At 64.5% G+C, this 56,791-nt stretch carries 49 protein-coding genes and 1 pseudogene (1 of these 50 only partly in view); 21 read left to right on the top strand and 29 right to left on the bottom strand.

Features of this window, described 5'->3' with window-relative positions; translation table 11 throughout:
* Window positions 1-39 precede the first annotated feature (39 nt).
* A complete protein-coding gene (gnd, locus tag AAFG50_RS33450; RefSeq protein WP_011089498.1) occupies window positions 40-1,038 on the bottom strand; it encodes a phosphogluconate dehydrogenase (NAD(+)-dependent, decarboxylating) in 999 nt (332 codons plus the stop codon).
* A 13-nt stretch (window positions 1,039-1,051) separates the two neighbouring features.
* On the bottom strand, window positions 1,052-3,901 hold the full coding sequence (locus tag AAFG50_RS33445; protein ID WP_028174546.1) for a bifunctional transaldolase/phosoglucose isomerase: 2,850 nt from the start codon (window positions 3,899-3,901) through the stop codon (window positions 1,052-1,054).
* Window positions 3,902-4,191: 290 nt separating this feature from the next.
* Between AAFG50_RS33445 and AAFG50_RS33440 the strand changes: the two genes are divergently transcribed.
* The 4 genes from AAFG50_RS33440 to AAFG50_RS33425 all read left to right on the top strand — a co-directional run bounded on the left by AAFG50_RS33440 (window position 4,192) and on the right by AAFG50_RS33425 (window position 9,949).
* Entirely contained in the window at window positions 4,192-4,875 is a 684-nt protein-coding gene (locus tag AAFG50_RS33440; protein ID WP_028174547.1) for an STM3941 family protein, read from the top strand.
* A gap of 298 nt (window positions 4,876-5,173) precedes the next feature.
* Entirely contained in the window at window positions 5,174-7,117 is a 1,944-nt protein-coding gene (locus AAFG50_RS33435; protein WP_011089495.1) for a PrkA family serine protein kinase, read from the top strand.
* A 19-nt stretch (window positions 7,118-7,136) separates the two neighbouring features.
* On the top strand, window positions 7,137-8,414 hold the full coding sequence (locus tag AAFG50_RS33430; RefSeq protein WP_028174548.1) for a YeaH/YhbH family protein: 1,278 nt from the start codon (window positions 7,137-7,139) through the stop codon (window positions 8,412-8,414).
* Complete coding sequence (locus AAFG50_RS33425; RefSeq protein WP_011089493.1) at window positions 8,411-9,949, top strand: SpoVR family protein; 1,539 nt, start codon at window positions 8,411-8,413, stop codon at window positions 9,947-9,949. Before AAFG50_RS33430 ends, AAFG50_RS33425 begins: the two co-directional genes overlap by 4 nt.
* Before the next feature lie 137 nt (window positions 9,950-10,086).
* On the opposite strand, the gene AAFG50_RS33420 is transcribed toward AAFG50_RS33425, so the two are convergent.
* The 6 genes from AAFG50_RS33420 to AAFG50_RS33395 form a co-directional block, all read right to left on the bottom strand.
* Window positions 10,087-10,530, bottom strand: coding sequence for a DUF1801 domain-containing protein (locus AAFG50_RS33420; protein WP_011089492.1), 444 nt, complete (start codon window positions 10,528-10,530; stop codon window positions 10,087-10,089).
* On the bottom strand, window positions 10,527-10,739 hold the full coding sequence (locus AAFG50_RS33415; RefSeq protein WP_028174549.1) for a hypothetical protein: 213 nt from the start codon (window positions 10,737-10,739) through the stop codon (window positions 10,527-10,529). The genes AAFG50_RS33420 and AAFG50_RS33415 overlap by 4 nt, the downstream gene beginning before the upstream one ends.
* 44 nt (window positions 10,740-10,783) lie before the next feature.
* Window positions 10,784-11,215, bottom strand: a complete 432-nt coding sequence (locus AAFG50_RS33410) for an SRPBCC domain-containing protein (protein WP_011089490.1) — start codon at window positions 11,213-11,215, stop codon at window positions 10,784-10,786.
* A complete protein-coding gene (locus tag AAFG50_RS33405) occupies window positions 11,212-11,535 on the bottom strand; it encodes a metalloregulator ArsR/SmtB family transcription factor (RefSeq protein ID WP_011089489.1) in 324 nt (107 codons plus the stop codon). The genes AAFG50_RS33410 and AAFG50_RS33405 overlap by 4 nt, the downstream gene beginning before the upstream one ends.
* A 260-nt stretch (window positions 11,536-11,795) precedes the next feature.
* Window positions 11,796-12,245 (bottom strand): DsrE family protein, encoded by a 450-nt coding sequence (locus AAFG50_RS33400; protein ID WP_028174550.1) that lies wholly within the window; start codon window positions 12,243-12,245, stop codon window positions 11,796-11,798.
* Between the two features lie 41 nt (window positions 12,246-12,286).
* Window positions 12,287-12,910, bottom strand: coding sequence for a hypothetical protein (locus AAFG50_RS33395; RefSeq protein ID WP_028174551.1), 624 nt, complete (start codon window positions 12,908-12,910; stop codon window positions 12,287-12,289).
* Between the two features lie 207 nt (window positions 12,911-13,117).
* Between AAFG50_RS33395 and AAFG50_RS33390 the strand changes: the two genes are divergently transcribed.
* The 3 genes from AAFG50_RS33390 to AAFG50_RS33380 all read left to right on the top strand — a co-directional run bounded on the left by AAFG50_RS33390 (window position 13,118) and on the right by AAFG50_RS33380 (window position 16,077).
* The gene (locus AAFG50_RS33390) at window positions 13,118-13,687 is read left to right on the top strand and encodes an STM3941 family protein (RefSeq protein ID WP_028174552.1); all 570 of its coding nucleotides are present in this window, start codon (window positions 13,118-13,120) and stop codon (window positions 13,685-13,687) included.
* Window positions 13,688-14,080: 393 nt separating this feature from the next.
* Window positions 14,081-15,613: an SUMF1/EgtB/PvdO family nonheme iron enzyme gene (locus AAFG50_RS33385; protein ID WP_028174553.1), complete on the top strand. Its 1,533-nt coding sequence runs from the start codon at window positions 14,081-14,083 to the stop codon at window positions 15,611-15,613.
* A gap of 17 nt (window positions 15,614-15,630) precedes the next feature.
* Entirely contained in the window at window positions 15,631-16,077 is a 447-nt protein-coding gene (locus AAFG50_RS33380) for a DUF4399 domain-containing protein (protein WP_028174554.1), read from the top strand.
* Here AAFG50_RS33380 and AAFG50_RS33375 read toward each other — a convergent pair whose 3' ends face one another.
* The 10 genes from AAFG50_RS33375 to pqqA all read right to left on the bottom strand — a co-directional run bounded on the left by AAFG50_RS33375 (window position 16,078) and on the right by pqqA (window position 26,118).
* Window positions 16,078-17,133, bottom strand: coding sequence for a 2-oxoacid:ferredoxin oxidoreductase subunit beta (locus tag AAFG50_RS33375; protein WP_011089483.1), 1,056 nt, complete (start codon window positions 17,131-17,133; stop codon window positions 16,078-16,080).
* On the bottom strand, window positions 17,130-18,977 hold the full coding sequence (locus AAFG50_RS33370) for a 2-oxoacid:acceptor oxidoreductase subunit alpha (protein ID WP_028174555.1): 1,848 nt from the start codon (window positions 18,975-18,977) through the stop codon (window positions 17,130-17,132). Before AAFG50_RS33370 ends, AAFG50_RS33375 begins: the two co-directional genes overlap by 4 nt.
* Window positions 18,947-20,746 carry an FAD-dependent oxidoreductase gene (locus AAFG50_RS33365; protein ID WP_028174556.1) on the bottom strand — a complete coding sequence of 600 codons (1,800 nt, stop codon included), beginning with the start codon at window positions 20,744-20,746 and terminating at the stop codon, window positions 18,947-18,949. Before AAFG50_RS33365 ends, AAFG50_RS33370 begins: the two co-directional genes overlap by 31 nt.
* A 237-nt stretch (window positions 20,747-20,983) precedes the next feature.
* On the bottom strand, window positions 20,984-21,661 hold the full coding sequence (locus AAFG50_RS33360) for a DUF4286 family protein (RefSeq protein ID WP_028174557.1): 678 nt from the start codon (window positions 21,659-21,661) through the stop codon (window positions 20,984-20,986).
* A 13-nt stretch (window positions 21,662-21,674) separates the two neighbouring features.
* Window positions 21,675-22,661 carry a prolyl aminopeptidase gene (pip, locus tag AAFG50_RS33355; protein ID WP_028174558.1) on the bottom strand — a complete coding sequence of 329 codons (987 nt, stop codon included), beginning with the start codon at window positions 22,659-22,661 and terminating at the stop codon, window positions 21,675-21,677.
* Window positions 22,651-23,850, bottom strand: a complete 1,200-nt coding sequence (gene pqqE, locus AAFG50_RS33350) for a pyrroloquinoline quinone biosynthesis protein PqqE (RefSeq protein ID WP_028174559.1) — start codon at window positions 23,848-23,850, stop codon at window positions 22,651-22,653. Before pqqE ends, pip begins: the two co-directional genes overlap by 11 nt.
* Entirely contained in the window at window positions 23,847-24,158 is a 312-nt protein-coding gene (gene pqqD / locus AAFG50_RS33345; RefSeq protein WP_027546876.1) for a pyrroloquinoline quinone biosynthesis peptide chaperone PqqD, read from the bottom strand. Before pqqD ends, pqqE begins: the two co-directional genes overlap by 4 nt.
* A 25-nt stretch (window positions 24,159-24,183) precedes the next feature.
* On the bottom strand, window positions 24,184-24,963 hold the full coding sequence (pqqC, locus tag AAFG50_RS33340; protein WP_011089476.1) for a pyrroloquinoline-quinone synthase PqqC: 780 nt from the start codon (window positions 24,961-24,963) through the stop codon (window positions 24,184-24,186).
* The gene (gene pqqB / locus AAFG50_RS33335) at window positions 24,960-25,889 is read right to left on the bottom strand and encodes a pyrroloquinoline quinone biosynthesis protein PqqB (RefSeq protein WP_028174560.1); all 930 of its coding nucleotides are present in this window, start codon (window positions 25,887-25,889) and stop codon (window positions 24,960-24,962) included. Before pqqB ends, pqqC begins: the two co-directional genes overlap by 4 nt.
* A 148-nt stretch (window positions 25,890-26,037) precedes the next feature.
* Entirely contained in the window at window positions 26,038-26,118 is an 81-nt protein-coding gene (gene pqqA, locus AAFG50_RS33330) for a pyrroloquinoline quinone precursor peptide PqqA (protein ID WP_007595659.1), read from the bottom strand.
* 264 nt (window positions 26,119-26,382) lie between these two features.
* On the opposite strand from pqqA, the gene AAFG50_RS33325 reads away from it, so the two are divergent.
* The 5 genes from AAFG50_RS33325 to tarD all read left to right on the top strand — a co-directional run bounded on the left by AAFG50_RS33325 (window position 26,383) and on the right by tarD (window position 30,299).
* A complete protein-coding gene (locus AAFG50_RS33325) occupies window positions 26,383-26,640 on the top strand; it encodes a hypothetical protein (protein WP_028174561.1) in 258 nt (85 codons plus the stop codon).
* A 251-nt stretch (window positions 26,641-26,891) separates the two neighbouring features.
* Window positions 26,892-28,292, top strand: coding sequence for an amidase family protein (locus tag AAFG50_RS33320; RefSeq protein WP_028174562.1), 1,401 nt, complete (start codon window positions 26,892-26,894; stop codon window positions 28,290-28,292).
* A gap of 2 nt (window positions 28,293-28,294) precedes the next feature.
* Window positions 28,295-28,771 carry a glutathione peroxidase gene (locus tag AAFG50_RS33315; protein ID WP_011089471.1) on the top strand — a complete coding sequence of 159 codons (477 nt, stop codon included), beginning with the start codon at window positions 28,295-28,297 and terminating at the stop codon, window positions 28,769-28,771.
* Window positions 28,768-29,025, top strand: a complete 258-nt coding sequence (locus AAFG50_RS33310) for a DUF3297 family protein (protein ID WP_011089470.1) — start codon at window positions 28,768-28,770, stop codon at window positions 29,023-29,025. The genes AAFG50_RS33315 and AAFG50_RS33310 overlap by 4 nt, the downstream gene beginning before the upstream one ends.
* 104 nt (window positions 29,026-29,129) lie before the next feature.
* Window positions 29,130-30,299, top strand: coding sequence for a D(-)-tartrate dehydratase (gene tarD / locus AAFG50_RS33305; RefSeq protein WP_028174563.1), 1,170 nt, complete (start codon window positions 29,130-29,132; stop codon window positions 30,297-30,299).
* A gap of 86 nt (window positions 30,300-30,385) precedes the next feature.
* On the opposite strand, the gene AAFG50_RS33300 is transcribed toward tarD, so the two are convergent.
* Together AAFG50_RS33300 and AAFG50_RS33295 are read right to left on the bottom strand one after the other, a co-directional pair.
* Window positions 30,386-31,735: a malonyl-CoA decarboxylase gene (locus tag AAFG50_RS33300; RefSeq protein ID WP_011089468.1), complete on the bottom strand. Its 1,350-nt coding sequence runs from the start codon at window positions 31,733-31,735 to the stop codon at window positions 30,386-30,388.
* A 299-nt stretch (window positions 31,736-32,034) separates the two neighbouring features.
* A complete protein-coding gene (locus AAFG50_RS33295; protein ID WP_038967656.1) occupies window positions 32,035-32,835 on the bottom strand; it encodes a helix-turn-helix transcriptional regulator in 801 nt (266 codons plus the stop codon).
* A gap of 59 nt (window positions 32,836-32,894) precedes the next feature.
* Between AAFG50_RS33295 and AAFG50_RS33290 the strand changes: the two genes are divergently transcribed.
* Window positions 32,895-34,067, top strand: coding sequence for an MFS transporter (locus AAFG50_RS33290; protein WP_011089466.1), 1,173 nt, complete (start codon window positions 32,895-32,897; stop codon window positions 34,065-34,067).
* A 419-nt stretch (window positions 34,068-34,486) separates the two neighbouring features.
* On the opposite strand, the gene AAFG50_RS33285 is transcribed toward AAFG50_RS33290, so the two are convergent.
* Window positions 34,487-37,645, bottom strand: coding sequence for a multidrug efflux RND transporter permease subunit (locus AAFG50_RS33285; protein WP_028174565.1), 3,159 nt, complete (start codon window positions 37,643-37,645; stop codon window positions 34,487-34,489).
* A 12-nt stretch (window positions 37,646-37,657) separates the two neighbouring features.
* A complete protein-coding gene (locus AAFG50_RS33280; RefSeq protein ID WP_028174566.1) occupies window positions 37,658-38,851 on the bottom strand; it encodes an efflux RND transporter periplasmic adaptor subunit in 1,194 nt (397 codons plus the stop codon).
* Between the two features lie 243 nt (window positions 38,852-39,094).
* Here AAFG50_RS33280 and AAFG50_RS33275 point away from each other — a divergent pair.
* The 3 genes and pseudogenes from AAFG50_RS33275 to AAFG50_RS33265 all read left to right on the top strand — a co-directional run bounded on the left by AAFG50_RS33275 (window position 39,095) and on the right by AAFG50_RS33265 (window position 43,134).
* Window positions 39,095-39,885: pseudogene (locus tag AAFG50_RS33275) on the top strand (ABC transporter substrate-binding protein).
* A gap of 185 nt (window positions 39,886-40,070) precedes the next feature.
* Entirely contained in the window at window positions 40,071-41,777 is a 1,707-nt protein-coding gene (locus AAFG50_RS33270) for an alkaline phosphatase family protein (RefSeq protein ID WP_028174567.1), read from the top strand.
* A gap of 13 nt (window positions 41,778-41,790) precedes the next feature.
* Window positions 41,791-43,134 carry a cytochrome c peroxidase gene (locus tag AAFG50_RS33265; protein ID WP_028174568.1) on the top strand — a complete coding sequence of 448 codons (1,344 nt, stop codon included), beginning with the start codon at window positions 41,791-41,793 and terminating at the stop codon, window positions 43,132-43,134.
* 146 nt (window positions 43,135-43,280) lie between these two features.
* On the opposite strand, the gene AAFG50_RS33260 is transcribed toward AAFG50_RS33265, so the two are convergent.
* The 5 genes from AAFG50_RS33260 to AAFG50_RS33240 all read right to left on the bottom strand — a co-directional run bounded on the left by AAFG50_RS33260 (window position 43,281) and on the right by AAFG50_RS33240 (window position 48,792).
* A complete protein-coding gene (locus tag AAFG50_RS33260) occupies window positions 43,281-44,063 on the bottom strand; it encodes a hypothetical protein (RefSeq protein ID WP_039185849.1) in 783 nt (260 codons plus the stop codon).
* Between the two features lie 371 nt (window positions 44,064-44,434).
* Window positions 44,435-45,418, bottom strand: coding sequence for an NAD-dependent epimerase/dehydratase family protein (locus AAFG50_RS33255; RefSeq protein ID WP_028174570.1), 984 nt, complete (start codon window positions 45,416-45,418; stop codon window positions 44,435-44,437).
* 66 nt (window positions 45,419-45,484) lie between these two features.
* Window positions 45,485-46,558, bottom strand: a complete 1,074-nt coding sequence (locus tag AAFG50_RS33250) for a hypothetical protein (RefSeq protein WP_028174571.1) — start codon at window positions 46,556-46,558, stop codon at window positions 45,485-45,487.
* Window positions 46,559-46,660: 102 nt separating this feature from the next.
* Complete coding sequence (locus tag AAFG50_RS33245) at window positions 46,661-48,154, bottom strand: NAD(P)/FAD-dependent oxidoreductase (protein ID WP_028174572.1); 1,494 nt, start codon at window positions 48,152-48,154, stop codon at window positions 46,661-46,663.
* Window positions 48,155-48,342: 188 nt separating this feature from the next.
* The gene (locus AAFG50_RS33240) at window positions 48,343-48,792 is read right to left on the bottom strand and encodes a cupin domain-containing protein (protein ID WP_011089457.1); all 450 of its coding nucleotides are present in this window, start codon (window positions 48,790-48,792) and stop codon (window positions 48,343-48,345) included.
* A 187-nt stretch (window positions 48,793-48,979) separates the two neighbouring features.
* Between AAFG50_RS33240 and AAFG50_RS33235 the strand changes: the two genes are divergently transcribed.
* Window positions 48,980-50,005, top strand: a complete 1,026-nt coding sequence (locus tag AAFG50_RS33235; RefSeq protein WP_028174573.1) for an AraC family transcriptional regulator — start codon at window positions 48,980-48,982, stop codon at window positions 50,003-50,005.
* A gap of 9 nt (window positions 50,006-50,014) precedes the next feature.
* On the opposite strand, the gene AAFG50_RS33230 is transcribed toward AAFG50_RS33235, so the two are convergent.
* Both AAFG50_RS33230 and AAFG50_RS33225 read right to left on the bottom strand, forming a co-directional pair.
* Window positions 50,015-51,892 carry an ATP-binding protein gene (locus tag AAFG50_RS33230; RefSeq protein WP_028174574.1) on the bottom strand — a complete coding sequence of 626 codons (1,878 nt, stop codon included), beginning with the start codon at window positions 51,890-51,892 and terminating at the stop codon, window positions 50,015-50,017.
* A gap of 164 nt (window positions 51,893-52,056) precedes the next feature.
* On the bottom strand, window positions 52,057-52,689 hold the full coding sequence (locus AAFG50_RS33225; protein ID WP_028174575.1) for a cupin domain-containing protein: 633 nt from the start codon (window positions 52,687-52,689) through the stop codon (window positions 52,057-52,059).
* Between the two features lie 218 nt (window positions 52,690-52,907).
* Between AAFG50_RS33225 and AAFG50_RS33220 the strand changes: the two genes are divergently transcribed.
* The 4 genes in view from AAFG50_RS33220 to AAFG50_RS33205 are tightly spaced (at most 40 nt apart) and all read left to right on the top strand, a layout consistent with a single transcriptional unit that may run on beyond the window.
* Window positions 52,908-54,599, top strand: coding sequence for a peptide ABC transporter substrate-binding protein (locus AAFG50_RS33220; protein ID WP_028174576.1), 1,692 nt, complete (start codon window positions 52,908-52,910; stop codon window positions 54,597-54,599).
* Window positions 54,600-54,626: 27 nt separating this feature from the next.
* Complete coding sequence (locus AAFG50_RS33215; RefSeq protein ID WP_011089452.1) at window positions 54,627-55,577, top strand: ABC transporter permease; 951 nt, start codon at window positions 54,627-54,629, stop codon at window positions 55,575-55,577.
* A gap of 2 nt (window positions 55,578-55,579) precedes the next feature.
* Complete coding sequence (locus tag AAFG50_RS33210; RefSeq protein ID WP_028174577.1) at window positions 55,580-56,455, top strand: ABC transporter permease; 876 nt, start codon at window positions 55,580-55,582, stop codon at window positions 56,453-56,455.
* A 40-nt stretch (window positions 56,456-56,495) separates the two neighbouring features.
* Window positions 56,496-56,791, top strand: partial view of an FAD-binding oxidoreductase gene (locus AAFG50_RS33205; RefSeq protein ID WP_028174578.1) — the beginning only. 1,033 nt of this gene lie beyond the right edge of the window; the window shows 296 of its 1,329 coding nt (coding positions 1-296); its start codon is at window positions 56,496-56,498; its stop codon lies beyond the right edge, outside the window.

Genomic DNA, 56,791 nt, shown 5'->3' with positions numbered 1-56,791 from the left:
AATGATCGGCCTTCGCTCTGTTACTTGATACTTCGCCTTCTATTTGGGCTTCGAAGCGCCCGGCTGCTTCGGCTCCTTGTGGCCGCCGAAACCCGCGCGCATCGCGGAGAGAATTTTTTCGGCGAAGGTGTGTTCCTTGCGGGAACGGAAACGTGTGTAGAGCGCCGCGGTCAGAACTTCGGCCGGCACCGCTTCGTCGATCGCCGCATTCACGGTCCAGCGGCCTTCGCCGGAATCTTCGACGAAGCCGGAATATTCCGCCAATGCCGGGCTGTCGGCGAGCGCCGTCGAGGTGAGATCGAGCAGCCAGGACGGGATCACGCTGCCGCGCCGCCAGACTTCTGCGATGTCGGCGAGATCGAAATCGTAGCGATGGTCCGCCGGCAAGGCATCGATGTTGGCGTTCTTGAGGATGTCGAACCCTTCGGCATAGGCCTGCATCAGGCCGTATTCGATGCCGTTGTGGATCATCTTGACGAAGTGGCCGGCGCCGACGGGGCCGGCGTGGATATAGCCCTGCTCGATGCGGGGATCGCGCCCCTCACGTCCTTCCGTGCGCGGAATGTCGCCGGCGCCGGGCGCGAGCGCGGCGAAGATCGGATCGAGCCGGTCGACCACCTGTTTCTCGCCGCCGATCATCATGCAATAGCCGCGGTCGAGACCCCAGACGCCGCCGGAGGTGCCAACGTCGACATAGTGGATGCCGCGTGCCTTCAGCGCCTTGCCGCGGCGGACGTCGTCCTGCCAGAAGGTGTTGCCGCCGTCGATGATGACGTCGCCTTCCTGCATCACGCCCGCGATCGTGTCGATCGTCGTCTCGGTGATGCGCCCCGCAGGCAGCATCACCCAGGCCGTGCGCGGCCGCTCCAGCTTTGCGACGAACTCCTCCAGCGTCGCCGAGCCTACCGCGCCGTCTGCGGCAAGGCCGGCGACGGCTTTGGCGTCCTTGTCATAGACCACGGTCGAATGGCCGTGGCGCATCAGCCGGCGAACGATGTTGCCGCCCATCCGGCCGAGGCCGATCATGCCGAGTTGCATCTGAGAGATTCCCTTAATTCAGCGCGTCGTTAAGCGCCGCGTTGAGCGCCGCGAGACCCTTCTTGAGTCCGCCCTTCAGGTGGACGCGCAATGCGCGCCGCCCGCGCTCGGTGAGCACATCGAAATCGCCGCGCGCCTGCGCCGCCTTGATCACGCCGAAGCTGGCCTTCTGGCCCGGCACGGCCAGGTCCTTGGCGTCGTCAGCGGTGATCTGGAGGAACACGCCGCTGTCGGGCCCGCCCTTGTAGGCCTGTCCCGTCGAGTGCAGGAAGCGCGGTCCGAACTCGGCGCAGGTCGCGACATGGCGCTTCTCGCGCACCTCGAGCCGCATCGCCTGAAGCGCGTCGATGGTGGCCTTGTCGCGCGCGATGTAGCCAAGCAGGGCGACATAATCGCCATGGCCCGAGCGCGAGAGATGCGCCTTCAGCCAGGAAGTGAGGTCGCCGTTGGCGCCGGCGGCGCGCAGTGCCGTGGCGTTGGCCTCGTCGGTGTAGAGATCGGCCTCGTCGGTGCTGACCACCGGCTGCTCCGCCGGCAGCGCGCCGGTCTTCTCGAACGACGCGGTGAGCTCGCGGGTCTTGATCTTGGCCGCTTCCACGTCCGGCTGGTCGAACGGGTTGATGCCGAGGATGCTGCCTGCCACCGCCGTGGCCATCTCGAAGCGGAAGAACTCCTGACCGAGATGGTCGATCGACTTCATGACGATGCGCACGACGGGATGGCCGGCCGCTTCGATCGCGGCAAGCTTCGAATCATGGGCGGCGTCCGCCTCGCCCTCGGTGCGGATGTCGATGAAGAAGCGGTCGTTGCCGTAAGCCGCGGCTTCGCCCAGCGGCTCGCCGTCGATCGGGATCAGGCCCTTGCCCTCCTTGCCGGTCGATTCCGCGATCAGCTGCTCGGCCCAGGCGCCGAAATCGGTGATCTTCTTCGACGACAGGATCGTCACCTTGTCGCGGCCTTCGAGGCCGGCGAGGCCCATGGCAAGGCCGAGCTGCACGCCGGGATTCTCGCTTGGCGGCACGTCCGGTCCGCAGGAGCGGGCCATCGCGAGCGCATGCTTGACGAAGGTCTTGACGTCGATGCCCGCGGTCGCCGCCGGCACTAGGCCGAACGGCGAGAGCACCGAATAGCGGCCGCCGATCGAGGGCTCGCCGTGGAAGATACGGGCGTAGTTCAGCGTCTTGGCCGACTTCTCCAGCGACGAGCCGGGATCGGTCACCGCGATGAAGCGGTGGCCGGTCTTCACCTTGGGGCCGACCGCCTGCGCGACGCGGTCGTGGAAATAGTCCTTCATCGCGTTCGGCTCGGTGGTGCCGCCCGACTTGCTGGATACGATGAACACGGTGTTGGCGATGTCGATCTTCGCTTCCATCGCCCGCACCTGGGCGGGATCGGTGGAATCGAGCACATGCAGCTTCGGAAAGCCTGACTTTCGCGCAAAGGTCTCGGCCAGCACCTCGGGCCCGAGGCTCGATCCGCCCATGCCGAGCACGACCGCATCGGAGAATTTCTGGCCCTTCACGCGGCTCGCATAGTCCTCGTAGTCGGCGACGTCGGCCTTGGCGGCGCTGTCGAGCCAGCCGAGCCATTTGTCCTCGTCGGCCCCGGTCCAGACCGATTTGTCACGCTGCCATAGCCTGCGGATCTTGGCCGACGCGCGCCATTCCTCGGTGCTCTTCGCCACCGCCTTGCCGAGCCCGTCGCCGAGCGACAACTGCTGGCGGTCGAGCGCGGGCCCGAGCACGGTTGCGCGCTTGTGCGCGACGGCGCCGTAGAGCTTGTCGGCGGCGTCGGCGAACAGCTTGACGCCGTCCTTGACCAGCTCTTCGGTGATCGCGTCGAGCGAGACGCCGGAGCGCTCCAGCTCTTCCAGCACGCGCCTTGCGTCGTCGATGTTCTCTTCCAGGCTGTCGCGCGGCTTGCCGTGGTCGCGGAACGCATCCAGCGTCGCCGGCGGCACGGTATTGATGGTGTCGGGGCCGATCAGCTCCTCGACATAGAGGACGTCGCTGTAATCCTTGTTCTTGGTGCCGGTCGAGGCCCACAGCATGCGCTGCGGCTTGGCGCCCCTGGCGGCGAGCTTGTCCCAGCGGGAACCGGAGAACAGGCGCTTGTAATCCTGGTAGGCGACCTTGGCGTTGGCGATGGCGACCTTGCCCTTCAGCGCGGCAAGCCGTTCCTTCTCGCTGGGGTCGTTGGCGCGCGCGATCTTCTCGTCGAGCTGCTTGTCGACCACCGAGTCGATCCGGCTGACGAAGAAGCTCGCGACGCTCGCGACATGCGACGGATCGCCGCCGCCCGCGACGTATTTCTCGAGGCCGGCGAGATAGGCCTCCGCGACCTGGAGGTAGACGTCCCTGGAGAACAGCAGCGTGATGTTGATGCTGATGCCCTCGCCGATGAGCGTCTCGATCGCTGGCAGGCCTTCCGGCGTCGCCGGCACCTTAACCATCAGGTTCTTGCGGTTGACGTCCTTCCAGAGCCGCCGTGCCTCGGCGACCGTCCCGGCGGTGTCCATCGCAAGATAGGGCGAGACCTCCAGGCTGACATAGCCGTCGCCCCCCTTGAGGCGGTCATAGACTGGGCGGAGCACGTCGGCGGCGTTCTGGATGTCCTCGACCGCGACGGCTTCGAACAGGTCGGCCACGCTCCGGTCGCCGCGCTTCAGCGCCTTGCCGATCGGGGCGTCGTACTCGTCCGAACTGCCGATCGCCTTCTCGAAGATCGACGGATTGGAGGTGACGCCCTTGACGCCGTCGGTGTCGATCAGCCGCTTGAGGTCGCCCTTGGCGATGAAGCCACGGGCCAGGAAGTCCAGCCAGACGGCTTGTCCGTGCTTTTCCAGTTCTTTGACGGGATTCATGATACTTATTTATCTCCAAGCCTGCGGGCGAGGGGTTTCCGCGCCGGTCCTGACGCGCTATCCTCTAGCTTACATGCTCCCGGGAGGGAACCAATCAAGGGAATAGGCGTCATACCCTCCAGTGTAACTCCGTCGCGATCATGGCGATCCAGGCGGTTGTGGTCGTGTTGCGTAAAAAGTCGCTGGCCGGGGAGGTTCGGTCGAGGTCTCGTTGCGTAACGTCTGCCGGCCGCTGCACAGAGTGCATCGGCGGATTCCGATCCGCCTGATGCTTCATCGCCCGGTCGCGAATGGCCATGCTGGGGGAAGGCATGCACGCACATCCTGACGGCCCACCGCTCGCCGTCACCGACGGATCGCAATCAGTCGTGCCGGCCGTAGGTATCGACGCGGCCCACGATCTCGAAATCAACCCATGCACGACGTATCTGCGGCTGCTGGTCGCGGCGGGCTTTGCGATGACCCTGCTCAGCGCCGGCCTTGCCGTCGACTGGTGGGACGGCCTCGGCGACTACGACACGACGGTCGGCTATGCCGGCGTCGCGGTGTTCGGCCTGGTCACCAGCCGGCTGATCTGGATGCTCCCCGCCGAACGCGGGCCGGTGGTGATCGTCACCCCCTATGGCATCCGCGATCTCCGCATCGGCAATGAATTTCTGCTGTGGGAGTCGATTGCGGAGGTTTCGACCGAGGAGCGGCGCGGCCGCAAGGCGATCGTGCTGACGCCGACGCCGGGCTTGCAGCGGCAGCTCTCCTGTATCCGCGCCAACATCCGGTCGACGTCGCGCGGCGTGCAGGACGATCGCATCATCATACGCCCCGACGGACTGGCGACCGATTTTGACACATTGCTGCGCGCCTGCCGCGACTGTCACGCCGCCAGCGATTCACGCACCGCATTGCGGCGGGACCGCGATCAAGGTGCGGAAGGCTCGGGTCCGGTCTCACAAGGCTTGGCCGCACAAGCGTCATAAAGCTGCCGCCGGCTGACGGCTATGCTGCACCGCCGGATAGGCTGATCCCCGGTAACGCCCGGATGTTGCGGCCGAGTGACATTTGCTGGAAATGAGCGAAGATATACATAGATTCGCATAAATAACAGGCAGGTGCCTGTTCGTAACTCACCTGGTTGCCTACGTTGTGCGTTGCGTCGAGTCGGCCCCCGGGTGTCCAATGATCGTCATGTGCTCACGCTGATTCGAAACGGCCTGAGGAACGGTCCGGTAACTGCTTTCGTTTCAGCTTGTAGCGGAACTCACGCGGAGAGGGATCATGTACAACGATTCTCTATTCAACGCTTTCGCTCGGTCGTTCGAGGCGAGAAGCCAGCACGACATGTCGATGGCAGAATATCTGGAATCGTGTCGAAGCGATCCCATGAAATACGCGAACGCGGCCGAACGACTGCTAGCAGCGATCGGTGAACCACAGACGATTGACACGGCCAAGGACCCACGCCTTGGCCGTATTTTTTTGAACCGCACCATCCGTACCTATCCGGCCTTCGCCGGCTTCTACGGCATGGAAGAAACCATCGAGCGCATCGTTGGTTTCTTCCGGCACGCGGCGCAGGGCCTGGAGGAGCGCAAGCAGATCCTCTATCTGCTCGGCCCCGTCGGCGGCGGCAAATCCTCGCTCGCCGAGCGGCTGAAGTCGCTGATGGAAGTGCATCCGATCTACGTGCTCAAGGCCGGCGACGAACTCTCGCCCGTGTTCGAGAGCCCGCTCAGCCTGTTCGATCCCGATCAGCTCGGGCCGATGCTGGAGGAGAAATACGGCATTCCGCGCCGGCGCCTCACCGGATTGATGAGCCCGTGGTGCTACAAGCGGCTTGAGGCCTTCGGCGGCGACATTTCCCAGTTCCGGGTCGCAAAAATCCAGCCGTCGCGGCTGCGCCAGATCGCGATTGCCAAGACCGAGCCCGGTGACGAGAACAACCAGGACATCTCCTCGCTGGTCGGCAAGGTCGACATCCGCAAGCTCGAGACCTACGCGCAGAACGACCCCGACGCCTACAGCTATTCCGGCGGTCTCAACCGCGCCAATCAGGGTATCCTCGAATTCGTCGAGATGTTCAAGGCGCCGATCAAGATGCTGCACCCGCTGCTCACGGCGACGCAGGAAGGCAACTACATCGGCACCGAGAACATCGGTGCGATCCCGTTCACCGGCATCATCCTCGCGCACTCCAACGAGGCGGAGTGGGCGAGCTTCAAGGCCAACAAGAACAACGAAGCCTTCATCGACCGCATCTGCGTGATCAAGGTGCCCTATGTCCTGCGGGTCACGGAAGAGCAGAAGATCTACGAGAAGCTGATCCAGGGCTCCGAGCTGGCGTCGGCGCCGTGTGCGCCGTCGACGCTGGAGACGATGGCGCGTTTCTCGGTGATGTCGCGCCTGCGCAAGCACGAGAATTCCACCGTGTTTGGCAAGATGCGGGTCTACGACGGTGAGAGCCTGAAGGAATCCGATCCGAAGGCGCGCAGCGTCCAGGAATATCGCGATGCCGCCGGCGTCGACGAGGGCATGGACGGCGTCTCCACGCGCTTTGCCTTCAAGATCCTGGCTGCAACCTTCAACCACGATCCGCAGGAGGTCGCCGCCGACGCCGTGCATCTGATGTACGCGCTGGAGCAGTCGATCAAGCGCGAGCAGCTGCCCGAGGAAGTCGAGAAACGGTACCTCGAATTCATCAAGGCGGACCTCGCGCCGCGCTATGCCGAGTTCATCGGAAACGAGATCCAGAAAGCCTATCTCGAATCCTACTCGGATTACGGCCAGAACCTGTTCGATCGCTACGTCGACTATGCCGATGCCTGGATCGAGGACCAGGACTTCAAGGATCCCGATACGGGACAGCTCCTGGATCGCGAATTGTTGAACCAGGAACTGACCAAAATCGAGAAGCCGGCGGGCATCGCCAACCCCAAGGACTTCCGCAACGAGGTGGTCAAATTCTCGTTACGGTCGCGGGCCCAGAACGGCGGCAAGAATCCGACCTGGACCTCCTACGAGAAGATTCGCGACGTGATCGAAAAGCGGATATTCTCCCAAGTCGAGGACCTGCTTCCGGTCATCTCCTTCGGGTCGAAGAAGGACGGCGAGACGGAGAAGAAGCACGGCGAGTTCGTCGCACGCATGGTGGAGCGCGGCTACACCGAGCGTCAGGTTCGCCGGCTCGTCGAATGGTATATGCGTGTGAAGCAGGCCGGTTGAGGCGGATGGAAAAGTGCCCATTCACATTATTGACAGGCGCCTGAATCCAGGCGGCAAGAGTCTTGAGAACCGCCAGCGGTTCTTGCGTCGGGCCAAATCCCTGGTGCAGGGCGCCGTCAAGAAGACCTCGCAGGAACGCGACATCAAGGACGTCCTGGAGGGTGGTGAGGTCACGATCCCGCTCGACGGGATGCATGAGCCGCGTTTCCGCCGCGAAGGCGGAACGCGCGACATGGTGTTGCCCGGAAACAAGAAGTTCGTCGAGGGCGACTATCTGCAGCGTTCCGGCCAGGGCAGCGCCAAGGATTCCGGTCCCGGCGAAGGCGACAGCGAGGACGCCTTCCGCTTCGTGCTGAGCCGCGACGAATTCGTCGATCTCTTCCTCGACGACCTCGAGCTGCCGGATCTTGCCAAGCGCAAGATCGCGCAGACCGAGAGCGAGGGCATCCAGCGCGCCGGCTACACCACGTCGGGCTCGCCCGCCAACATCTCGGTGAGCCGGACGGTGAAGCTCGCGCTCGCCCGCCGCATCGCGCTCAAGCGTCCCCGCAAGGACGAGATCGAAGAGCTCGAAGCCGCAATCGCCGCATGCACGGACGAGGACGAGCGTGTGGTGCTTCTCGCCGAGCTGGAAAAGCTGATGGCGAAGACGAAGCGGATTCCGTTCATCGATCCGCTCGACATCCGCTACCGCCGCTTCGAGACGGTGCCGAAGCCGGTCGCGCAGGCCGTGATGTTCTGCCTGATGGACGTCTCCGGCTCGATGTCCGAGCACATGAAGGATCTCGCCAAACGCTTCTACATGCTGCTCTATGTGTTCCTGAAGCGCCGCTACAAGCACGTCGAGATCGTCTTCATCCGCCACACCGACCGCGCCGAGGAGGTGGACGAGCAGACCTTCTTCTACGGCCCGGCCTCCGGCGGCACGCTGGTCTCCAGCGCGCTCCAGGCGATGCACGACATCGTGCGCGAGCGCTTCAATCCGTCGGACTGGAATATCTACGCAGCGCAGGCCTCCGACGGCGACAACTCCTATTCCGACGGCGAGCTCACTGGGCTTCTGCTGACCGACAAGATCCTGCCGGTCTGCCAGTTCTTTGCCTATCTCGAGGTCGGCGAGTCCGGCGGCAGCGCCTTCGATCTCTCCGACTCCTCGCTCTGGACCCTCTATGAGCGCCTGCGCAACAGCGGCGCACCGCTCTCGATGCGCAAGGTCAGCGAGCGCAGCGAGATCTTCCCGGTGTTCCACGACCTGTTCCAGCGCCGCGAAACCTCTCAGGAGAAAGCCGCTCCATGACGGAAAGATTGTTCGAAGGCGCGGATTGGGACTTCCACACCTTGCAGCGCATCACCGATGCCTGTGAGGAGGTGGCGAAGAACGATCTCGGGCTCGACGTCTATCCGAACCAGATCGAGGTCATCACCGCCGAGCAGATGCTGGATGCCTACTCGTCGGTCGGCATGCCCCTGTTCTACAAGCACTGGTCCTTCGGCAAGCACTTCGCCTACCACGAGGCCTCCTACCGCAAGGGCCTGATGGGCCTCGCCTATGAGATCGTGATCAACTCCTCGCCCTGCATCTCCTATCTGATGGAGGAGAATACGGCGACGATGCAGACGCTGGTGATCGCGCACGCCGCCTTCGGCCACAATCACTTCTTCAAGAACAACTATCTGTTCAAGCAGTGGACCGACGCCGACGGCATTCTGGACTATCTCGATTTCGCCAAGAACTACGTCATGCAGTGCGAGGAGCGCTACGGCCGCGCCGAGGTCGAGCGTACGCTCGATGCCGCGCACGCGCTGATGTCGCACGGCATCGACCGCTACCCGGGCAAGAAGAAGCTCGACCTGCGCGCCGAGGAGAAGCGGGCAGGGCGTCGCCGCCAGCACGAGGAGGAGGTCTTCAACGACCTCTGGCGCACCGTGCCGGCGGGCAAGAGCAAGAGCCGTTCCGCGCTCAGCGTCGAGCGGCGCCGCAAGCTGCTCGGCCTGCCGCAGGAAAACCTGCTCTACTTCCTGGAAAAGAGCGCGCCGCGGCTGGCGCCCTGGCAGCGCGAATTGCTGCGCATCGTCCGCCACATCGCGCAATATTTCTATCCGCAGAGCCAGACCAAGGTGATGAACGAGGGGACGGCGACCTACGTCCACTATCGCATCATGACCAAGCTGCACCAGCAGGGCCGCATCACCGACGGCAACTTCCTCGAATTCCTGGGATCGCACACCAATGTGGTGTTCCAGCCCGAATTCGACGATCCGCGCTTCTCCGGCTTCAATCCCTACGCGCTCGGCTTCGCCATGATGCAGGACATCGAGCGCATCGTCACCAGCCCGTCGGACGAGGACCGCGAATGGTTCCCTGACATCGCCGGCAAGAACGACGTGATGGGCGTGCTGCGCGACGTCTGGGCCAACTACCGCGACGAGAGCTTCATCGGCCAGTTCCTGAGCCCGAAGCTGATGCGGCAGCTCCGCATGTTCCATCTGCACGACGACCCCGAGGAGCGTGCCGGCATCCGCGTCGATGCCATTCACGACGAGCGCGGCTTCCGCCGCGTCCGGCGCGAGCTGGCGCGGCAGCACGATGTCGGCTACATCGACGCCAATATCGAAGTGGTCGACGTCGATCTCTCCGGCGACCGCCGGCTGATCCTGCATCACCACGTCATCAAGGGCGCACAGCTCAACGAGACCGACGCCAAGCGGGTGCTCCAGCATCTGGCGGACCTCTGGACCTACGACGTCGCGCTGATCGAGGTCGATGCCAACGACAAGGTCCTGCGTGAATATGTCGTGAGCCCGCGCCCGATCCCGGCGGCGGTGGCCTGAGGCGCCGGCAACTTCTGGCGCTTGACGATGAGTCCCTACTAGTGCGCCGACGAAGGTGCGTTCCCTCCCCCACAAGGGGGGAGGGAACGGAGAGAGCGTTGCCTTGCCCTGGCCAGACTCGATTTGACCTCAGCTCATCACGCTTTCGTCTTCGCTGGCTTCTTCTTCACCTTGGACGCGTTCAGGGCCACGGCTGCGCGGATCAGCGCCTTCAGCGCTTTCTCGTTGATTTTCTCGCCTTCGCGAATATCGATCGCGCGCCGCACATTGCCGTCGAGGCTGGAATTGAACAGGCCGGCCGGGTCATCGAGCGCCGCACCCTTTGCAAAGGTCAGCTTCACGACGGCCTTGTAGGTTTCGCCGGTGCAGATGATGCCGTCGTGCTCCCACACGGGAACGCCGCGCCACTTCCATTCCTCGACCACGTCAGGGTCGGCGTCCTTGATCAGGGCGCGAATCCGCCCGAGCATCTCGCCGCGCCAGTCGCCGAGCTCCTTGATCCTGCCGTCGATCAACTTGGACGCCGACGCTCCGTCCGCGTCCTTCGGGCTGCTTGTCTTCATCGCGGCGGCCTTCTTCATGACCTCGCCTCGCGCTGCATGCCGCTGCGCCGGTCAAGATAGGGCAGCGCAAACAGATACAGCCCGGTCGCGAGCAGCGGGATCAGCGGGACGAGCGCCAGGAAACCGATCCACACGGCCTGGATCTGCATGGTCATCGCGACGATGTTCGCGATGACGGCGATCGTGAAGGCGATGGACAGCCAGCGATGGATTTGTCGAATGTTCAACGAGACCTCCTTTGCAATGGTCGGAATGGATGTACGCCGCCGGCTCAATCCGGTCGCGCCAGCAGCTCGTCCAGCTTGGTGAGAAACTGCTTCCAGCCGGCATGCGCGCCGCCATAGGCCTGCTTCTGCGTCGGGCTGAAGCCCGCCTGCTCGACGCGCAGATGCGTGCCCGCATTCGTCGGTGTCAGCGTGAAGGTGACGACGCTTCGCAAGTCGAACGCCGCGTCCTCATGCGCGAAATTCCAGGTGTAGGCGAGCGTCTTCTGCGGCTCGATGGTGAGCACCTCGCAGTCCAGCACGCCGCCCCATTCGCCGCGAAGATTGAAGCGATGGCCGACTGACGGCTTGAAGTCGTTCTTCATCAGCCATTCCTCGATCAGGTGCGGCTGTGTCAGCGCGCGCCAGATCCGCTCGGCCGGAAAGGCAAATTCGCGCTCGATGACGACGGCGCGGGTCTCGCTTGAGGTTTCGGTCATTGGTCCATCCTCTTCAGGAGATCGTCGAGTGCGTCGAGCCGGTTCTGCCAGAACCCGGCCATCTGGCTGGTCCAGTCGAGCAGCGGATTGAGCGCACCGGGCTGGGCGCTGTAATGGGTCTGGCGTCCTTCATGGCGGTCGCGCACGAGGCCGGCCTGCTTCAGCGCGCCGAGATGTTTCGAGACCGCCGGCTGGGAAACGCCCGACCGTGCGGTCAGTGCCCCGACCGTCTGCTCGCCCTCGCGGCACAACCGCTCGAAGATCGCCCGCCGGGTCGGATCGGCGAGCGTCCTGAACAGGAGGTCGGGGGCGGTGGACATGCAAATTCCATAACCATTCAGTTATGGATCAATTCATAACCGCAGGGTTATGGGTAAGTCAAGCGTGTTTGGGGCTATTGGATTTCGATACCGGCCGCAGGCTCCGCTGCACCTCTCCCGCTTGCGGGAGAGGTCGGCGCAAAGCGCCGGGTGAGGGGTTCTCTCCTCTTGGGGGTTCTCGATCGCGGAGACACCCTCTCCCGAGCCCTCCCCCGCGAGCGGGGGAGGGAGCGCACCTTTTTCGTGGCAACAGCAGTGCTCTAAGGCCGCAGATAGAGATATCCCTGCGACTGGAGCTCGGCCAAGCGGACCACGCCGCCTTTCTCCGCGCTGACGAAGCCCGGCAGCAGATCCGTCAGCGTGACGTTCTGCGCCTTCATCGTGTTGCCGCAGGCCGCGAGCTCGACGCCGTCCTTGGAGAACTCGCCGACGCGCTTGCTGACATCGGGGTTGGCCTGCGCCGAGTGAAACGCCTTCAGCGCCGGCCCGTGGATCACCAGCGCGATCGTGACGTGCTCGGGGCCGCCGACGCCGTCGATGTGGTTCTGGATGTTGCCGAGCACGAAATTGACCTTCTCGGCGTCGCTGAGGTGATAGACGACCTTGAGCCTGTTCGACGGCGGAGCCTCGGTCGCGGCCTGTGCGCGGGAGGCGCCGAGCGCCGCACCTAGCGCTGAAACGGCGCTCCACAGGATGTTCCGGCGGTTCATGGCGATCTCCCTCGGCTACGCCCGAATTTGCCGGACACATATCACTTGTGGCGGAGCGCGGCGAGTTCCTTGCGGTCGGTCACCAGCGAGGCGCACTCGCCATTGTCGGTGCGGTCGAGGCGGAAAATCTTGTCGTCGGCGCCGGCGACCAGCGATTGCTCGGCCTCGTCATCCGGCTTGTTGTTCTGCCAGACCCTGACCTGTTCGAGCCGGATGATGGCGGACCTGTTGTCCTTGGACAGCGCCACTTCGATGCCGCCGCCTTCGCAGTCGACCCCGCAGCCCATGCGGACTTCGTCGCCCTCCGTGAGAAGCACCGCGTGGCTGCCGCATGACCCGCTGGAGTCGAAATCGCCGCTGCGATGGCGATAGCGGAAGCCCAGGCGGAAGGAATTGTGGAGTTGCTTGTCCTCCTTGTCGGTTTCCGCGGAGATCAGCAGCTTCATCGACGCGACCTTCTGCTTGGGATGCCGCGCCAGATGCTCGGCATCGTAGCGGCGGACGAAGCAGGCATAGGCCTTGTCACCCGGCGCTCCCGCATAGATTCGGGCCGTGAAGGCGTCGGCTTCGGCCTTTGTGGTTTCCCGGACTTTATCGGCCTCATCGGCGTGGGCGAGGCCGGTGAATGCGGCAAGGACAAGCGGCAGGAGGAGGGCAAGCTTCATGGTCGCACCGAACGCGTGAGCCGTTGACGGCCCGCGGCGGGACGGTCAGGGCCGATTGGCCGTTAGTCGCGGGCGGAAAGCGTTGCGTTCAAGCGTTCCTGGCCGCACGCCTCGCGGGCAGCCTCGCGCAAGGTTCCCGCTGTAACAATTTGGAAGGAGGGGGGTTGGTAAGCCCCTGGTTGTTGCAGATGACTGGTGGCGGTCAAAATGTCCATAAGTCAGAACTTGCCCAACCTTGCGATCGGCTATTCCCTTGCGCGGCTGTTCAAGTTGCTGGGAGCCAGCCTGCTGGCGACGCTGCTGTGCGGCGCGCTCGCATTCAGCTGGCACTATGGCAAGGACATCGCCACGATCCAGATCGCGCTCAGCTATTTCGGCATCGTGTTTTTCGGCCTGACCACCTGCAAGACGCTCTCGACATTGATCTCCGCCAGGGAGCCGGTCCTCTTCATCACCCGTATCGGCATTCGCGACACCAGGATCGCCGATGACACCATCTCGTGGAGATCGGTGAGGGACATATCGATCTTTCGGTATCGCAGCCAGAAGATCGTCGTTCTTCAGGTCGATCCTCTTCTTGCCGGGCGGTTCGAAGGCGGCTTTCTGAAGCGCGTCTTGTCGCTGCTGAACAAGCCCATTGGCGCGGACGGCGTGCTCGTCACGGGCGGCCTGACCATGGACGGCGAAACGCTGTTCGAGACCTGCAAGCAATACTGGACGGCCGGCCGGTTGGCATATTCGGGTCGCGCCGCAGCTGAGCCCGAGCCTGTCCATTGAAGCCCGATGTGTCTTGGCTGAACCAGTGGCGGACTCCGTCGCCCTGAGTGAGAAGCACCGCGTGGCTGCCGCACGACCCGCTGGAGTCGAAATCGTCGCTGCGATGGCGATAGCGGAAGCCCAGGCGGGCCGTTAGTCGCAGGGTAAGCGCGGCGCGTTCACGTTCGCTCCTCCCAGACATCGTCATCACTGGACCGACATGAGATGGATGTTCCGAGCGGTGCTTTAGTCGCTGGTTGGACCGGAAGGGTTCAAGGTCGTCGCTCCCTGGAACTCGATGTCGCGAGTCCTTCGACATTGTCCCAGTTTGTCAATGTGATAGCCTTCACAGACGATTGCTTCTCGAAATCGTAGGGTGGGGCGGCCTTTGTAAGTTTGTGGAGTCCCCGCGCAATGGGCGAAATTCGCAACTTCAGATCCGGGAATCAGAACGAGCCGCCTTCGCACGGCGCCATGCCTCGTCGTCTCGCAGCAATCATTGTCGGTGACATCGCTTCCTACAGCCGCTTGATGCAGGCCGACGAGGAAGGCACGCATGTCCGCGTCAAGCGGATTGAGCGGGACCTCATCGAGCCCAGTATCGTCGAGCACCATGGAAGCCTGGTGAAGACGACGGGCGACGGCTTCATCGCTATCTTCGATAGCCCTGTTGAGGCCGTTCGCTGCAGCATCGTCATCCAGCAGAATCTCATCGGCCGCAATGCCTCGCTTCCGAAGCACTCCCGGATCGAGTACCGAATTGGCGTCAATCTCGGCGATGTCATCATCGAGCCGGACGACGTTTACGGCGATGGCGTCAACATCGCCACGCGTATCGAGGGCATTGCCGAGCCCGGTCAGGTCTACATCTCGGGCGCGATCTACGAGCAGATCAAGCACAAGGTGGTGTGCGGCTACGAGGCCCTTGGCGACCGCAAGGTGAAGAACATCACCGACCCCGTACGCATCTATCGCGTCCTGCCCGACGCAGATGCCGTCGGCGGGACGCGAGGCCGGCGCGAGAATACCTTGATCTTTCTCCTCAGCTTGACGTTGCTGGTCAGCGCAGCCGGCGTGCTCTGGTATCTTCTGGCGCAGCCGCCCGGCAAGGGAAGCGAGCAGGCCGCCACGCCGACTGCCTCTCCGGTCGCATCTCCTGTCCAGCAGCCTCCGGCGCGCGAATCGGCCGTGCCGACGCCGCAACCGTCGCCCTCGTTGGCTTCACCTGCGCCGCCGGCACCGACGCCGACGCCCAGCCAATCGCCGACGCCCGCCAGCGAGCCGGACATGACCGCCATTCGCGGCGGTAGCTTCACGATGGGAAGCAACGACGATCCGACCGAACGCCCTGTTCACCAGGTCGCGATCAAGCCATTCTCGATCAGCAAATACCCTGTGACGGTGCGGGAGTGGAATGAATGCGCCGCCGCAAAGGCGTGTGGCTTTACGGCGATCGGGAAGGACGACGCCCCCGTCACGAATGTAAGCTGGACCGATGCCCAGCAATATGCGGCCTGGCTGGCGCAGGCGACGAAGAAGCCGTACCGGCTTCCGAGCGAAGCGGAATGGGAATATGCGGCGCGCGGCGGAACGCAGAGCAAATATTGGTGGGGCGACAAGCTCCAGCCGGGCATGGCCGGGTGCAAGGATTGCGGTGACGCAGCCGCCGAGCAGCCGTCGAAGGTCGGCAGCTTCAAACCCAATCCATTTGGACTCTACGATATGGGCGGCGGCGTCGATCAGTGGGTCGCCGATTGCTGGCACAGGACTTATCAAGGCGCGCCCAATGACGGTTCGGCATGGAGCGGTGGGGACTGCAGTTCGCACGTCCTGCGCTCGGGCTCCTGGAAGAACGATTCGAGATACGTGCGGCCGTCCAACCGCGACGGTTACGATACCAATGTTCGTTACCCGACGCATGGATTCCGCGTCGCGCTCGGTCCTTGAGTGCAGGAGTAGATCCGATGCAAATCCTTCGCTGCGTTGCGCTGTCGGCGGTGCTCACATTGCTCCCGGGCGTGGCCTTCTCGCAGGGTAAGGCTGCTCCAAAGGACGCAAAGGTTTATTTCATCACCCCGTATGACGGGCAAAGGGTGCGCGCCGGTTTCCTGGTCCGGTTCGGCTTGCGCAACATGGGCGTGACGCATGCCGGCGACGACTACCAGAACGCCGGCCATCATCATTTGCTGGTCGACGTCAGCGACCCCATCGATCCGAAGGAGCCGATCCCGCAGGACAAGTCGCATCTGCATTTCGGGGCAGGGCAGACCGAAACATTTCTCGAGCTTCCGCCCGGGACCCATACCCTTCAACTGGTGCTGGGCGACGCGAAGCACTATCCGTTCGAGCCGCCTGTCGTGTCGGACAAGATCACCGTGCGCGTCAGGCCGCTGCCTCAGCGCGGCAGATGATCACCGCAGGCTGGCGTTGAACTTGTCCAGGGCCGCCGAGCCCGGGCACAGCGTGTCCGCTTCCAGCGTATTGAGCGGCGTCTCGACCGTGTTGAGATGCGCGTGCAGGTCTTCCGCGTCGGGATCGACATAGAGCAGGCCGGTGACGATCTGGCCCTTGGCGGCGTGCTTCGCGAGGAAGGTCTGGGCGCCGAGCCGGTCATGCGGATCGTAGTCCGCGTCGATCTTGCGCAGCGCGATCTTGCTGCCGTCATGCTGCTCGACCAATTGCACCGTGCCCGGCGCGTAGTCCACGGCGATCGGATCGCGACCGACCAGCACGTCGAGCCGGTTCACGGCGTCGTTGTGCTCGCGGACATAGTCAAAGCTCTTGGTCGAGCCGGCATGGTTGTTGAAGGCGATGCAGGGGCTGATGACGTCGATGAAGGACGCGCCCTTGTGGCGGATCGCGGCCGCGATCAGCGGCACGAGCTGGGTCTTGTCGCCGGAGAACGAGCGCGCCACGAAGGTTGCGCCCAGTTGCAGCGCGATCGCCACGAGGTCGATGGCGTTGTCGGTGTTGGTCACGCCCTTCTTGGACTTCGAGCCGCGGTCGGCGGTCGCCGAGAACTGGCCCTTGGTGAGGCCGTAGACGCCGTTGTTCTCGACGATATAGGTCATGTTGACGGCGCGCCGGATCGAATGCGCGAACTGGCCGAAGCCGATCGAGGCGGAATCGCCGTCGCCGGACACGCCGAGATAGATCAGGTCGCGATTGGCGAGGTTGGCGCCGGTCAGCACGCTGGGCATGCGGCCGTGCACGGAGTTGAAGCCGTGCGAATTGCCGAGGAAATAGTCCGGCGTCTTCGACGAGCAGCCGATGCCGGAGATCTTCGCCACCCGGTGCGGCTCGATCGACAGCTCATAGCAGGCCTCGATGATCGAGGCCGTGATCGAATCGTGGCCGCAGCCGGCGCACAGCGTCGAGATCTTGCCCTCGTAGTCGCGATGGGTGTAGCCGAGCTCGTTCTTCTTGAGGCCCGGATGATGGAATTTCGGCTTGGCAATATAGGTCATGATACGGCCTTGCGGAGCGGGGTCACCTTGAGTTGATCCTGGTGATCGCCAATGGCTTTTGCGATGAAACGGGCGGTGATTGGTGAGCCGTCGTAATGCACGATCGGCACGAGGCGGACGGGATCGATGCCGTTCTCGTTGACGATGAGCTGGCGGAGCTGGCTGTCGCGGTTCTGCTCGACCACGTAGACGAAATCGTGCTCGGCGAGGAAGCTCGCCACGCTCGAGTGGAACGGGAAGGCACGGATGCGCAGGCGATCAAGCTGATGCCCGCGTGCCTCGAGCAATCCGATCGCCTCGTCCATCGCGGGGGAGGTGGACCCGAAATAGATCACGCCATATTTGGTCGGCCGTTCCGCATTGGCCTGCAGCGGCCGCGGCACGAGGTCCTGCGCGGTCTCGAACTTGCGCACCAGGCGCTGCATGTTGTCGGCGTAGACCGGGCCTTCCTCGGAGTAGCGCGCATAGCGATCCCGGGACGTACCGCGGGTAAAATAGGAGCCCTTGGTCGGATGCGTGCCGGGATAGGTGCGGTAGGGGATGCCGTCGCCGTCGACGTCGAGATAGCGGCCGAAGTCGCGGCCTTCCTCCAGCATCTCCGCGGTCATGATCTTGCCGCGGTCATACTGCCGCGCATCGTCCCACTTCAGCGGGCGGCAGAGGCGGTGGTTCATGCCGATGTCGAGGTCGAGCATCAGGAAGATCGTGGTCTGCAGCCGCTCGGCGAGATCGAAGGCGGCGGCTGCGAACTCGAACGCCTCCGCCGGATCTTCCGGGAACAGCAGCACATGCTTGGTGTCGCCGTGCGAAGCATAGGCGCAGGCGATGATGTCGCATTGCTGGGTGCGGGTCGGCATGCCCGTCGAAGGCCCGGCGCGCTGGATGTTCATGATCACGGCCGGGATCTCGGCAAAATATGAAAGGCCGATGAACTCGGTCATCAGCGAGATGCCGGGGCCGGAGGTCGCGGTGAAGGCGCGGGCGCCGTTCCAGGAGGCGCCGATCACGATGCCGATCGAGGCAAGCTCGTCCTCGCCCTGCACGATGGCGTATTTCGCCTTGCCGGTCTCAGGGTCGTGCCGGTACTTCTTGCAATGAGCGGTGAAGGCTTCCGCCACCGACGAGGACGGCGTGATCGGATACCACGCGCACACCGTGGCGCCGCCATAGACGGCGCCGAGCGCGGCGGCGCTGTTGCCCTCGATGAAGATGCGGTCGCCCACCTTGTCGGACTTCTTCACCCGCAGCCCGATCGGGCATTTCAGGTTCTGCAAGGCCCAGTCGCGGCCGAGATGCAGCGCGTGGACGTTGGAGGAGAGCAGCTTCTCCTTGCCCTTGTACTGCTCGCCGATCAGCTGCTCGATCAGCTTGGCGTCCATGTCGAGCAGCGCCGAGAGCGCGCCGAGATAGATGATGTTCTTGAACAGCTGGCGCTGGCGCGGATCGGTGTAGGTCGAGTTGGTGATCGCGGTGAGCGGCACGCCGATCACGGTGATGTCGTCGCGGAATTTCGTCGACGGCATCGGCTTGGTGGAATCGTAGAACAGATAGCCGCCGGGCTCGATACCGGCGACGTCCTTGTCCCAGGTCTGCGGGTTCATCGCCACCATCATGTCGACACCGCCGCGGGCGCCGAGATGGCCGTCCTCCGTCACCCGCACCTCGTACCAGGTCGGCAGGCCCTGGATGTTGGAGGGGAAGATGTTGCGCGGGGAGACCGGCACGCCATGGCGCAGGATCGCGCGCGCGAACATCTCGTTGGCGCTGGCCGAGCCCGAGCCGTTGACGTTGGCGAAGCGGACGACGAAGTCGTTTACGCTGCTGATCGGCTTTTTGTCGGACATGCTGAACCTGCGTGAGTCATTTCGATCAAATATTTCTGCATGTCCCAGGCTCCGGTGGGACAACGCTCGGCGCACAGCCCGCAATGCAGGCAGACATCCTCGTCCTTCACCATCACGCGTCCGGTCTTGAGATCGGAGGACACGTAAAGATCCTGGTCGGGGTGCGGCGAGGGCGCCTTCAGGCGCTGGCGCAGATCGGCTTCCTCGCCATTCTCCGTGAAGGTGATGCAGTCCATCGGGCAGATATCGACGCAGGCATCGCACTCGATGCAGAGCGAGGTCGAGAACACCGTCTGTACGTCGCAGTTCAGGCAGCGATGGGCTTCGCCGAGCGCGAGCTTGACGTCGTAGCCGAGCTCGACCTCGGTGCGGATGTCCTTCAGCGCGATCACCTTGTCGCGGTGCGGCACCTTGAAGCGCTTGTCGACGGAGATGTCGTTGTCATAGCTCCATTCGTGGATGCCCATCTTCTGCGAGGAGACGTGCACCTCCGGCAGCGGCCGCTCGGTGATGTCCTCGCCCGACAGCAGTCTGTGGATCGACAGCGCGGCGTCATGGCCCTGCGCCACCGCCCAGATGATGTTCTTCGGGCCGAAAGCGGCGTCGCCGCCGAAGAAGACCTTGGGGTTGGTCGAGACGAAGGTCTTGGGGTCGACCTGCGGCATATTCCACTTGTCGAACGCGATGCCGCAGTCGCGCTCGATCCAGGGGAAGGCGTTCTCCTGGCCGACCGCGACCAGCACGTCGTCGCAGGGAATGGTCTGCTCGGGGTCGCCCGAAGGCACCAGGTTGCGGCGGCCTTTGGCGTCGTATTCGGCTTTGACGTGCTGGAAGGTGACGCCGATGAGCTTGCCGGCGACATGCTTGAATGCCACCGGCACCATGTAGTTGAGGATCGGAATATCCTCGTGGATCGCGTCCTCCTTCTCCCACGGCGAGGCCTTCATCTCCTCAAAGCCGGAGCGCACGATCACCGTGACTTTCTCGCCGCCGAGGCGGCGCGCGGTGCGGCAGCAATCCATCGCGGTGTTGCCGCCGCCGAGCACGATCACGCGCTTGCCGATCTTGTCGGTGTGACCGAACGAAACGGAGGACAGCCAGTCGATGCCGATATGGATATTGGCGGCGGCCTCCTTGCGGCCGGGAATGTCGAGCTCGCGGCCGCGCGGCGCGCCGGAGCCGACGAAGATCGCGTCGTACTTCTCCGTGAGCAGCGCCTTCATGCTCTCGATGCGGTGACCGCCTTTGAACTCGACGCCGAGATTGAGGATGTAGCCGGTCTCCTCGTCGATGACGGAATTGGGCAGCCGGAACTTCGGGATCTGCGAGCGCATCATGCCACCGGCTTCCGGATCGGCATCGAACACGGTGCAGTGATAGCCGAGCGGCGCCAGATCGCGCGCCACCGTCAGCGAGGCCGGACCGCCGCCGACCAGCGCGACGCGCTTGCCGTTCTTCGGCGAAGGGCGCGGCAGGCGCTGCGAGATGTCGTCCTTGAAGTCGGCTGCGACGCGCTTGAGGCGGCAGATCGCGACCGGTGTTTCCTCGACGCGTCCGCGGCGGCACGCCGGCTCGCACGGACGATCGCAGGTGCGTCCCAGGATTCCGGGAAACACGTTCGATTTCCAATTGATCATGTAGGCGTCGCTGTAACGGCCTTGGGCGATCAGTCGGATGTATTCGGGAACCGGGGTGTGTGCAGGACAGGCCCACTGACAGTCGACCACTTTGTGAAAGTAGTCGGGGGCCGCGATATCGGTCGGTTTCATTCCTACCCTGTCCGCGCAGGCCCAAAGACCCGGCGGCCTCTTCTGAGCTTGGCGAACGCTTAACGCGCGTCGATCTGGTTTCTGAATGACGTCATTGGGTTAGCTTATTAGAACTCTTCCGAAGTACAACGGCAAATTTGGGGGATCACCCGCTTTCATGGGAGCTGCGCGTGCACAGCATTAACGGCTGCGCGCAGCAATGCGGCGGTGCAATATGTTGCGGTGCATGGAGTCGCGTCAGCGGTGCGCGATGTCGCTCTTCGCGAGGTCCCACATCAGCGCGTAGGTGCCGACGGAGACGGGAAGCGGGAAGGGCGATGCGGCGGGGCCGGTGAAGCGTTCGGCAATGACAGCCGAGACCGCGCCGACATGCGTGCCGTCGATCAGCACGAACCAGTCGCGTGCACCTTCGTTGCGCACTGCCGGAATCCCGGGCGCTGCGCCCGACAATTCCGGCTCGCTCTCGAGCAGATGCATCGAGATGATGCCGTCGCGCTTTTCCGGCGCCAGCCTTTCTTGCAGCGCATCACGCCATGGCGCGGCGTTGCCGGGCGTCGGCCGCAGCCGCACCACGCCGAGCGCAGCTCCGCGTCCGCTGCCGTTGCTGATGGTGACGCGCGCGACGACGCGCAGCATGTCCTTGAAACGCGCCATGGTCTGCCGCGACCAGTCGGTCGGGCTCGCGAGCCGCGCCCGGTAGGCGGGGCTGTCGAGCACGTCGAGCGTCGCGGTCGAATAGAGGCAGAGATATTTGGGATTGGCGGCGTGCGCGACATAGCGCCGCGCTTCCAGGAATCCCTCGATCGCGACACGCTCTTCCAGATGCTCGCGATCGTACCAGCGGTTGAAATCGGCCTCATCGGCCGCGTCGATATTCATCGACGTCAGCAGCATGCCTTTCCCGGCGAGCGGCATTTTTCTTGTCCTCTCATCGCGCGGACTTCGAGGCAAGGTCCGCGATCGACTTCATGACCGCGTCCCTCACGCCGGTATCATAGAGCGAATGCCCGGCTTCTTCCACGATGCGAAGCTCGGAACCCGGCCAGACTTTCGCGAGCGCATGCGCTGTCTCGGGCGGGCACAGCAGGTCGTAGCGGCCCTGGATGATGATGCCGGGAATGCCGGCGAGCCTCCCTGCATTCTGCAGTAGCTGGTTTGCGGTCATGAAGCTGTCGTTGACGAAGTAGTGCGCTTCCATGAACGGCGTCGCGGGCAACGCGCGCCAGACGTTCAGCGAGGCGAGGTCGAGCCGCGTCCGTGCGGGCTTGTGTTCGGACAAGATGCGCTCGGTATCGTGCCAGGCCCGCGCCGCCGGTCCATGCACGGCCGGATCGGCATCGAGGATGCGGCGCCAATAGGCGTCCACCGGCCGGTCCCGCTCCTCGGGCGGCAGCACGCTGAGAAAATCCTCGTGCAGCCCGGGATAGAAATGCGGCAGGCGCACGGTGAAGCCGGTGACGACTTCCGCCCGCGTGCCCAGGAAGGTCGCGCGCAGCGCGATGCCGGAGACGCGCTCGGGATGCGCCTGCGCATACGCCAGCGCCAGCGTCGCGCCCCAGGAGCCGCCAACCACGATCCAGCGTTCGAAGCCGAATTTCTCGCGGATCTTCTCCATGTCCGCGATCAGATGCGCCGTGGTGTTGTGCTCGCGCGAGCCCTTCGGCCGGCTGCGGCCGCAGCCGCGCTGGTCGAACAGCACGGCATGGAGGCGCTCAGGATCAAACAGCCGGCGATGATCGGGCTGGCAGCCGCTGCCGGGCCCGCCATGCAGGTAGATCGCAGGGATTCCGCCGGCGCGGCCGACGCTCTCGACATAGAGCTCAAAGCCGTCGCCGACGTCGAGCATGTCGGAGGTCAGCGGCGCAAAGGGATCGGCTCGCCTGAGTGAGCTGGCCGCGTCGGCGTCAGGCGTCATTCTCGGGTTCCAGGGTGCCGCCGGCGAAGTTGCGGTAGAGGAAGCGGTTGGTCTCGCCCTCGGCCTCGCGCTCGGCCTGCTTGAAGATGGTCTCGTGCAGCGGCGACAGCGCACAGGCCGGATCGGTGTTGGCGGCATCGCCCGTCAGCGCGAAGGCCTGGCAGCGGCAGCCGCCGAAATCGATCTCGCGGAATTCGCAGGATTTGCACGGCTCCTTCATCCAGCCGGTGCCGCGATAGCGGTTGAAGGCCTCGGAGTTCTGCCAGATCCAGGCGATCGAGTGGTTGGAGCGCACGGATTCGAAGTCGAGCCCGGTGATGCTCTCGGCGGCATGGCAGGGCAGCACCTTGCCGGCCGGCGAGATGTTGAAGAACTGCCGGCCCCAGCCGCCCATGCACTTCTTCGGCCGCAGCGCGTAATAGTCCGGCACGACGTAGTCGATCGAAAGCCGGCCCTTCAGCCGTTCCCGCGCTTCCTCGACGAGGCGGGTGCATTCGTCGAGCTGCGCCACCGTCGGCATCAAGGCGGCGCGGTTCTTCAGCGCCCAGCCGTAATATTGCACGTTGGCGACCTCGAGCCGGTCGGCGTCGAGATCGATCGACATCTGGATGATGTCGGGGAGCTGGTGCAGGTTCTGCCGGTGCATCACCGCATTCACGGTGAGCGGCAGATCGAGCTCGCGCGTCCACTTCGCGACTTCGAGCTTCTTGCGGTGCGCGTTCCGGTAGCCGGCGACGCGATCGGCAAGGCCCTCCTCGACGCCCTGGAAGCTGATCTGCACATGGCAGAGCCCGGCGTCCGCCAGCTCGCTCAGCCGCTCGCGCGTCAGCAGCACGGCCGAGGTGATGAGGTTGGTGTAGAGGCCGACGTCGCTGGCATGCTTCACCAGCTCGACGAGATCCTTCCGCGCCGTCGGCTCGCCGCCGGAGAAATGCACCTGGAGCACGCCGATCTCGGCGAGCTCGCTCAACACCCTCTTCCATTCCTCGGTCGTCAGTTCCTTGCCCGAGCGGTCGAGCTCGACCGGGTTGGAGCAATAGGGACATTGCAGCGGACAGCGATGCGTGATCTCGAGCAGCACGGCGAGCGGAATGCCGAAGGTCTCCGCCGTCGAGCGCTGCTTCTCCAGCACCGCGAGGCTGTCGCTTGTCTCGGGCGGGATTTTGGGATTGCCGAGCACATCGCTCATGACGTCTTCTCCCGGGCCTCGGTGAGGAAGCCCTTGTCGGCGAGATCCTGGAGCATGGCGATGACATCGGTGAGGATCGCCTCGCGCGGCGCGGCGTATTTCGCCGCCAGCTGGTCGGAAACGTCGCCGACGCTGCGCTCGCCGTTGCAGAGCTGCAGGACCTCGACCGCGATCTCGTCCGGTGCCAGCACGCGCTCCGGCGCCAGGATCACCCACACTTTGCGCGTCTCGTCGTATTTCAGCTTGGCATGCCGCGGCAGCACGGGGCGGCTCGCCTCGCTGACGCTGATATGACGCGGCCCGGCCATGACAGTTCCTCTTCAGCTCGCCTTTTTAGTTTTCTTTGGGCACGAACGCGCCCGGCGGAATGTGGCCCTCGACATAGGCGTGCTGGAGCGCATCCAGCTGCACCCACAGCACGTTGGTCTTGAAGATCAGCGCATTGCACACGGAGGCACGCTCCTCCGGCGTCCTCGCATGCGTCCTGACATATTCGAGCGCGAAATTGGCATCGCGCGGCGCCTGCGTGAGGCGGCGCTTGAAGTAGCTCATGATATCAGGATTGACGAAATCATAATGCTGCAACATGCCGGCGATGCGCTCTTCGTGGATGCTTGGCGCGAACAGTTCCGTGAGCGAGGAGGCGATCGCCTCCAGCGGGCTCTTCTCGCGGCAGTAGTGGACATAGGCCTCCACCGCGAAGCGCGTAGCGGGGAGAATGCCTTCGGTGGATTCCACATAGGCGGTGTCGAGGCCGAGGCCTTCGGTCAGCTTCAGCCAGCGCTCGATGCCGCCTTCGGAGCCGACATCGCCGTCATGGTCCTCGATGCGGTGGCGCCATTCCAGGCGCGTGGCGCGGTCGCGGAAGCGCGAGATCACCACCGCGTCCTTGATCGGGATCGTGCTCTGGTAATAGTAGCGGTTCAGCGCCCAGGCCTGCACCTGGCCCTTGTTCAGCTTGCCGCCGTGCAGCAGCTTATGGAACGGATGCAGGCTGTGATAGCGGGTCGCGCCGATATGGCGCAGCGCCGCTTCCAGCTCCTCGGCCGAGTTGAGCTTGATGTCCTTGCCGATCGAGAGCGCGGTTATTCCAGTCAGTGATGCGGCATTCACAGCACGATCTCCGTTCCATCCGCGGGTATCTGCCAGCCCGCCTGCTCGGCCGCTTTCCGCTCGGGTGAAGCGGGCAGCAGCGCCGGGTTCGAGTTATTGATATGCAGAAACAGCTTCCTGTCGATATCGAGATCGGCGAGCCGCGCGATCGCGCCGTCCTCGCCGGACATGGCGACATGCCCCATGCTCTTGCCGGTCTTGTGGCCGAGCCCGGCTTTGATCATCTCGTCGTCCTGCCAGACCGTGCCGTCGAAGAACACCAGCGCGGCGCCGTCGATCTCGGCCTTGAGCGCGTCGGTCACTTCGGCGCAGGCGGCGATGAAGTAGAAGCACTTGCCGGTCGTCTTGTCGGTGATCTTGAGCCCCAGCGTATCGCCGTCGCCGGTCTCGCCACCCGGATGCGCCTTGCCTTCCAGGTACCAGGCCGATTTGCCGGGGACCGCGAACGGCAACACCTCGATTCCAGACCGCGCACCGTCAACCAGCCGCGGCTCGAACGGCTCGCTGATGGCGATCGGCTGGCGCCGCACGTTCTTCTCGTTCAGCACGTTGAAGATGCTGTTGGCGCTGAGGATCGCCAGCACCTTCTCATGCGCATAGACCGTGAAGGGCGAGCCCTCGCGCATCGACAGCAGGCCTGCCACGGCATCGACCTCGCCATTGGTCAGGATCACGCCCGCGACCGGCGTATGACGCAGCGCGCCCGGCTTGGGGTGCAGTTGCGGCGTGGCATTCAATTGCTGGCGCAGATCGGGGGAGGCGTTGATCAGGAACCAATGCTCACCGTCGCCGCTGAAGGCGACCGAGGCCTGGGTTCGCAAGAACTCATCGCCGATGGCACGGGCCGTGCGGCAACCTTCGCAGCCACAATTCCATTGCGGCACTCCGCCGCCAGCCCCGGCGCCCAGGACGACGACGCGAAGCATGATCCGTCTCCTGGAGGCAACGTCGCGAGGTGGATCTCAGGCCGACACGAAATCTATCTTCCGGAAATGCATCGTGACCGGAAGACATCGTAGCCGAGAGTGCCCGACCGAAAGAACCACCTGCGCAGAACGCAAACTCACCAACCGCTTACTTGCGGGTGGCGCTCACATACATGTTGATTTCCATGCCGCAGGGCACTTCGACGATCTTCGGGGCTTTCCAGGCCATTTGGCTCTCCATTTTCGTGAATTCGGACGCATCCGCCCACGGGTTAAATTACTGCGGGTGGAAAAGTTCGCCAGTGAAATTTTCCCGACCTAAGTAGTAGGCTGGCGGAATTGTTGCACTGCAAAGAGAGCGTATTGCGGCCGTAAAGTTGAGCAATGACATAAGAAAAATTGCCGATAGGTCGTGATCCCTGTCGGGATAAACCAGTTGTGAGTATGGAACGGCTTCCAATCGGCTACAGGCGACCCAATCTGGACCTCGGTGATGCCCAAATATTTCTTCAACACCCGCATCGGCGATGAATTGATCGTGGATCCCGAGGGCGAGGATCTGCGCAATCCCGATCGCGCCTGGGAGGTCGCCCGCCAGATGATCCTGGAGGTCCTGAGATCGGAAGGGACCCAGCCGGCGCTGCTGGAGGCGGTGATCGAGGTCACCGACGTCGATGGCGAAGTCGTGCTGGAGTTTCCCTTCACCGAAGCGCTGCTGGACATGCCGGATCAGTCCGCGACGAGGCATTAGAGAGGTCCGCCGCTCTTTCCACGTCATTGCGAGGAGCGCGCGACAAAATTGCGAAGCAATTTTGCGTTGATGCGACGAAGCAATCCAGACCGGTTCCGCGGAGACAGTCTGGATTGCTTCGTCGCAAGGGCTCCTCGCAATGACGGAGAATGAGGCGCCAGCCGGCACCACACCCGCCTTCGCCCCTGCGAAATCCGCATGGCTTTACCGCGTTCCCGGCGCTAAAAGACGCCGGTTACACGGAGCAAGCCATGCAAGATCTCTGGCGCCTGTCGGCCGCCGACCTCGCCACCCTCGTCAAGGCCAAAAAGGTGTCCGCCAGGGAGGCGGCCAAGGCGGGCCTCGCCCGTCTGGACGCCGTCAATCCCCAGCTCAACGCCGTGATCGACCACCGGCCGGAGGACGTGCTCAAGCAGGCCGACGCCGTCGATGCCGCAATTAGCCGGGGCGAGGACCCCGGCGTGCTGGCCGGCGTCCCCGTCACCATCAAGGCCAATGTCGACCAGGAGGGCTTTGCCACCACCAACGGCTTGAAACTCCAGCGCGACCTGATCGCGCGCGAGGACAATCCGGTGGTCGCCAACTTTCGGAAGGCGGGCGCAATCCTGCTCGGCCGCACCAATTGCCCGGCCTTCTCCTATCGCTGGTTCACCACCAACCTGGTCCATGGCGACACCAAGAACCCCCGCGATGCCTCGCTGACGCCGGGCGGCTCGTCCGGCGGCGCCGGCTCGGCGGTCGCGGCCGGCATCGGCCATATCGCCCATGGCACCGATATCGCCGGCTCGATCCGCTATCCCGCCTATGCCTGCGGCGTGCATGGCCTGCGGCCGACCCTGGGCCGCATCCCCGCCTTCAATCCGGCGCTGCCGGAACGCCCGATTGGCCCGCAGATCATGGCGGTGTCGGGACCCCTGGCGCGCACCGTCAACGACATCAGGATCTCGCTCGCGGCCATGTCCGCCCGCGACATCCGCGATCCCTGGTATGTGCCGGCGCCGCTGGAAGGCCCCGCGCGGCCGAAGCGCGCCGCGCTCTGCCTCAACCCGGACGGCCTTGCGACCACGCCGGAGGTGAAGGCGGCGGTGACCGATGCCGGCAAGCGCCTCGAGCGTGCGGGCTGGACCGTTGACGTGATCGAGAACACGCCGCCGATGCGCGAGGCGGTCGAGTGGCAGATCAAGCTTTGGCTCGGCGACGGCTATGAGGCGCAGCTCGAGATGGCCGAGCGCGAAGGCGATCCCGGTGCGCTGGCGTGCCTGCGCGGCAACCGCAGCAGGGTGACGCCGATGGATCAGGCGAATTACGCGAAGGCATTGACCCGCCGCGCCACGCTGACCCGCGACTGGATGCTGTTCTTCGAAAACTATGCGGTGCTGCTGACGCCGGTCTCCGGCGAATTGCCGTTCCCGGATCATCTCGACCGCAAGGATGACGAATCCTTCAAGCGGGTCTGGGAGGCGCAGCTGCCGCAGATCGCGATTCCCTTCATGGGTCTGCCGGGCCTCGTGGTCTCCACCGGCCTCGTCGGCAAGGCGCCGGTCGGCGTGCATATCGTGTCCGGCCGCTACCGCGAGGATCTGTGCCTGCTTGCCGGCGAAGCGATCGAGGCGGGCGGCGTGCCGCCGTCGCCGATCGATCCCGTGGGTTAGCGATGTCGGCGATTTACGACTTCAAGGCCAACTCGCTGCTCGGCGAGGAAGTGCCCATGCGCCGGTTCGAAGGGCAGGTGCTCCTGATCGTCAACACCGCGAGCAAATGCGGCTTCACGCCGCAATATCGCGGCCTTGAGGATCTCTACCGCGATCTCTCGCCGCGCGGCTTCGCGGTGCTCGGCTTTCCCTGCAACCAGTTCGGCGCGCAGGAGCCGGGGCAGGCGAGCGAGATCCAGGAATTCTGCTCGACCAATTACGACGTCACCTTTCCCCTGTTCGAGAAGATCGACGTCAACGGCGCCAACGCGCATCCCTTGTATGAGTATCTGAAACGCCAGCAATCCGGGCTCCTCGGCGCCTCCATCAAATGGAATTTCACCAAATTCCTGGTGGACCGTGCCGGCCGGGTGATCGCGCGCTACGCGCCGACCGCGCGGCCCGAAGGATTGCGGCAGCAAATCGAGACCCTGTTATGAGCGAGACAATCATGAGCGACGAATTTCCGGACCGCCTGTCGGTCGATCCGAACAGCCCCTATTACAACGCGGACATCCTGGCGCGCGACGTCGGCATCCGCTTCAAGGGCATCGAGAAGACCAATGTCGAGGAGTACTGCATCAGCGAAGGCTGGGTCCGCGTCACCGCCGGCAACGCCAAGGACCGCCACGGCAACCCGCTGACCATCAAGGTGCACGGGCCGGTCGAGCCGTATTTCAGGGATAAGAAGTAACATGCTGTCATTCCGGGGCTCGCGAAGCGAGAACCCGGAATCTCGAGATTCCGGGTTCGATGCTGCGCATCGCCCCGGAATGACGATAAGAGAAAGCCAACCCCATGTCCGTCCGCATCGTCGACGTCCGCGAGATCACCAAGCCGATCTCATCGCCGATCCGCAACGCCTATATCGATTTCACCAAGATGACGACGAGCCTCGTCGCCGTCGTCACTGACGTTGTGCGCGACGGCAAGCGGGTCGTCGGCTACGGCTTCAATTCCAACGGCCGCTACGGGCAGGGCGGCCTGATCCGCGAGCGCTTCGCCTCGCGCATCCTGGAGGCCGATCCGAAGAAGCTTCTGAACGAGGCCGGCGACAATCTCGATCCCGACAAGGTCTGGGCCGCGATGATGATCAACGAGAAGCCGGGCGGCCATGGCGAGCGCTCGGTCGCGGTCGGCACCATCGACATGGCGGTGTGGGACGCGGTGGCGAAGATCGCGGGCAAGCCGCTGTTTCGCCTGCTCGCCGAACGTCACGGCGTCAAAGCCAACCCGCGCGTGTTCGTCTATGCCGCCGGCGGCTACTACTATCCCGGCAAGGGGCTCTCGATGCTGCGCGGCGAGATGCGCGGCTATCTCGACCGCGGCTACAACGTCGTGAAGATGAAGATCGGCGGCGCGCCGATCGAGGAGGATCGCATGCGCATCGAGGCGGTGCTGGAGGAGATCGGCAAGGACGCGCAGCTCGCCGTCGACGCCAACGGCCGCTTCAACCTCGAGACCGGCATCGCCTATGCCAAGATGCTGCGCGATTATCCGCTGTTCTGGTACGAGGAGGTCGGCGATCCCCTCGACTACGCGCTGCAGGCCGCGCTCGCCGAATTCTATCCCGGTCCGATGGCGACAGGCGAAAACCTGTTCAGCCACCAGGACGCCCGCAACCTGATCCGCTATGGCGGCATGCGTCCGGACCGCGATTGGCTGCAATTCGACTGCGCGCTGTCCTATGGCCTCTGCGAATACCAGCGCACGCTCGAAGTGCTGAAGACCCATGGCTGGTCGCCAAGCCGCTGCATCCCGCATGGCGGCCACCAGATGTCGCTCAACATCGCCGCCGGCCTTGGCCTCGGCGGCAACGAAAGCTACCCGGACCTGTTCCAGCCCTACGGCGGCTTCCCCGACGGCGTGCGCGTCGAGAACGGCCACATCACCATGCCGGACCTTCCGGGCATCGGCTTCGAGGGAAAGTCGGATCTCTACAAGGAGATGAAGGCGCTGGCGGAGTAATTCACTCCACGCCGCGCATGTATCGTTGCGATAGTCGCGAGAACTCTCCCCAACGTCGTCCTGGCTTTCGCCAGGACGACAGAACCCTACGACAGCCGCATGTCCAGCAGCCGCCGTCCTTCGCCCTTCAGCAGCTTCTTCACCGCGCTCGAGGCAACGATCTCGCCGTCATTGGCGTAGGCTTCGTGGTTCTTCTCGATGTCGTCGAGGCGGTAGAGGTAGTTGACCATCACGCCGGCCGACTCGCGCACGCCCTTGGGCGAGAGGTCGCCGAGCCAGTTGATGCGCTCGAGCCGCGCGCCGTTGCCGAGATGGAAGCGGGCGACGGAGTCGATCAGCCGGCCCTTCGCCGTGCGGGCCTTCAGGAAGTAGTGCGCCGCGAGCGGCTCCAGTATGCCGCGCAGCAGTGCCGTCGTCTCGGGGTTCTCGAACCATTTGGGATCGTCGAGGCGCTTCAGCACCTCGCGATCCTCGTCCGACAGCGGCAGCTCCTTGTCCTGCTTGACCCATTGCATGAAGCCCGGCACCGGCGACAGCGTCACGAAGCTGTCGAGCTTCGGCAATTCGCGGCGCAGCTCTTCCACCACCTGCTTGATCAGGAAGCTGCCGAACGAGATGCCGCCGAGGCCACGCTGGGTGTTGGAGATCGAATAGAACACGGCGGTGCGCGCGCGCTCGATCGGCAGATGCTGGCGGTCGACCGCCAGTAGCGGCGCGATCGCGCCGGGGATCGTCTCGGTCAGCGCCACCTCGACGAAGATCAGGGGCTCGTCCACCATCGCCGGATGGAAGAAGGCGTAGCAGCGGCGGTCGACCGGATCGATGCGACGGCGCAGATCGTCCCAGTCGCTGATCTCGTGGACGGCTTCATAGCGAATGATCTTTTCGAGGATGTTGGCCGGGGTTGACCAGTCAATCCTGCGCAGCACGAGAAACCCCCTGTTGAACCACGAAGAAAGCAGATGCGAGACGTCGCGATCGAGCGCGGCGAGATCGGTGTGTCCGTTCATCATGCCGAGCAGGTCGGCACGCATGTTGACGAGGTCGCCGGTGCCGCCGGGCGCGCGGTTGAGGCGGCGGATCAGCTCCTGCCGGCGCGGCTCGGAGGCGAAATGCAGCGAGCTCGCGTCCTCGTCGCTGGGCTTGGCGCGCCATTTCTCTATCGCCTTGGACAGGCGTTCCCGGTCGGGGCCGAAATCGCGCACCAGTGCCTCGAAGAAGGCGCGGCGTCCTGCCGCATCCAGGTCCTGGTAGAGATCGAGCACCTCGCGCGCCATGGCTGTGCCGGAGGCTTCGCCCCGGCCCGACAGCAGCGCACCGCAGAGCGCGATCAGCCCGTCGGCGTCCTGTTTGGTATCCGCGGAATCGCGACGAAGCAGCGTACGGCCGCGCTCGGAGATGGTGGCGAGGAGATCGGAGAAGAAGGCGTTAGCCATCTGGGCCTTTCGAAACCGGTTTGTGCGGTGCGGAAGCTTACACGGGATTTAGGCAGAAGCCGATCACAATCAAGCAGGCGAATTTGGCAACTTTAGTCAGGGCAGGCGACTCAGGAACGTTGTCATGCCCCGCGAAGACCGTCGCGCTTCACAACCGCTGTCATGCCCCGCGCAGGCGGGGCATCCAGTACGCCGCGGCGTCTCGGTTCTAGCCGCGCCGTCTCGGAGTACTGGATTGCCCGCCTTCGCGGGCAATGACACCGGGAGTGGAGCGGCGAGCAACGACACCGAGGTTGCCGCTACCCCTTCCCCGCAAACGCCGTCGGCGTCCGCCCTGTCACCTGGCGGAACGCGGCCGAGAACGCCGGCACGCTGGCATAGCCGAGCTGGGTCGCGAGCTGCTTCACCGAGACGTTCGCATCCGTGGACAGCCGCTGGATTGCCGCGGCGATCCGGGCGCGCTGGCACCAGCTCTTGAAGCTCAGCTGCGTCTCCGTGGAGAACAGCCGCGACAGCGTGCGCGCGGAGGTTCCGACCTCGCGCGCCAGCGTATCGATGTCGTGCAGGCCGGTTGGGTCGTCGAGCACGATCATCGCGGCGCGCCGGCAGCGCGGCTCGCGCGGCAGCGGCACGAAGGTCGCGGAATCCTCGGCCTGGTGCAATTCCAGCATGACGAGGCGAACCAGCAGCTCGGTGCGCTCTTCCGTGTTGCGCGCGTCGAACAGCGCGAGGATCGCCTGGTTGAGCAACGGCGAGACCCGCACCACGAATTCCTTGGTCAGGCCTTCATAGCGTTGCTCGCGCTTCAGCCAGGGCAGGTCGAAATAAAGCGTGCGCAACTCGATGTCGGCGAGCAGGTCGATGGCATGCTCGAGCCCGGCCGGAACCCAGACGGCGCGGTCCGGCGGCACCAGCCAGCGGCCCTTCGGTGTCGTCACCTGCATCGTGCCCTTGGCGGCATAGACGAGCTGCGCCTCGCGGTGCATGTGCGGATCGAGCCGCAGGCCCCTGGGGTAGTCACGCGCGACCAGATGCACGCCCGCAGGCGAGCGATGGTTGCTCCGGACCTCCCGGAGGATTGGCGTTTCCAAGACAGTCATTGGCTGCATCCCGTCATTTGCCCGAAATATAACTCATTTCGGAGCAGGAGAGGATTCGTATGAACAGCCCCAGCCGGGTCATCAGTTTCGTCAACGCAGGCCATTTCATCGACCATTATTCGATGCTGATCTTCGCTGCCGCCGTGATCATCATGGGGCCGGCGCTCGGCATGGCCTATTCGGAACTCTTGCCTTACGCGACGCCGGGCTTCATCGCGTTCGGCGCGGGCTCGCTGCTGACAGGCTGGCTCGGGGACCGCTGGAGCCGCCGCCACATGATGCTGATCTTCTTCGTCGGCATTGGCCTCTCCATGATCTCGGTCGGCTTCGTGCAGACCCCGGTTCAGCTCGGCGCGGCGCTGCTGGCGATCGGCATCTTCGCCTCGATCTACCATCCCGTCGGCACCGCCATGATCGTGTCCTATGCCGACCGGCTCGGCCGCGAGATGGGCATCAACGGCGTCTGGGGCAATCTCGGCGTGGCCTCCTCCGCGCTGGTGACCGGCGTGATCGGCCAGTATCTCGGCTGGCGTTTTGCCTTCATCGTCCCCGGCGTCGTCACCATCCTGATCGGCATCGCCTTTGCGATGATGGTCGTGCACGAGGACCGCAAGGGCTCGAAGCAGGCGGCGGCGCAGGCGCGCGTCGCCAAGCAGGACATGTGGCGCGTGATCCTGGCGCTGCTGATCGTGGTGATCGCGATCTCCACCACCTTCAACGCCGTCACCGTCGCGCTGCCGAAGCTGTTCGCGGAGCGGCTCGCCGATCTCACCAGGAGCCCGGCGCTGCTCGGCGTCATCGCGGCCTGTGTCTACGTGTTCGGCGCGATGACCCAGTACACGATCGGCCGGCTGCTCGACCGCTATTCGCTGAAGACGGTGGCGCTGCCGCTGTCCTTCATGCTGGCGCCGTTCCTGTATCTGGCTGCGAGCCTGTCCAATCTGCCGCTGATCCTGGTCTCGATCGGCATCGTCATGGGTGCGTTCGGGCAGGTCACGGTCAACGATGCCATGGTCGGCAAATACACCACGGAGGAGTGGCGCTCGCGCGCCTATGCGGTGCGCTATTTCGTCGGCTTCACCGCCGCCGGCGCCTCCGTCGGCCTGGTCGCCTGGCTCTACGAGCAGGGCGGCTTCGTCACCATGCTGCACGCCTTCGCCGCGCTCTGCCTGCTCGCGATCGCAGCCGCGTTGATCCTGCCGCGCGAGATCCGGACGCCGCAAGCGGCGTGAGGGGCAGTGAGGCGGGCGGCTCGCGCCACCCCGTCATTCCGGGGCGTCGCGCAGCGACGAGCCCGGAATCCATCTACCCGCAGCCTCTGCCGCCCGATGGATTCCGGGCTCGCGCCTGTCGGCGCGCCCCGGAATGACAGAAGAGATGCGCGCAGCTGCTTCAGCCTCGTCATTGCGAGCGTAGCGAAGCAATCCAGAATCGTTCCGCGGCGGGACTCTGGATTGCTTCGCTGCGCTCGCAATGACGGAGGAGATGGCGGCACATCGTGCATGCCACCCATCATGCAATTCTGCCAGTGTCTTGCCCGACGGGTCAAACGCTGGCGTCGCTGAAAAAAACTCAACGCCATCAACGCCGTTCTACTGTGCATGGGGTTGTTTTCGACTTTTTAATCGGAGCGGGCCTCCGCAGAAGAAGCCTACGGCTTCACCTCCACGGCCGGCTGCGTTTTCGGCGCCTTCTTCGACGCCCGCCAGTTCTCGAACCGCTGCACCACCACGAAGAACGCGGGCACGAACAGCACCGCGAGGCAGGTCGAGGCCAGCATGCCCGAGAACACGGTGATGCCGATCGACTTGCGGGCGCTGGCGCCGGCGCCGGTCGCGATCACCAGCGGCACCACGCCGAGGATGAAGGCGAACGAGGTCATCAGGATCGGGCGGAAGCGGGCGCGGGCCGCCTCGATCGCCGACTCCAGGATCGGCTTGCCGTCGCGGCCGTGGAGCTCCAGCCCGACCTCGACGATCAGGATGGCGTTCTTGGCCGACAGCGCGATCAGCAGGATCAGGCCTATCTGGCAATAGAGGTTGTTGTCGATCTTGAGGCCGTTGAGGATCAGCATCGGCCCGATCAGCGACAGCGGCACGGCGAGGATCACCGAGATCGGCGCGTACCAGCTCTCGTACTGGCCGGCGAGCACGAGATAGACCAGCAGCATGGCGAGGCCGAACACCCAGTAGATCTGGTTCGAGACCGCCTTCTCCTGGTACGACATCGCGGTCCATTCATAGCCGGTGCCGGGCGGCAGCGTCTTGTCCGCGATCTCCTCCATCAGCTTCAGCGACTGGCCGGACGAATAGCCCTGCGCCGGCAGGCCGATGATGGTCGAGGAGGGATAGAGATTGTAGAGGCTGATCAGCGACGGGCCGGTGGCCGGCGTGATCGTGGCCACCGTGCCGATCGGGATCATGTCGCCGTTCGAGTTGCGCACCTGCATGTCGGCGATGTCGCGCTCGGTGACGCGGAAGGCCGGATCGGCTTGCGTATAGACCTGGAACACGCGGCCGAACTTGTTGAACTGGTTGACGAAGGACGAGCCGAGATAGGTCGACAGCGCGGAGAACACCTGATCGGTGGTGACATGCAAAGTCTGGGTCTTGACGCGGTCGATCTCGACGTTGAATTGCGGCACCGACGAGCGGAACGAGGACTGGACGCGCTGGAGCGCGCTCTGGCTCTGGCCGTTGCTGACCACCGCGCCGGTGATGGCCTGCAGCTTGGCGAAATCGCTGTTGCCGTCGCGCAGCTCGACCTGCATCGAGAAGCCGGCGGCGTTGCCGATGCCCTGGATCGGCGGCGGCGGCAGCACGATGGTGCGCGCCTCCATGATCACAGCGAGCTTGTCGTTCAGCCCGTAGACCAGCGAGCGCAGATCCTCGCCGGGACCTTTGCGCGCGTCCCAATCCTTCAGGATGATGTAGGCGACGCCGGCATTGGCAAGGCTCGCACTGCTGTCGAGCGCGGAGATGCCGGCGATTGTGATGACCTGCTGGACGCCCGGCGTCTCCTTGATGATCTCGCTGGCCCGGTCGAGCACCTTCTGGGTCCGCTCCAGCGAGGCGCCGTCGGGCAGTTGGATGGCGGCGATCAGATAGCCCTGGTCCTCGATCGGCAGGAAACCGGTCGGCACCCGCGACAGGCCGTAGCCGCCGATCCCGATCAGCACCAGCGCCACCGCGACCGACACCGTGGCGTGCCTGACCAGGAAGGTGATCAGCCGCGTGTAGCCGCGCTCGACCCGGTTATAGACGTTGTTGAAGCCGCGATAGAAGAAGTTGCGCTGCTCCGGCGGCACCGCGGGCCGCAGCCACAGTGCGCATTGCGTCGGCTTCAGGGTCGCCGCGTTGATGGCGGACAAGAGCGCGGTCGCCGCGATCACCAGCGCGAATTGCGAGTAGATGCGGCCCGTGAGGCCCGCCAGGAACGAGGCCGGGAGGAACACCGAGATCAGCACCAGCGTGATGCCGACGATCGGCGCGAACAGCTGGTCCATCGCCTTGATCGCGGCGTCGTGGCCGTTCATGCCCTGCTCGATATTGTGGGCGGCGCCTTCGACCACCACGATGGCGTCGTCGACGACGATGCCGATCGCCAGCACGATCGCGAACAGCGTGGACATGTTGATGGTGAAGCCGAGCGCCGCCATCGCGGCGAAGGCGCCGATGATGGTCACCGGCACGGTCGTTGCCGGCACCAGCATGGCGCGCCAGTCCTGCAGGAACACCAGGATCACGACCAGCACGAGCAGGCCGGCCTCGATCAGCGTCATGTAGACCTCGTGCACCGAGGCCTCGACGAATTTGGTTGTGTCGAACGGCGTGTCGTATTTGATGCCTTCCGGGAAGCGCTTGGCGAGCTCCGCCATCTTCTTCTCGACGGCCTGCTCGACCTGGAGCGCGTTGGCGCCCGGCGACTGGAACACGCCGATGCCGACGGCGGGCTGCTTGTTCAGCGAAAAGATCTGGCTGTAGGTCTGCGCGCCGAGTTCGACCCAGCCGACGTCGCGCACCCGCGTGACGTCGCCGCTGGTGCCTGACTTGACGATGATGTTCTCGAACTGGCTGGTGTCGTCGAGCCGGCCGTTGACGTTGAGCGTGTATTGGAACGCCTGGCCCGGTGGCGTCGGCGGCGCGCCGACCTGGCCGGCGGAGACCTGCTGGCTCTGCTGCTGGATCGCCTGGATCACGTCCTGCGGCACGAGGCCACGGACTTGCAGCTTGCTCGGGTCGAGCCACACCCGCATCGAATACTGGCCTGCGCCGAACACGGTGACGTTGCCGACGCCGGGCAGGCGCGAGAGCTCGTCGCGGATGTTGATGGTGGCGTAGTTGCTCAAATAGAGACTGTCGAACCGGGAGTCCGGGGAGGTCAGCGTCACGAACAGCAGGATCGAGGTCGATTTCTTCTGGACGGTGACGCCCTGGTTCTGCACGGACGTCGGCAGTTGCGACAGCGCGCTGGAGACGCGGTTCTGCACCAGCACCTGCGCGAAGTTGAGGTCGGTGCCGATCTTGAAGGTCACGGTCAGCGTATAGGTGCCGTCGGAGCCGCTGTAGGACTGCATGTAAAGCATGTCCTCGACGCCGTTGACCTGTTGTTCGATCGGCAAGGCAACCGTGTCGATCACGGTCTTGGCGCTGGCGCCGGGATAGCGCGTGGTGACCTGCACCGTCGGCGGCACCACGTCGGGGTATTGCGCGATCGCGAGGTTGAACAGCGCGACGCCGCCGATCAGGATCATCAGCAGTGCGATGACGTTCGAGAGGACCGGCCGCTCGATGAAGAATTTTGAGATCATGGCAGGCAGCTCCTACTTGGCAGACGCCTGCGGCTGCTCGATCTTCGTCACTTGCGGGTCGATCTTCTGGCCCGGGATCACCCGCAGCAGCCCCGCGATCACGACGCGGTCGTCCGGCTTCAGCCCGCTCTCGATCACGCGCAGGCCGTTATCGGTGGGGCCGATCTGCACCTTGCGCTGCTCGACGACGTTGTCGCCATTGACCACCAGCAGATAGCGGCCGCCCTGGTCGCTGCCGAGCGCGGTGTCGGGAACGAGGAGCGCGCCCTTCTCCTGGTCGAAGGGCACGCGGACGCGGACGAAATAGCCGGGCAGCAGCACCCGCTTGTCGTTGGGGACGAGGCCGCGCACGGCAAGCGTACCGGTCGACTGGTTGAGAGTCGGCGAGACGTAGTCGAGCTTGCCTTCATGCGGATAGCCGGTCTCGTTTTGGAGGCCGACTTGAATCGGAAATTGCTTGAGGTCGGTGGGCGTCAGTCCCCGGCGGGCCGCTTCGGCGCGGATGCGTAGCACGTCCTGCTCGTTGACGGTGAAGTTCACCCAGATCGGGTCCATCGCGACGATGGTCGCGAGCTGGGTCGGGGAGGAGACGCCGACGAGCTCGCCGATCGAGACCATGTGGGCGCTGACGACGCCGTCGAACGGCGCGGTGACCTTGGTGTAGCCGTAGTTGACCTCGGCGATCCTGGTGTTGGCCTGCGCCTGCAGGAGATTGGCCTGCGCGTTTTCGCGGGTCGAGGTCGAGGTGTCGAGGGTGGCCTGCGAGACCGCCTGCCGCTGCACCAGATCGCTTTGCCGCTTGAAGTCGGCCTCCGCCTGCCGGAGCGAGGCCTGGGCGCCGGCCTCGGCCGCCTGCGCCTGCTCGAGCTTCAGCTTGTAGGTCTCGGGCTCGATGGTAAAGAGCTGGGTGCCCTGCTTGACGAAGGTGCCGTCTTGGTAGTCGATCGACTGCAGGAAACCCTGCACGCGCGCCACCAAGTCGACATTCTTGATCGGCGCGGTGTTGCCGGTGGCCTCGACATAGCGCGTCACCGGCCGCTGCACGGGCGTCGCCACGTCCACCTTGGGCGGGGGCGGAGCCACGTAGGCGTTCTTGTCCTCGCAGCCGGCGAGCGCGATCACGGCGGCCGTGGCGGCTAGCGCCCGTCCAACATGTCTCCACGCTCCATTGCGATGTGCGGGAGATGCGGGATTCGCGCGCGTCATTCGGTGGCCCCCGATTGCTGTCTGTCGGTGCGGCAGGCTACCAACAAATGTCCGGCCGTGGAACACCATAGCCATGGCGGTCGTCGGCCTTGCACTGCGAACGGCGATGTGGCCTTTGACAGGTTTGTCATGACAAACCGCTTTTCACCGCGCGCACGATCGACCAGAATTGTGTCAAAGGTCGTGTGGCGGAAGCGAAGCGGTCGGGACGACGAGAACAAGAAAACGCGAGGAGAACATGACATGTCCGCGTCCGTCCAATCGGCCCTCTCCGGTCTCGTTCTCGCAGCGGCGGTTGCCATGCCCGCGCTAGCCGATGGGCTGAAGGACGAGATCGCGCCGACCGGCAAGCTGCGGGTCGCGATCGCAATCAGCCCGCAGGCGGCGCATTCTGGTCGACCAGGACGGAAACCGGCTATGCCGGCGTGCCGGTGGACCTCGGCAAGGAGATGGCGGCCCAGCTCGGCGTTGGCGTCGAATATGTCGTGCACCAGAACTCCGGACAGATCACCGACGCGGCCAGCAAAGGCACCTGGGATGTCACCTGGCTGCCAAAGGACCCCGAGCGCGAGAGCAAGATGATGTTCGGGCCGATCTACGAGGTCGCGGACGCCACCTACATCGTCAAGGCTGGTTCGAACGTGACCAATTTTGCCTCGCTCGACCAGCCCGGCATCAAGGTCGCGGCCGTCAACGCCACCACCACCATGCGTGGCGCTGTCGCGCATCTCAAGAACGCTGAGGTCACCGGCTATCAGACCTATGACGAGATCTTCGGCCTCCTGAGGAGCGGCGAGATCGACGCCTTCGCGCTGTCGCGCGACCAGCTCAACAAGATGGCGCAGAAGATTCCCGGTACAAAGGTGCTGGACGAGACGTTCAAGAAGACGGTGACGGCCGTCGCGGTACCGCTCGGCCACAACCGGGCGCTGACCTTCGTCACCAAATTCATGAACGAGGCGACGATCAACGGCACCTTGCGCAAGGCCTATGACAACAATGGCCTGAAGGATTCTCCGATCCGCACCGAGTAGACGCCCGCTGTGGCGGACTCCTCACCATGAGGGTCGAGGAAGGCAGCTTCGGGCAAATCGCCCGTGTAGAAAATCTTGTCTGAACAACTGCGCAAAGTGTCTCTTGCGTCAAACTGACACAGCTCTGTCATCGCGCGCCATTAACGTTCCCGGGGTCGGCGTCAATCCTTCGGGGCAACACAACAATGAAATCCAGATTTCTGACGACGGCCGCGATTTTCGCGGCCGCGACGGCACTCGCATGCGCCATGCCTGTTCTCGCGGACGATTTCGGTCGGGACCGCGATCATGATCACGATCGTCACCGTCATCCGCATGACATCCACACCGAGACGCCGATCAAGCATCTCGTGATCATCTTCAACGAGAACCGCTCGTTCGACCATTATTTCGCGACCTATCCGAACGCGGCCAATCCGTCCGGCTCTATACCCTTCGTGCCGAAGCCGCACACGCCGAAGGTCAACAACCTCGTCACGGCGAACCTGCTGGTCAACAACCCGAACAACAGCCCGGCCAACGGCACCGGCGCGACGGATCCGTTCCGTCTCGACCGCACCCAGGCCAACACGCGCTCGCAGAACCATGCCTACACGCCCGAGCAGCAGGCGGTGGACAACGGCAAGGAAGACCTGTTCCCGAAATTCACCGGCCGCGGCACGGCCGGCGGCGCCGGCGCGTTCGGCACCAACGGCCAGGTGATGGGCTATTTCGACGGCAACACTGTCACGGCCTTCTGGAACTACGCCCAGCACTTCGCCATGAGCGACAATCACTGGACCGACACGTTCGGTCCGTCCACGCCCGGCATGCTGGAAGTGGTCTCCGGCCAGACCAACGGCGCGCAGAACGTCGTCGGCACCTCGTCCTCGATCGCCGACGGCCAGGGCGGCCTGACGCTGATCGGCGACACCGATCCTGCCTACGATTCCTGCTCGAGCACGACCAGCACCGTGCTGATGACCAGCAAGAACATCGGCGATCTGCTCAACGACGAGCGCATCAGCTGGGGCAGCTTCATGGGCGGCTTCGACCTGACGCTCAAGAACGCCAACGGCACCACCGGTTGCGGCCGCAGCACCTTCTCGAGCAACGTCAACGGCACCATCGTGGACTACAGTCCGCACCACGCCTTCTTCCAGTACTACAAGTCGACCGCCAACCCGACCCATGCGCGGCCGAGCTCGGTCCAGGCGATTGGCCATACCCACGACTTCAACGGCAAGGTTGATCCGGCCAACCACAACTACGATCTCGAGGACTTCTACGCCGCGGTGAAGGCCGGCAACTTCCCGGCCGTCTCCTACATCAAGATGCCGGCCTTCCAGGACGGTCACGCCGGCAATTCCGATCCGCTCGACGAGCAGGTGGGCAATGTCGAGCTGATCAACTTCCTCCAGAAGCAGCCGGAGTGGCGCGAGACCGCGGTCATCATCACCTATGACGACTCCGACGGCTGGTACGATCACCAATACGTCGCGCCGAAGAGCGCCTCCTACGATCCGACCGCCGACCAGGTCAACGGTCCGGGCCTGTGCGGTCTCGGCCCGCAGAAGCAGCCGGCGCCGAAGGGGCTTAGCGGCAAGCCGGTGAACGGCCGCTGCGGCCCGGGCACCCGCGTTCCCTTCATCGTGGTTTCGCCCTATGCGAGGACGAACTTCGTCAGCCACACCTACATCTCGCAGGCCTCGGTGGTGCGGTTCATCGAGGACAATTGGCTGCGCGGCCAGCGTCTCGGCGGCGGCTCGTTCGACGCCGGCGCCGGGTCGATCATGGACCTGTTCGACTTCGATCATGATCATCGCCACGATCTCCGGGTGGACGCGCTGTTCCTTGACCCGACCTCCGGCACTGTCATGACCAGCCCGCCGGACGAGCATCACCATCACTAAGACGCAAGGTCATATGAACAGCCGCACCATGTGGCTTTTCGGCGCCGGCCTGCTTTGTCTGGCCGGCGCCGTCCTTGCCGTCGCGACGCAGGGATTTGCGGAAGCAAATCCCGCGGGTGCGAATCCGAACCCGGTTCGTCTCATGCGTCCGCCGGCCGCTCCGCTCTCGGCGATGGCGCAGCTCGGCAGGGAGATTTTTTACGACGCCTCGCTGTCGTCCTCGGGCGCGCTGTCATGCGCGTCCTGTCACAGCCCGGATCACGCCTACGGTCCGCCCAATGACGGGCCGGTCATGCTCGGCGGCGCGACCTTGTCGCGCCCGGGCGCACGCGCGGTGCCGTCGCTGACCTATCTTGAGCGCCATCCGAATTTCAGCATCGGCCCCGACAAGGGTGACGACGACAACGTCGTCTACCTCGCGCAGATGGCGGCGCTCGGCCAGCAGGCGGCGCGCACGACCAAGACCGCGGGCGGTAGCGGCGCGTCGGCGAACATCGTGCCGCAGGGCGGCCTGTTCTGGGACGGCCGCGCCGACACGTTGCAGGACCAGGCGCTGTTTCCGCTGCTCGATCCCAACGAGATGGACGGCGGCAGCGCCGAGATCGTCGCGGACAAGCTGCGGCGTGCGCCCTACGCCAACCGCTTCGTCGAGCTGTTCGGCGCTGGTGTGCTGAAGAATCAGCGGCTGCTGATCGCGGAAGCGATGTTCGCGGTGGCGCGCTATCAGGTCGAGGAGCCGAGCTTCCATCCCTACACCAGCAAGTACGACTACTGGCTCGAGGGCAAGGCGCGGCTGTCCGAGAGCGAGCTGCGCGGGCTGCAAGCGTTCAACGATCCCGACAAGGCCAATTGTGCCGGCTGCCACACTTCGGCACCGACCCGCGACGGCCTGCCGCCGCTGTTCACCGATCACCAGTACGAGGCGCTCGGCGCGCCGCGCAATGCCGCGCTCGTCAAGAATCGCGACCCCAATTATTTCGACCTCGGCGTCTGCGGCCCGCATCGCACCGACATGCCCGAGCAGACCCAATATTGCGGCATGTTCCTGACGCCGACGCTGCGCAACACCGCAGTGCGCCACGCCTTCTTCCACAACGGCGTCTTCCGCAGCCTCGAGCAGGTGCTCGACTTCTACAATTTTCGCGACACCAATCCGGAGAAGGTCTTTCCGCACGGCGCCGACGGCGCGGTGCGGAAATACGACGACCTGCCGCAAAAATATCACGCCAATGTCGACGTCACCGATCCGCCGTTCGACCGCCACCCCGGCGACAGACCGGCGATGACGGACCAGGAAGAGGCCGACATCATCGCGTTCCTGAAGACCCTGACGGACGGATACAAGCCGGAAAATTAGGGCGTGTGTGTATAAAAGCGGTCTGGGCGTGCGGGGGGCGCCGGCGCCACCAAGGCCTCGGCCGTGGTCGCCGCGGTTGAGCCAAAAGAGTCGGTTGTCGCCTGCATGAACACGCTGGCCGTTGCCACGGCGTGTCGCGGCTATATTCAAAAGAACTCGAGCGAAGGAAAGTGATTGACCAGTCTGTCCCAGAGCGAGAACGGTGGCCGTGGCTGCCTTTTGGCATCCCTGAGGGATAGACACCGCGGTGCCAGTCTCATCCCGTAATAAAGGTTCGCTCCGGAGACGCTCTGACCGCCCTGTATGCTGACAGTCGGATCGAAATTATTCTTTATCAGGTCTGTCGTTTGTTCCACGGAGCCCGCCGCTGAATTGTCGTAGGCCGCCACGTATTTCGTCGACGCCTTGAGGACCCGCTGTCCCTGGCAAACGTACTCGCCGTTTTCCAGATACCGTTTCACTTCCCGATCACAGGACTCGCGACGGAACAGCTCCTCAGCGATGATTGATAGGTCTTCAAGTGAGATCTCCAGCACTTGAACGTCATCGAGCTCCAGCTTTACAGCTTCCGCCAATTTTGCATCGGTATGTGACTGAATCGAACGCACGACTTTTGAGTCGAGCGAATATTGCGTCTTTCGTAGTTCGGAGGTGACTTGGGTTGCAGAAGATGACGTGCGGGTGACGCCAACCAGTCGCTCAGGCGAGACTTCGCATAGCATGTCGTAATCCTGGCCGTTCGGAGAGACATGATAGATGGAGCCTGGAGCGCGCAGGAGCACCGGCGGCGTTATCGGGTGAAAGCCGATAGCGGTGATTGCTTCGTTGAGTTTATTTGGGGGCGTGTGGTGACGTATCGCAGCCACGGATGCCAGTGGTGCGATGCTCACGATCGTCACTAATGCCCCCCACTTGATCAATGGGCGCATTGGAATTCTCCGCCGATTATCCGCAACAATAGTTTCCGCAGGGGCGCGCGCATGCGTTGGCCGAATCTGCCGGAATAGCCGTCGCGAATGCGGCGAGAGCAAAGATCAAAAGCAGTGCTGCGAACTTCATGACCTGTCCTCCTATGGGTTGACAGATGTTCGCTCGACTTGACGTCCGGAAACCCATGACGCCTTGGCGCCGGGAAGCGAGACATCTTCTCGCCAAGCTACGCGCGGCATGGGGCCGCCGATATGAACCAGCTCACACTCTATCTAGAATTGCGGCGGGTGATCTCGCCATTCTGCATGTCGTCGTTACCAAGGAACGACCGCTGTCGGTCACAAGACGATATCAAGATTATGAGTCTGCCCTAGCTCGTCATGCCCGCGTGCCACGCGGCGAGCACGTCCTTCTCGTCGTCGCTGGTGAGACCGATAACCGGCCCGTTGCCGGCGCGGAGCCAGTCGAACGTATCGCGCGCGGTGGCAGCCACCAGGCGCGAGGTCAATCCGGCCTCGCGTGCCGGCGAGGTGTCGCGCGTCATGAAGCCCGCGAAGTCGGGCAGGGGCAGCCACATCGGCAGTGATCGCGGACCTGCCCAGCGCCGTACGTCATGCGCTTCCAGGAAGGCGCGATCGACCCAGGTGAAGGTGCAGGCGGAGTTCAGCGCGGATGCACATTCGGTCAGGAATTCGCCGCGCGTGCGCACCGGTCCAATCCCGTCATAGATGCCGGTCAGGCGAACCTCGGCCGCATGCACGATCCATTGTGCGAGATCGCGCACGTCGATGAACTGGACGGCATCGTCAGGCGTTCCCGGCGCCAGCACCTCGCCGCCGCGCGCAAGCCGGGCCGGCCAGTAGGCGAAGCGTCCCGTCGGATCCTCCGGCCCGGCGATGAGGCCGGCCCGGCAGATGAAGGCATCAGTGCCGACGGCCTGCTCGCACGCGACCTTGGCGGCGCCATAAATGGCGTCGGTGCTGTGCTCGACGTCTTCGGTCATGGGCTCGCGCAGCGGCGCCCTGTCGGCGCGTTGTCCCGGTATGCGGTTGTCTGCGTAGACGCTGATCGTGGAGACGAAGGTCCAGTGCATGCCCGGCCGCTTCAGCGCCGCGACGGCGCGGCGAACCTGGCCGGGATGACGCGAGACGTCGACGACGGCATCGAACGCCTCACCCGCGAGCGGCGCGAGACCGTCCGCGACGTCGCGATCGATCCGGATCAGTCGGCTGCCTGCCGCGATCGGCCCGGCGAGACCGCGGGCGGCGCAGGTCACGTCGTGACCGTTGGCGCAGGCATGGGCCGCAATCGCGCGTCCGAGAAACTGGCTGCCGCCAAGGATGAGGATGCGCATGAAACTGCCCGTGCTGCTGATGAGATCACGAGCCTACTACGTCCGGTAGCGGTTACAACCGATGCCTCAGTGCGCCCTGATCTCCGCGTATTTCGCCATCGCCTTCTCGAACTTCCGGTTGAACAGCCACATCGCAGCGAGAATCTCGCGGAAGCTTGCCGAGCTGCGCGATCTGTCGGCCTGGCCGAACGCGAAGATGCTGTTGTTGCGCAAGTGCCTCATGATCGTGGGGCTCGACACCCGGTAGTTCAGGAGATCGCCCGATTTGAGCGCGGACCGCGTCGGGGTGGGAACGATCTGGATCAGCTCGAACAGCTTCATCTGGTCGATCGGGTCGGGCAGCGTCTTCACGATTCCCGGGATCTCCCGGAACAGATCCGCATGCGCGTTCATGAGACCGTTGCGGACATTGGTCCAGTGATTGAAACGATGATCGGTGCCGCGGGCGCGTGCCTCTTCCCTGTCGTCACGCGCGGCCAGCGCGGGATCGGCCGCCGCGATCTCGCTCTTGATAGACTCCCATTTCCTGCGGCCGTTGCGGTCCTCGGACGGGCCGGTCTGGAAGCTGCCCATATAGGTGTTCGAGCGCGCATTGCGGACGTTCTGCTTGCCGTTGGTCTCGGCAAAGAACAGCCCGAGGCTGATACGTCCCGCAGCTTCGGCGTGGCCAGGCGCAAGTCCCTTGGCGCGCGCGATAGCGACTGCGAGATCGACGACGTCCTTGAACGGCGTCGGCGAGTTCTGCGCGCTGGCGGGCGGCGCCTCCATGATCTCGAAGAGTCCAGCATATTCGTCGACCAGCGGCTCGATGTCGGCGTCGAAATAGGCCGGCGGAATCTCGAACTTGTTGGGCTTGCCGATCCGCGACGGCATGGCGTCGGTGAGATCCTTGTAAGCACTGATGACCGCGACGCGTGCCAGATAGAGCGCCTGTCCCGGCAGGTTCGGCAGCGGCTCCTTCGCCGCGATCTGTCGGCGCCGCTCGGCAAGGATGGATTTGAAATCGCCGAGCGCGCGATCGTAGGTGGCGAGCGCCTCCGATTGCCTCGCCGTGAGCGTTTGTGCCTGGCTCGCCGTGAACGTCGTGAGGATCAGCCCAAGCACCGCCAGGGCTGCGGCGGCGCGACATCGTCGTCCCATGGCGGGTTCCCGTGTGCCGGAGATTCGTCGATCATGGGATCGTAAACATCAAACGCGCGGACTGGCGAGTTGCAAATCCCGCTCAGCCCGGGTTCTCCGACCTTACGCTGTGGCCCGGTAGTCCGGCGCCGTCGCCAGGAACTTCGCATAGGCATCCGCATCCGGCGGCTGGAAGTGTCCTTTGAGCCCGCCGCGCTTCTGGTTCCTGGCGCCGATATCGGCCATCAGCTCGTCGAAATGGCGATAGTGATAGGGCGCGACGCACAAGCCGCCATAGACGCCGGCGGCCGGCCGCTCGACGCGCTTGAAGTGCAGCATCATCTCGATGTTGTCGCGCATCGCCTGCGCCGTCGGCTGGTTGGCGAGCTGGCCGTCGGCGTAGCGCACCAGCCAGTTGGCGGCGAGATCGGCGCAGAGCACGGTGCAGAACGAGGAGTTGAAGCCGACGAAGCCAAGCTCCGGCAGATCGGGGTTGGCGATCAGCCGGTAGAGCCGGTACTGACCGTCCGCGTCGACCAGTTTCTGCTGATAGGCCGCGGGCAGGAACGGCACGCCGAGCTTGTAGCCGATCGCGAGCACCGCGACGTCGGCGCCGACGCGCTCGCCGCCGCTCATCACGATGCTGTCGCCCTCGTAATGATCGAACGTGCCGAACACCGCCTTGATGCGACCGTCCGCGACCATCGGATAGAAGCCGGGCGTTGCGATCGGCACCGAGCAGTTGACGCCGTCCTCGATCCGCTCTTTCGGTACCATCTTGCACGGGCCAAGCTTGAGCTGCGCCTTCAACAGGCTCTCCAGCCCGCGCCAGTTCGCCCAGATCAGGGGCGCTGCGATGCGGTGTGCGAGCCGCGCCATCGCGCTGGCGCCCCAGCCCGGAAACATCTCCTCCTGCGCACGGATGTAGAGGATGCGCTTGAAGTTCACGAGGCCGCCGATGAAATAGGGGATCCGCCAGACCGGCTCGCGCATCACGATGGTGACTTCGCGTGCGCCTGATTTCACCGCGTTCACCGCGATGTCGGTCGCCGATTTCGAGCCGCCGAGCACGACGACGCGGCGTCCTTTCGCCAGCGTCGGATCGCTGTATTTCGACGAATGCAGGATCTGGCCGCCCTGCGCCAGAAAGCCGTCCTCGCCCGGGCAATGCAGCTCGCGCGGCTCGTTGAACTGCCCGATGCAGACCGCGACGAAATCGAAATCCTCGTTCGTCGCCGTGCCGTCCTTGTTGGTCAGCGCGAGCGTCCAGCCCGGCTTCCCGTCGGCGCGGCGCGCCATGCCGGCGACCTCGGTGTTGAGGCGCAGCATGCGGTCGAGGCCGAAGCTTTTGGCGTAGTCGGCGAGATAGGCGTGGACCTGCGGCCCGGTCGGCCATTCCGGATAGACGTCCGGCATGGCGCGATCGGTGTAGCGGTAGAGATCCTTCGGGCTCTGGGTCTGTACGTCAGGGTAGGAGCGCGCAGGCTCCCAGACGCCGCCGAGATCGCCACTGCGCTCGAGAATGGTGACGCGGTGGCCGCGGCTGGAGAATGCCTTTGCGGCGGCGAGACCGGAGACTCCGGCGCCGATCACGCAAACATGCTTGGGACTGACCATGGGATTGCTCGCAATCAGGGTGTTTCGCGCGCAAGCGGCCACGTTCGGCCGCAAGGTGCGGCCGGCGGGGCTGCAAGCTGATGAAAGGCGACGGGGAGGCGGCTGCCTCGAGCATGATCCGGAAAAGTGTGAAGCGGTGTTCCGAAAAGATCATGCTCAAACAACAACTAAAGCGCGACGATCGCGCTTTAGTCGTTGGCCTCGGGCGGCAGGAAGTCGACCTCGTGCAGTGCCGAGATGCGCACGACTTCGGCAGGGTCGGTCAGATTGTGGAGCTGGTTGAACAGCGCCTCGAGCTTCTGCATCGGCGAGACCCAGAACAGCGCTCGGCAGGGCTTGTCGGATTTGTTGAAATAGCCGTGCGGGATGCCGCGCGGCATGCGCACGAGGTCGCCGGCATGGGCTTTGACCCAGACGCCGTCGAGCTTGAGGTCGAGCGTGCCCTCCTGCACCAGGATAAACTCGTCCTGGGTCGGATGGATGTGCACCGGCACGAACTGGCCGGGATCGCTGTTGGTCTCGAACGCGAAGGTGGAGTCGGTGACGGCCTTGGGGAAATAGACCTGACCAAGGATGTTCCAGCTCTTGCCGCCATAGCCCGTGCCAACAGCGGTTATGCCCTTTTCGAGTGCAGTCATGGCTCGCTCCTCATGGATTCCGGCGAGGATGGAGCTTCGGCCGGCGACCGGCTGCCTGTCTATCCGCTAAACGAATCCGGATGGAGCTTTTGCCATGCAGCACGACGATTTTGCGACGCGGCCCTTTCCGCGTCCAGGGAACTATTATAGGCTTAAAGCAATTCCGTGACGCGAAGCGTGGTCGACGATGTCCGCAGCCGTGCTGGAAATGAGCGCAGGTGCGTCCGCAGCAGAACGGCTTGCGGACTTTGCCCGCGTCGCCACCGATGATGTCGATGAGGCGGCCGAGCAGATTGGACGCATCTTCTGTCCGCACGATCTCAAGCCGGCGCAGGCGCGGGCGGCCGGCTTCTCCGCCCGGCACAATTGCGCGGCGTTCGACGGCTTTTCCATCAACTACGTTACCTATGGCGGATCGGTAAGCATCGATCCCGGCTGCCTCGAGCGCTTCTTCCTGCTGCAGGTTCCGCTCACGGGCACCGCCCGCATTCGTGCCGGCGCCGGCGATTTCGATGCCGTACCGGACCGGACGGCGTCGCTGCTGTCGCCGACGATCCCGACCCGGATGATGTGGAGCGACTGTGCCCAAGTGATCCTGTTGCTTGACCGCCGCATGGTCGAGCAGCGCGCCGCGGCCTTGTCGGGGACGGTCGCGAGCACGGTCGAGTTCGATCCTGTGATCGACCTGGACGCGCCGTCGGGGGGGGCCTTGCGGACCAGCCTTGGCGGGCTGATGACGCTCGCCGAACGTCTTGGCCCCTCCGGCAGGCTTTCACCGGTCGCGACCGCCGATTGGCGGGAGGCGCTGCTCGATCACCTGCTCAATGGCCAGCGTCACGGCCTGTCGGATGCGATCCGGACGTTCTCGGGGCAAGCCGAGCGTCTGCCGCGTGCGCTTCGCGTCGCGCGGGACCGTCTTGCGGACAGTGCCGGCGAGGCGCTCGACCTTGCGCAGCTCGCCTGCGCCGCCGGGATCGGCATCCGCGCGCTCCAGCTCGGCTTCCGCCGTCATTTCGGGGTTTCGATCTCGGAGATGCTGCTCGACATGCGCCTCGCTGGTCTGCACGCCCGGCTCGCGCAGGCCCCGCCCGATGCCTCCATCACCGAGATCGCCTTCGATCTCGGCTTCACGCATCTCGGCCGCATGGCCGGCGCCTACCGTGAAAAATTTGGCGAGACGCCGTCGGCAACGCTGCGGCGAAGGATGAGCTAGCGCAGAGATCTACTTTCGCGACCGCGTCGTGCCGCTGTCTTCAGCTGCTTGCCTGCGCAAAAAGCCCTCGACATCGGCCTGCACCGAGTAGGGCGTCGGGATCGGGTCGCCCGCGGAATCGACGGCGGTGTCGAGAGAGCGGCGCAGCATGCGCGCGAGTTCGGCCTTGCGATAGGGTTTTGTCAGAAGCGGGGCGCCCTTCGTGGCGCGGCCCTGCGCGTGCATCGAGTCGTAGGCGTATCCGGAGGTGAACAGCACCCGCAGGGACGGCCGCGCGGCCACCATCTGCTCGGCGAGTTCGCGTCCGTTGATGCCGCCGGCCATCACGATGTCGGTGAACAGCAGGTCGAACGCCTTGCCCTCAGCGGCGATGGCGAGCGCTTCGGTCGCGTTGGCGGCGGGGATGACCTTGTAGCCGAGGCTCTCGAGCTGGACCGTGACGTATTGGCGGACGTCGCGATCGTCCTCGACGCAAAGGATGGTTTCGCGCCCGCCCACGACCTTGCGATCGTCATAGCCGGCGGGGCGCAGAGTGCTGGTCTCGGCCTTCGGCAGATAGATCGTGAATGTCGTGCCGCGGCCTTCCTCGGACGCGACCTTGATGCCGCCGCCGGATTGCTTGACGAAGCCGAACACCATGCTGAGCCCGAGCCCCGTGCCCTTGCCGACCTCCTTGGTCGAGAAGAACGGATCGAAGATCCGCTCCAGGATCGCCCGCCGGATGCCCGTGCCGGTGTCGGCGATCTCGATCTCGACATAGTCGCCGGCATAGCCGGCGCCGACCGCCACGGCCTCGCGCACGCCGAACACGACGTTGCGTGTGGTCAGGGTCAGCCTGCCGCCGTCCAGCATGGCGTCGCGGGCGTTGATCGCGAGGTTGAGCAGCGCCGAGCTCAGCTGGCCGCGGTCGACGAAGGCGAGCCAGACCTTGCTGTCGAGCTTTGTCACGATCTCGATCTTCTTGTCGAAGGTCGCCAGCAGCAGTTTGGCGAGCTCCTCGAGCAGTTCGTTGACGTCGATCTCCGTCGGCTGCAGCGCCTGCTTCCTTGCAAAGGACAGCAGGCTCGAGGTCAGCGCGGCGCCGCGATCGGCGGCCTCGCTGATCAGCTTGGTGATGGTTGCTAGCGGCGGATTGTCCTTTACGGCGTCGGCAAGGATCTCGATCGTGCCGGTGATCACGGTGAGCATGTTGTTGAATTCGTGCGCGATGCCGCCGGTGAGCTGCCCGACCGCCTCCATCTTCTGGGCCTGTATCAGCTGCTCCTCGGCGGCGCGCTTCTGGGTGATGTCCTTGACGAAACTGTTGATGATGGTGCGCCCGCCAAGCCGGAGGGCCGTGCCCGACGCCTCGACCAGGATCGCATCGCCGTTCCTGTGCAGCAGGCTCACCTCGAAGCGAATGCCGATTGGCGTATCCGACAGTTCCGGCAGCAGCCGCATCATGCGCTGCCTGAAGCCGGCGCGGAGCGGCTCGGCGACGAGGAGGTCGACGACGTCGGCGCCGATGGCCTCCTGCCGCGACCATCCGGTCAGGGCTTCGGCCTGAAAGCTCCATTCCACGACGATGCCGCGTTCGTCGGTCTGAATGAAGGCGTCGAGCGCGGTCTTGATGACGGCTTGCGTCATCTGTGCGCTCTCGGCGACGGCCTTCGCCCGATCGGCCAGTTGCGCGGCAGCCCGCTCGGCTTGCGACGTCTCGATCGCGCTCGTGCAGAGACGCGCGAGCAGCACCGCAACGACACCGCTCGCCATCAGGGCGATGAGCTGGGCCATGCCGAACCCGCGCGGGCCGGCGGTGCCGGTCATGGCATAGGAAGCGAGAAGGAGTGCGGCGGTCACGACGACCTGGGTGGCCATCGCAAATGTCACAACCCCCCTGAGTTTCATGGCCTCACACCCAAGACGCCAGCCGCGGACCGTACCGGCCCCGTCCTGTCGAGGAGTCCGCCATTATGTGAGCTACAGATTCCGTGCGTTTCCGTCGAGGGGCAATTTCAGGTGGCGCGGGACGGCCGGCCGTCCCGGAAACGAGGCCCGGCCTGCCTCGGGCTTCAACCCGCCGGCGAATCGGTCTGGCGCAATGTCGTCACCCAGATCACGCGCGCCGTCTGCTGGGTCGGGTTGTCGAACATGTGCGGCACGATGCTCGGGAAACGAAAACTGTCGCCGGCCTCGAGCACGTGGGCCTGGTTGTCGAGCCACAGCCGCAGGCTGCCGGACAGGATGTAGCCGGCCTTCTCGCCGGTGTGCTGCAGGAAGTCGGTGCCGGACGAGGCGCCGGGATTGAGCGTGAGCTCGTAGAGTTCGAGCTGGCCCTTGCCATCCGGGGTGAGCGCTTCCTTGACGACGCCGCTCGCGGTGAGGCGCAGCAGCCGACGGCTGTTCTTGCGCACGATGTAGCGCTGCACGTCGCCGGGATCGGTGGTCTCGAAGAAATAGGAGATCGGCACGTCGAGCGCGATGCTGAGCAGGCGCAGCGTGCGGATCGACGGCATGGCGCGCGCGCGTTCGAGCTGGCTGATCATGCCGTTCGACAGGCCGGTCTTGTTGGCGACGTCCTGGATCGAGAGGCCGGCGCGCTGACGCAGCAGCCGTACGGTTTCGCCGAGGCGCTGGTCGACCGCATCGTCGGCCTCGATCGTCGGAGCGTCCTTCGGACCGTTGGTATCGCCGCGACCATCCATGTCGCTCTCCCATGCATCATCTCAGCCTTGGACCGCATCGGTCCGAGGCTTCAGTCGGAGTGAAAAGGTCGCGCATACTAGCAATGCGATTGACAGCTGTATTTAGTCATGATGAACTTTTGATCGAAAAATTTAGAAGCACTAAAGCCCACTCCTGTCCCCTGCCGGGGTCTCGGGGCGCGGGAGACGGTGCCGTGTGCGACAACGGAGAGTGGGTCATGGCAAACGACACCGGCAGGTTCGGCGTTGGGGCAGTGCATCTCGGTAGTCCGAATCGCCGTCAATTCTTCCAGCTCGGGGCCGGCGCCGCGGCGGGATGGAGCCTCGCAGGCAATGCCTTCGCCCAGACCGAGCGCCCGACCAATCCGCCGGACAAGCCGCGCGGGCAGGTGATTGCGGCGCTGTCGCAGGAGCCGACCGTCTTCCATCCGCTGATGCCCGGCATCGAGGTCGATCAGGGCGTCTGGTGGCAGGTGTTCTCGCTGCTCTGGTACATCGATCCCGAGGGCAATTTCGTTCCCGATCTGGCGCGCGAGGTCCCGACCATCGAGAATGGCGGCCTGTCGGCCGACGGCCTGACCTGGAAGATCAAGCTGCGCAGCGACGTGAAGTGGCATGACGGCACGCCGTTCACGGCGGACGACGTGAAGTTCTCGCTCGAGCTGATCAACAATCCCGATTTCCGCGCGCGCAGCCGCGTCGGCCACAGCCTCGTGAAGGACATCAAGGTCGTCGCGGCGGACGAGATCCACTGGCGAATGGAAGCTCCCTATTCGCCCTATATGTCGATCCTGGGATCGCTGACCTTCATCGTGCCCAAGCACATCCTGGAGAAGGTGTCAGATCCGAACGCCTCGCCGTTCCACAATGCGCCTGTCGGCACCGGACCGTTCCGCTGGGGTGAGCGCGTGCCCGGCGACCACATCCTCCTGAATGCCCACACCGGCTATCACGGCAAGGGGCCGTACGTCGAACGCGTGGTGTTCAAGTACATCCCCGACCTCACCGTGCTCTACACCCAGTTCCGCACCGGCCAGGTCGACTACACCGGCCTGCAAGGCATCCTGCCGAACTTCGTGCAGGAGGCGAAGACGCTGAAGGGCCGCAAGATCTTCGTCTCGGCGACGTCCTCGGTGGAGCATATCGCGCCCAACCTGGATTTCGGTCCCTTCGCCGACCGCGCGGTGCGCGAGGCGCTCTATCTCGCCATCAACAAGCAGGCGATCATCGACGCGCTCTATTACGGCCTGCCGACGCAGACCGAGAGCTTCGTGCCGCAGCAGGCGTGGTCGTTCCAGAAGGGCCTGCCGCAGCACAAATACGATCCCGCCAAGGCCAATGCGCTGCTCGATGCGGCGGGATGGGTTCGCAGCTCCAGCGGCGTTCGCGAGAAGGGCGGCGTCAAGCTCGAATTCACCAACTCGACGACGTCAGGCAATGCGGTGCGCGAGCAGACCCAGCAGCTCCTGGTCCAGGACTGGCGCGCGATTGGTGCTGCGATGCGCGTCAACAACATGCCGGCGGCGGTGATCTGGGGCGACTTCTGGCAGCAGTCGAAGTTCAACTCGGTGTTGGTGTCGGTGAACTTCATGCTGGGCAGCGACCCCGACGTGACGCCGCGCTTCGGCTCCGGCGCCATTCCCGCCAAGGGCGGCCGCGGCTACAACACCTATCAGTACCAGAGCCCGGAGGCCGATCGTCTTCTCGCCGAAGGCGCCAAGCAGTTCGATCTGTCGCAGCGCAAGACCACCTATGGCGATCTGCAAAAGCTGATCCGCAACGACCTCGCGATCCTGCCGATGTTCCAGGGCTTCATCGCCGAAGGCGTGAAGGAAGGGCTGCAGGGTTTCCGTCCCAACATCAACACCTCCATCAATTGCTGGAACATCCGCGAATGGTACTGGGCCTGATGGATCCGGCTCGCTGGATCGGCTGAGATGGCCCGTTATGTCGTCAATCGCCTGGCGCAGGCGATCATGCTGCTTGTGATCGTCTCGGCGATCGGCTTCGCCCTGCTGCATCTGGCGCCGGGCGGTCCGCTCTCGCAATTTGCCGCCTCCGCGCAGATGACGCAGGAGGATCTCGACCGCGTCACCAGGCAGCTCGGCCTCGATCGGCCGCTGCCGATCCAGTATCTCGACTGGTTCGGCCGCATGCTTAAGGGCGATTGGGGCAAGTCCTACCGCGACGGCGAGGCGGTGCTGTCGGTGATCTCCTCGCATCTCGGCGCCACGCTGGAGCTGATGGCGACGGCGACGATCATTGCGGTGCTGCTCGGCTGCTGGATCGGTATCCTTGGCGCGCTGCGCCGCTACTCGCTGTTCGACACGCTCGCAACTGTCGGCGCCATGATCGCGCTGTCGATCCCGACCTTCTGGTTCGGCCTCGTCACCATCTACGTGTTCTCGGTGAAGCTCGGCTGGCTGCCGGCCGGCAACCGCGAGACCGTCGGCGACGGCTCCTTCCTCGACCTGCTGCATCATCTGATCGCGCCGGCCCTGGTGCTGGCGCTGGTCGAGACTGCGATGTGGGGCCGCTTCATGCGCTCCTCGATGCTCGAGGTCATCAACCAGGATTACATCCGTACCGCACGCGCCAAGGGCATGCCGGAATGGCGGATCCTCACCGTGCACGCGCTTCGCAATGCGCTGCTGCCGATGATCACGGTGGCCGGCCTCCAGTTTCCGACGCTGCTCGGCGGCGCGCTGGTCGCCGAGACCGTGTTCACCTGGCCCGGCATGGGACGGCTGTTTCTCGATTCCATCGGCTATCGCGACTATCCCGTGGTGATGGGCATCCTGATGTTTTCGGCGACCATGGTGCTGATCGGCTCGCTGCTCGCCGACATCTTCTATGCCGTCGTCGATCCGCGCATCCGGGTGGGCTAGCGATGACGAGCGCGGTTCTCTCCACCGACCAGCTCGCGCCCGGCCAGGCCGCCTGGCGGCGATTCCGCCGGCACCGGCTCGCGCTTGCGGGCGCCGTGATCATCCTCGTTCTCGTCCTCGGCTCTGCGTTGGGTCCTTACCTGCTGCCGTTCGACGACACCTATATCGACATCATGAAGCGGTTCGCGCCGCCGCTCTCGGGCGCACACATCCTCGGCACCGACGAGCTCGGCCGCGACGTGCTGGCGCGGCTGATGATGGGCGGACGGGTGTCGCTCTCGATCGGCATCGTCGCGATGGTGATCGCCATGGCGGTCGGCATCGCCGTCGGCGCCTTCGCCGGCTTCTATGGTGGTGTGGTCGGTGCGGTCCTGATGCGGCTCGTCGACGCCGTGCTGTGCTTTCCGACCATCTTCCTGCTGCTTGCGCTCGCCGCGCTGACCGAGCCCGGCCTCGTCACCACCACCGTGCTGATCGCGGCGACCGCCTGGATGAGCGTTGCCCGCGTCGTCGAGGCCCAGGTTCGTTCGCTCAGGGAGCGCGAGTTCGCGGTCGCCGCCGTCGCGTTCGGCTCGTCGAACCTGCGGATCATGTTCCGCGAGCTCGTACCCAACGCGATCGCGCCGATCGTGGTCGCGGCGACGCTGAACGTCGCCAAGGCGATCCTGCTCGAATCCTATGTCAGCTATCTCGGCTACGGCATCCAGCCGCCGGCCGCGAGCTGGGGCAACATGCTCAACAACGCGCAGATCTATCTCACCAGCGCGCCGTGGCTCGCCATTGCGCCGGGCCTCGCCATCACGCTCGCGGTCACGAGCTTCAACTTCCTCGGCGACGGCCTGCGTGACGCGCTCGATCCCAGGATGAATATCCCATGACGAGCAAGAGCTCGATCGAACTGAAGTCCAGGAGTGTCCGATGTCCCCGCCGCTCAACCGTATAAATAGCGACGAACGCCTGCCGGCGCAGGCCGACGTCGTCGTCATCGGCGGCGGCGTCATCGGCGTCTCGGCGGCCTATCATCTGGCGAAGAAGGGGCTTTCCGTCGCGCTCGTCGAGAAGGGGCATGTCGGCGGCGAACAGTCGAGCCGCAATTGGGGCTGGTGCCGCCAGCAGGGCCGCGCGCGTGAGGAGATTCCGCTGGCGCGCGAGGCGCTGCGGCTGTGGGAGGACATGCAGAACGACGCCGGCGTCGATGCCGGCTTCCGCCGCAC

Source organism: Bradyrhizobium sp. B039 (genome assembly GCF_038965675.1).
In the GTDB taxonomy this organism is placed as follows: domain Bacteria; phylum Pseudomonadota; class Alphaproteobacteria; order Rhizobiales; family Xanthobacteraceae; genus Bradyrhizobium; species Bradyrhizobium diazoefficiens.
This window is presented reverse-complemented; position numbering and strand designations above follow the sequence as displayed.

Coding starts and splice junctions, on each gene's coding strand:
- AAFG50_RS33395 (WP_028174551.1), bottom strand. CDS start 12,910: ATGAAGCTTGCCCTCCTCCTGCCGCTTGTCCTTGCCGCATTCACCGGC.
- pqqA (WP_007595659.1), bottom strand. CDS start 26,118: ATGGCCTGGAAAGCCCCGAAGATCGTCGAAGTGCCCTGCGGCATGGAA.
- tarD (WP_028174563.1), top strand. CDS start 29,130: ATGTCCGTCCGCATCGTCGACGTCCGCGAGATCACCAAGCCGATCTCA.
- AAFG50_RS33210 (WP_028174577.1), top strand. CDS start 55,580: ATGACGAGCGCGGTTCTCTCCACCGACCAGCTCGCGCCCGGCCAGGCC.
- pqqE (WP_028174559.1), bottom strand. CDS start 23,850: ATGAGCGATGTGCTCGGCAATCCCAAAATCCCGCCCGAGACAAGCGAC.
- pqqD (WP_027546876.1), bottom strand. CDS start 24,158: ATGGCCGGGCCGCGTCATATCAGCGTCAGCGAGGCGAGCCGCCCCGTG.
- AAFG50_RS33440 (WP_028174547.1), top strand. CDS start 4,192: ATGGCCATGCTGGGGGAAGGCATGCACGCACATCCTGACGGCCCACCG.
- AAFG50_RS33445 (WP_028174546.1), bottom strand. CDS start 3,901: ATGAATCCCGTCAAAGAACTGGAAAAGCACGGACAAGCCGTCTGGCTG.
- pqqB (WP_028174560.1), bottom strand. CDS start 25,889: ATGCTTCGCGTCGTCGTCCTGGGCGCCGGGGCTGGCGGCGGAGTGCCG.
- AAFG50_RS33235 (WP_028174573.1), top strand. CDS start 48,980: ATGTCCGCAGCCGTGCTGGAAATGAGCGCAGGTGCGTCCGCAGCAGAA.
- AAFG50_RS33215 (WP_011089452.1), top strand. CDS start 54,627: ATGGCCCGTTATGTCGTCAATCGCCTGGCGCAGGCGATCATGCTGCTT.
- AAFG50_RS33380 (WP_028174554.1), top strand. CDS start 15,631: ATGCAAATCCTTCGCTGCGTTGCGCTGTCGGCGGTGCTCACATTGCTC.
- AAFG50_RS33260 (WP_039185849.1), bottom strand. CDS start 44,063: ATGCGCCCATTGATCAAGTGGGGGGCATTAGTGACGATCGTGAGCATC.
- AAFG50_RS33370 (WP_028174555.1), bottom strand. CDS start 18,977: ATGTCCGACAAAAAGCCGATCAGCAGCGTAAACGACTTCGTCGTCCGC.
- AAFG50_RS33250 (WP_028174571.1), bottom strand. CDS start 46,558: ATGGGACGACGATGTCGCGCCGCCGCAGCCCTGGCGGTGCTTGGGCTG.
- AAFG50_RS33390 (WP_028174552.1), top strand. CDS start 13,118: ATGTCCATAAGTCAGAACTTGCCCAACCTTGCGATCGGCTATTCCCTT.
- AAFG50_RS33400 (WP_028174550.1), bottom strand. CDS start 12,245: ATGAACCGCCGGAACATCCTGTGGAGCGCCGTTTCAGCGCTAGGTGCG.
- AAFG50_RS33385 (WP_028174553.1), top strand. CDS start 14,081: ATGGGCGAAATTCGCAACTTCAGATCCGGGAATCAGAACGAGCCGCCT.
- AAFG50_RS33435 (WP_011089495.1), top strand. CDS start 5,174: ATGTACAACGATTCTCTATTCAACGCTTTCGCTCGGTCGTTCGAGGCG.
- AAFG50_RS33290 (WP_011089466.1), top strand. CDS start 32,895: ATGAACAGCCCCAGCCGGGTCATCAGTTTCGTCAACGCAGGCCATTTC.
- AAFG50_RS33325 (WP_028174561.1), top strand. CDS start 26,383: ATGCCCAAATATTTCTTCAACACCCGCATCGGCGATGAATTGATCGTG.
- pip (WP_028174558.1), bottom strand. CDS start 22,661: ATGACGCCTGACGCCGACGCGGCCAGCTCACTCAGGCGAGCCGATCCC.
- AAFG50_RS33410 (WP_011089490.1), bottom strand. CDS start 11,215: ATGACCGAAACCTCAAGCGAGACCCGCGCCGTCGTCATCGAGCGCGAA.
- AAFG50_RS33300 (WP_011089468.1), bottom strand. CDS start 31,735: ATGGCTAACGCCTTCTTCTCCGATCTCCTCGCCACCATCTCCGAGCGC.
- AAFG50_RS33265 (WP_028174568.1), top strand. CDS start 41,791: ATGAACAGCCGCACCATGTGGCTTTTCGGCGCCGGCCTGCTTTGTCTG.
- AAFG50_RS33270 (WP_028174567.1), top strand. CDS start 40,071: ATGAAATCCAGATTTCTGACGACGGCCGCGATTTTCGCGGCCGCGACG.
- AAFG50_RS33280 (WP_028174566.1), bottom strand. CDS start 38,851: ATGACGCGCGCGAATCCCGCATCTCCCGCACATCGCAATGGAGCGTGG.
- AAFG50_RS33375 (WP_011089483.1), bottom strand. CDS start 17,133: ATGACCTATATTGCCAAGCCGAAATTCCATCATCCGGGCCTCAAGAAG.
- AAFG50_RS33405 (WP_011089489.1), bottom strand. CDS start 11,535: ATGTCCACCGCCCCCGACCTCCTGTTCAGGACGCTCGCCGATCCGACC.
- AAFG50_RS33255 (WP_028174570.1), bottom strand. CDS start 45,418: ATGCGCATCCTCATCCTTGGCGGCAGCCAGTTTCTCGGACGCGCGATT.
- AAFG50_RS33230 (WP_028174574.1), bottom strand. CDS start 51,892: ATGAAACTCAGGGGGGTTGTGACATTTGCGATGGCCACCCAGGTCGTC.
- AAFG50_RS33240 (WP_011089457.1), bottom strand. CDS start 48,792: ATGACTGCACTCGAAAAGGGCATAACCGCTGTTGGCACGGGCTATGGC.
- AAFG50_RS33285 (WP_028174565.1), bottom strand. CDS start 37,645: ATGATCTCAAAATTCTTCATCGAGCGGCCGGTCCTCTCGAACGTCATC.
- AAFG50_RS33360 (WP_028174557.1), bottom strand. CDS start 21,661: ATGCCGCTCGCCGGGAAAGGCATGCTGCTGACGTCGATGAATATCGAC.
- AAFG50_RS33220 (WP_028174576.1), top strand. CDS start 52,908: ATGGCAAACGACACCGGCAGGTTCGGCGTTGGGGCAGTGCATCTCGGT.
- AAFG50_RS33310 (WP_011089470.1), top strand. CDS start 28,768: ATGAGCGAGACAATCATGAGCGACGAATTTCCGGACCGCCTGTCGGTC.
- AAFG50_RS33225 (WP_028174575.1), bottom strand. CDS start 52,689: ATGGATGGTCGCGGCGATACCAACGGTCCGAAGGACGCTCCGACGATC.
- AAFG50_RS33420 (WP_011089492.1), bottom strand. CDS start 10,530: ATGAAGAAGGCCGCCGCGATGAAGACAAGCAGCCCGAAGGACGCGGAC.
- AAFG50_RS33245 (WP_028174572.1), bottom strand. CDS start 48,154: ATGGTCAGTCCCAAGCATGTTTGCGTGATCGGCGCCGGAGTCTCCGGT.
- AAFG50_RS33315 (WP_011089471.1), top strand. CDS start 28,295: ATGTCGGCGATTTACGACTTCAAGGCCAACTCGCTGCTCGGCGAGGAA.
- AAFG50_RS33365 (WP_028174556.1), bottom strand. CDS start 20,746: ATGAAACCGACCGATATCGCGGCCCCCGACTACTTTCACAAAGTGGTC.
- AAFG50_RS33295 (WP_038967656.1), bottom strand. CDS start 32,835: ATGACTGTCTTGGAAACGCCAATCCTCCGGGAGGTCCGGAGCAACCAT.
- AAFG50_RS33320 (WP_028174562.1), top strand. CDS start 26,892: ATGCAAGATCTCTGGCGCCTGTCGGCCGCCGACCTCGCCACCCTCGTC.
- gnd (WP_011089498.1), bottom strand. CDS start 1,038: ATGCAACTCGGCATGATCGGCCTCGGCCGGATGGGCGGCAACATCGTT.
- AAFG50_RS33425 (WP_011089493.1), top strand. CDS start 8,411: ATGACGGAAAGATTGTTCGAAGGCGCGGATTGGGACTTCCACACCTTG.